A 54,947-nucleotide genomic window follows, 5' to 3' on the forward strand; every position below is an offset into this window, starting at 1 on the left:
ACGGCGTTGCCCTGGCGCAAGGGGTGGAAGATGGGATGACAGATCCCATGGCACAGCTGCGCGCCTGTGCTCAGCTCGACCGCGAAGCGCGCCTGGAGTGCCTCGACAAGCTGTCGCATGCTGCTGTTCCGGCTCGCCGCGAGGTGTCGAAAACGAACAATTGGACGGTCAGCGAGACGACGTCGCCGGTCGACTATTCACCCATCGCCACTGCGACGACGTCCGATTCGGTCGATTCGTCCGTGAAACTGTCGATCCGGTGCCGTGGCGGGCGGACCGAATTGTCGTTCGCGGGACCCGCCATCTCGGGCCGCGGCGACGGCTATGCGATTTCCTACCGCATCAACGACGGTCCGCCGGTGCAGGCCGCGGCAACCGTGCCGGCGGTCGGTTCCGGCGTTGCCGTCGCCGGCGATGTGGTTCGCCTGCTGCAATCGCTTCCCGATCACGCGGTGCTTGCCGTCCACCTCTCCCGCGGTGCCGGGGTTGCCCAGGATGCAACATTCTCGCTCGCGGGGCTGGACGCGATGCGCGCGAGGATGGCCGCGGTCTGCAAATGGCCGCTCGCCGTCGCGAGGCCCGGTAATTGAGAACTTTGCCTGCCGATTTTCGAGAGGGAGATGTTTGATGTGCAATTTTGAATCTGTTGCGAAATTTGTTGCGATGGTTGCTATCGCTGTGCTGGCTTCCACGCCATTGGCGGCGGCAGAGCAAGGTGGAAAGTACTGGGTACCGGGCGAGCAGCCTGCAACTTACCGGGCGAGCGACATTCATAAATTAGAAAGGCAGCGAACCGCGGCCGAAATACGCAAGCGCTCCGCGTATGCGCGCATGCACGATCCGGTGGCGCCGAAAGGCAAGGAGCATCGTCTGGTCCTGCAGGTGAACAGCAATGATGCGGCCGCCATGAATCTCACGCTCAACAACGCAACCAACGTGACCGAGTATTACAAAGGGCTCGGCGAGAAGGTGCAGATCGAGGTGGTCACGTTCGGCCCGGGCCTGCACATGCTGCGCGAGGATACCTCGCCGGTGAAGGCCCGCATCGAGGAAATGGCCCTCAGTACACCCGAAGTGTCGTTCAAGGCCTGCGGCAATACCCAGGAGAAGATGCAGAAGGCCGAGAACAAGTCGATTCCGATCATCAAGCAGGCGGAAGTCGTGAAGTCCGGCGTCGTGCGCGTGATGGAGTTGCAGGAGAAGGGATGGGCCTATGTGAAGCCGTGAGCCGGAGGACCGGACTGCCTTGAACCCGCTTTGAGCTGGGCCGACCGCGCCGCCAATCGCATTGACGTTCCGCATCCGCTACGCCAAGCTCCGGGAAAATCAAAAAACAACCCGGGGAAACGCCATGCTCCGCGCCGAAGACAACAGGTTCCTCACCGAAGCCGGATCGGGAACGGGGATGGGCGAATTGCTACGCCGGTTCTGGATTCCGGTGCTGCTGTCGGAAGAGCTGCCGGAGCCGGACAGCGATCCGAAGAAGATCGTTGTGATGGGCGAGGAGCTGCTCGCCTTCCGCGACTCGAGGGGCGTGGTCGGCGTCATCGATCAATACTGCCCGCACCGCGGCGCCAATCTCTGGCTCGGCCGCAACGAGGAATGCGGCATCCGCTGCGTCTATCACGGCTGGAAGTTCGACACCGACGGCCGCTGCGTCGACATGCCGACCTCGTATCCGGACCTCAACGCCAAGGACCTGATCCGCATCAAGTCCTATCCGGTGCGCGAATGGGGCGAGATGATCTGGGCCTATATGGGCCCGGTCGATCAGATGCCGGAATTGCCCGCGCTGGAGATGGCGCTGCTGCCGGCCTCGCACCGCTTCGTCACCAAGAAATGGCAGGACTGCAACTGGGTGCAGGCGGTGGAAGGCTCGATCGACACCGCGCATTTCACCTTCGCGCATCTCTCCTTCGAGAAGGAGGAGAACGAGATCCTCGACATCAAGAAGCATTTCGTCAACCCGCTGACGCGGGTCGCGACCGATCACATGCGCTGGATCGCCGAGGACCCGCGGCCGGTGATCAAGATCAATCCGCACGACGCGGGGCTGACGGTCGCGGGCGGGCGGCTCACCGGCAGCGACAACATCTATTGGCGTATTGCCCAGTTCCTGATGCCGTTCCACAGCTACGCGCCGAGCTCGATGCCGGGCGAGAACATGTTTGGCCAGACCTTCGTGCCGGTGACCGACACCAATTGCTGGATCTACACCTATGCATGGAATCCCGAACGTCCGCTGACCGACGCCGAGCGCGACGGTTACGCCAACGGCAACGGCGTGATGGCCGTGGTCGACGAGAACTACGTGCCGCTGCGCAACAAGTCGAATGACTATCTGATCGATCGCAAGCTGCAGCGGACCAGGAGCTATACCGGCATCAAGGGCGTCTCCGAGCAGGACGCCGCGGTGCAGGACAGCCAGGGCCCGATCGCCGACCGCACCCGTGAGCATCTCGGCCCGACCGATCTCGGCATCATGCATTTCCGCAAGCTGATGATGGAGGCGGCCCGCGCGCTGCAAAACGGCGAGGCGCCGCCGCATGCCGCGCACCAGGATCGCTACACGGTGCGCTCCGGCGCCTGCGTCACCAGCAAGGCCAAGGATCTCACCGCCGTGATGGTCGAGCGGTTCGGCGATCCCGCAGGCTTCGTCGGCGGTCCCGGAAAGCAGACGGCGGCAGAATAACCTCCTCGGTCGTCCCGGCCTTCACTGGGACGCCATGTGGAGGTGGCGCGCTACAGCGGGGCTACAGCGGTATCTTTCGATACTCGCGGTTGGACAGGCTCGCTTCCTCCAGATCGAGGTCGCGCTCGATGCGGCGCCTGGTCTCGTCGGTGATCTTGCCGTCGCGCAGCAGCATGTGGATGAACTTGCGCTCGGATGAAATCAGTTCCCGGGTCAGCGCGGTGCCGGCCGCGGAGGCGTCGTGCTTTTCGGGGTCGAGCGTGTCGGGCAGCTGGTTGACGCGGATCTCGTGGCGCGAGCGCAAGAGCTTGACCACCTCGTCGGAGAGCTCGCGGTCGTCGGTGATCGCATCGAGCGATTTCAGCGCGGCGTTCAGCGCCTCGCGCCGCGCCGCGATCTCCTGCTCGTGCTCGGCGATATGCTCGCTTCGGCCGTCCTTGGCGAGGCCGAGCCAGCGCACCACCGGCGGCAGGGTGAGGCCGAGCCCGACCAGCGTCACGAAGATCACGCCGAAGGCGACGAATAGGATCAGGTCGCGATACGGAAAGGCGTCGCCATTCGGGAGTGTCAGCGGCAGCGCCAGTGCCGCGGCGAGCGAGACCGCGCCGCGCACGCCGGTGAAGGCAACCACGAACACCGCCCGCCACGACGGCAGCGGATCGCGGTCGCGGAGCTGCCGGCTGATCCAGCGCGGCAGATAGGTGCCGGGAAACACCCAGAGGAAGCGCGCGACGATCACGATGATTGCGACCAGCACCGTGGCGGTCAGGATGTCGTGCAGCGGAAACGACTTCGACTTCTCGTACAGCGAGCGCATCTGGAAGCCGGTCAGCAGGAACAGCAGGCCCTCGATCAGGTAGATGATCAAATCCCAGAAGAAGATGCCTTGCAGGCGCGTCGCGGCCGAGATCAATAGCGGTCCGTTCCAGCTCATATAGAGCCCGCAGGCGACGGTCGCGATCACGCCGCTGCCGCCGAAATGCTCGGGGATCCAGTAGGCGAGATAGGGCGTGATCAAGGACAGCGTGATCTCGACCTGCGGATCCCGGGCTCTGCGGCGGGCGCGCAGGCTGAGCCAGCCGACCGCGGTGCCGAACGCGATCTCGCCGGCAACGATCACAAGGAAGGTGCCGGTCGCCTTCGGCAGCGAGAACAGCCCTGTCGTGATGGCGGCGAGCGCGAAGCGGTAGAGGATCAGCGCGGTCGCGTCATTGGCCAGCCCCTCGCCCTCGAGGATCACCAGGATGCGGCGGGGCATGCCGAGCTTGCGGGCGATTGCGAGCGGCGCCACCACGTCCGGCGGCGCGACGATCGCCCCGAGCAGGAAGCCGACGCTCCAGGGCAGGCCGATCAGATAGTGGGTCGCCGCCGCGACCAGGAAGGCAGTGAAGATCACGCAGCCGACCGACAGCAGGATGATCGGCCGCAGATTGGCCCTGAATTCGCGCCAGCTCATCGCGACGCTCGCCGAATAGATCAGCGGCGGCAGCACCACCAGGAGCACGAGCTCGGGCGGCAGTTCCAGCGACGGCATGCCCGGCACGAAGGCGAGCACCACGCCGACCAGGAGCAGCAGGATCGCCGGCGCGACATCGGTCCGCCGCGCAACCAGGGCGGTTCCCGCCAGCACGCCGAGCAAGCTGAGAAAGATCTGAAACTTGGCTTCCATAACGGCTCAATTCGCCCGGAAACCAGCGCCAGTCAATGCGGTCCGGCCGGAGCCGGGCCGCTTGGGCATGTCACAAAGCCGTCGTGGAAACGCGGCGGGAGCGGCGGTCAGTCCTTGAGGTCGTAGCGGTAGGACTTCGAGACGATCTGCCAGCCGTCGGCGAGCTTCATGGCGACGAGGTAGTCGGTGAAGTAGCGCGGCGGCAGCTGGCAACGCACCTTGATGAAGGCCGTGTTGTCGTCGGAGCGGTCGATGGTGACGATGAAGTCCTCGCGCGGCTTGCCTTCGGCCTTCGCCGACGTGCGCTTGCGCACCAGAGCGAGCCAGTCCGGCACGGTCAGGACCTTCAGCTCGCCCTTCTCTACCCAGCGCAGATCGGCGCTTGGATGAAAGGCTTCGGCGAGCTTGTCGGCATTGCTTTCGTAGAGGCCGTCGAAATAGGTTTGCACGACGTTCTCGACGGTGGATCGATCTTGGCTCATGGGTTGGTCCTCCCGGCAGGGGTTTTGGTCTACAGGAGCGTTTTCGAGCGAAGCGGGTACCGGTTCGCGTGAGGAACGCGTCAAACGAGGATCGCGAGCCCGTTCCGATTCAATCGGAATGGAAAGGGCTCTGCAATCTAGCCGCGAACCGCCGCATCGCGCCATGGCCGGCGGCAAAATTCTGCGTGAGGAGCAAGCTGTGACCGCATCTGCAAATTCGAATGAAATCATCCTGACCGGCGAATGCTTCTGCGGCGACGTGCGCTACGAGGTGGCCGACGCGTTTGCCTATGCGCTGAATTGCCACTGCTCGAACTGCCGGCGCGCCACGGGATCGGCGTTCAAGCCGTTCGCGGGGATTGCCCGCAAAAAATTTACCGTCACACGCGGCGCCGACCGCCTCCTGATCTATGGCGATGAGATCACCCACGACGCGCATTGCGGCCGCTGCGGGTCGCTGCTCTATTCGCAGGTCCGTAACGGCGCCTATGCCCATGTCACTATGGGTACGCTGCGCGAGCCGCCTTCGATCCGGCCGACCGCCCATATCTTCGTCGGCTCCAAGGCGCCGTGGTACGCGATACTGGACGACCTGCCGCAATATCAGGAGCACGTGACGCAAGGTGAGGAATAAATGGCGGGGAATAAATCCGCTCAAGGCAGGTTCTTGTCCTGAGCCTGGTCGACTTGTGCCGCCGGCGTCTCGGACGGCCCCAGCGAGAAGGCGAGCACGACATCGTCGGCGCGCTGCTTGAACTCCTTGCCGACCGCCGCGCGCGCGGCGACGGCAAGTTGCTGCAACGGCTTGTCCTGGAGCAGGCTGGGGAAGGTGACGGTCACCGATGTGAGCCGGCCATTGTGCCAGTTGAACCCGACCGCCGGCTTGACCCCGACCATCGCAACCAGATCGTTCTCCACGGCCTTGGCGTGCTTGAAGCCGTCGAACACGGCGTCGACCAGGCCGCAGCCCGCGGCGCAGCCGGCCAGCAGCGCGAGGGCGAGGAGGTTTCGGGCCATGCTGCCGATCATGCCGCCGATCTTGCCGGGTCTGGCGGATGGAACCGCCGCGCTGGTGCCCTGCATCACGTCCTCCGTGCGTCTGTTCTTGTTGTCCGGATCGTGCACCAAATCTCGTGCCCGGCCAAATCCGAACCGGCGGTCCGTCTCGTCGACTAACAGTCAGGGTGACATGGTCGACGCCGGCGCGGATCGTGAGGCGCCTCACAAAATGCCGCGCTTGATTCTGGTATTCGGACCTGCATGCTGGAAAACCGCCAGAGTATCGCCATGAACAGGTCTGGGTTCTTGAAATTGAATCGATTGCTGCTCGCCGTCGCGGCCGTTCTGCTGATCGTCTGCCAGCCCGCCTTCGCGGAAAAGCGCGTGGCCCTGGTGCTCGGCAACTCGGCGTATCGGAACACCGCGCCGCTGGCCAACCCGGTCAACGATGCCTCGGTGATATCAGCGACGCTGAAGAATGCCGGCTTCGACACGGTCGACTTCCGCAAGGACCTGCCGGCGGTCGAGACCCGCCGCGCACTGCGCGAATTCGCCGACCTCGCCCGCGATGCCGATATTGCGCTGGTCTATTACGCCGGCCACGGCATCGAGGTCGACGGCGCCAACTACCTGATCCCGGTCGATGCCCGCCTGGAGCGCGACACCGACGTCTACGACGAGGCGTTTTCGCTCGACCGTATCCTGGTCGCGATCGAGCCGGCGCGGAAGCTGCGGCTGGTGATCCTCGATGCCTGCCGCGACAACCCGTTCGCCAAGACCATGAAGCGGACGCTGGCGACCCGGGCGATCGGGCAGGGCCTCGCCAAGGTCGAGCCGACCAGTCCGAACGTGCTGATCGCCTATTCGGCGAAAGCCGGGTCTACGGCGGCCGACGGCGACGGCAAGAACAGCCCGTTCACGATCGCGCTGTCGAAGTTCCTGCCGACGCCCGGTCTCGATGTCCGTCGCGCCTTCGGCTATGTCCGCGACGAGGTGCTGAAGACCACCAACAACCGCCAGGAGCCGTTCGTCTATGGCTCGCTCGGCGGCGAGGACGTGCCGCTGGTGCCGGCACTAGCCAAGCCGGCGCCCGTCGCCGCTGCCGCGTCCCCGATGTCGGCACCGACGCCGCAGTCGGAAGCCAGGCGCGACTACGAGCTCGCGCTGCAGATCGGCAACAAGAGCGCGATGAATGCTTTCCTCGCGCAGTATCCGAATGGCTACTACGCCAACCTCGCCAGGTTGCAGCTCGATAAATTCGCGACCGAGGACGCGCGCGTCGCCGCCACCGAGAAGGCGCGTCTGGCCGAGCAGGAGCGTGCACGGCTTGCCGCCGAGGGCGCGCAGAAGGCGCAGCAGGCGAAGGCCGAGGCCGACGCGAAGGCTGCCGAAGCCGCGCGTCTTGCCGCCGAACGGGCCAAGCAGGTCGCGCAGGAGCAGGCCACGGTTGCCGAGCAGAGGCGTCAGGCGGATGCTGCGCTCGCCGATCGCGCCGCGGCGAACAAGGCTGCTGCCGATCAATCGGCAACGCCGGCTGCGGCCGCGCCATCAGCTCCGCCTGAGAAGACCACGACCGTGGCGGCACTCGCCACCGGGGCGCCCGAGGCCGACGTAGTCAAATCGGTGCAGACCGAATTGCGCCGCGTCGGCTGCCTGACCGGCGCCGTCGATGGCGACTGGAACGCGGCGTCGCAGCGCTCGCTGACGCTGTTCAACCGCTATGCCGGCACCAGACTCGACGTCAAGGCCGCGAGTGTCGACACGCTCGATGCCGTCAGGCTGAAGCAGTCCCGCGTCTGTCCGCTGGTCTGCGAGCACGGCTATAGGGCCGATGGCGATCGCTGCACCACGATCGTGTGTGCCGAGGGCTCGTTCCTCAACGACGACAATGAATGCGAAAAACGGCGCGAGCGGAAGCCGGTCGCCAAACGCGACGGCGACGAGCGCCCGTCGCGCCGCGAGCAGGACCGTGCGTTCCGCCCGCAGCGCGAGCCGCAGCTCCCGTCCGCCGACATTCCGCGCCCGCAGGGCCGTGCGAGGGCGGAAGGCGGCGGCAGCGGGCAGATCACGTGCGATGCCTATCTGTGCCGTCCGGTCAGGCGCGGCTGCCATCTCGAATACCGCGGCGGCGGCGGCCCCGGCGGAAACGTCGGCAATGTCGAGGTCTGCAACTAGCGCCCGGGGAGATTAGGTTGAGCTGCAGCTGCAGCGGTACTTCACCTCTCCCTTGGGAGAGGTCGGCGCGCAGCGCCGGGTGAGGGATTGCGGTCTCTCGTTAGCGCCGCGGCCCCTCACCCGATTTGCTGCGCAAATCGACCTCTCCCCGTCGGGGAGAGGTGACGAGAGTCCGTGGCCGAACCGTTCGATCCAATTGATAACGCGCTAAATCAAGCTCGCCGCGATGTTCACCATCAGCGCCAGCAGCGCGGTGTTGAACACGAACGAGATGATGCCGTGCACGGTCGCGGTGCGGCGGATGATCTTGTCGGTGATGCCGACGTCGGAGACCTGCGCGGTCATGCCGATCACGAACGAGAAATAGACGAAGTCCCAATAGTCGACGTCGGTATGCGCATCGCCGCTTGGAAACTGCAATCCGCCGGGGGTCTTGCCGCGATAGAACTCATGGGCGTAGTGCAGCGCGAATGCGGTGTGCACCATGGCCCATGACAGCGTGATGGTGACGATGGCCACCGCCAGTCCGGCCGGGCTGCCCTTGGAGGCGCCGAGCTCGAACACGATGGCCAACAGGCTCGCCAGCGCGCCGAACGCGGTCAGCAGCAGGATCAGGAAACGGCCGTCGTCCTGCAGGATGGCGCTGCGCTTGATGTGGGCGACGCCACAGCGCAGCATCATCAGATAGGCGAGCACCAGGTAGAGCGCGGCGAAGGCGTCCCAGCCGGCAAGCAGGCGCGTGACGAGGCGTAGCGAGCCGGGCATCAACAGCGCGACGACGATGCCGACCACGATCGAAGTGAAGGTGCGCGGCCGGCCCACCACCACGCGGACCGGCATCGGCAGCTTGCGGAAACGAACAAGGCGGTCGTCGAATTCCTTGTTCATTTCGGGCGATTTCCAGTTAGAGCATGATCCGGAAAAGTGGAGTCCGGTTTTCCCTCGCGACAAACGCAACGCGTTTGCGCGGAGATCATGCTCAGAAAAGAGATTAGATCATGATGCGATTCGCATCATGATCTAGTTCTTGCGCTCGGCGACGAAGCGGGCTGCGGCGCGCAGCACGTCGCCCCGATCGCCGAACACCGACAGTGCGGCATCGGCGCGCGCCAAGAGGTCGCGCACGCGCTGCTTGGCGCCGTCGATGCCGAGCTGGGTGACGAAGGTGGTCTTGCCGAGTGCGGCGTCGGCGCCGGCCGGCTTGCCGAGTGCGGCCGCGTCACCCTCGACGTCGAGCAGATCGTCGGCGATCTGGAAGGCCTCGCCGAGCGCTTTGCCGTAATCGTCGAGCGCCTGGTATTCCTTCTGCGAGGCCTGGCCGAGGATCGCGCCGGCGATGCAGCCGAAGCGGAGCAGCGCGCCGGTCTTCATCTGCTGCACGCGGGCGACGTCGACCGGCTCGCGGTCGCCGAAACGGCCTTCGCCGGCGAGGTCGAGGATCTGGCCGCCGGCCATGCCGCCGACGCCGGAGGCGCGGGCCAGCGCGCGGGTCAGCAGCAGACGCACCTGAGCGTCCTTGTGGATCGCATCGCGGGTGATGATGTCGAAGGCAATCGTCAGCAGCGCGTCGCCGGCGAGGATCGCGGTGGCGTCGTCATAGGCTTTGTGCAGGGTCGGGCGGCCGCGGCGCAGGTCGGAATTGTCCATCGCCGGCAGATCGTCATGGATCAACGAGTAGCAGTGGATGCATTCCAGCGCGGCGCCGACCAGCAGCGCGGCTTCGCGCGGGATGCCGAACACCGCGGCGCTCTCGACCGCCAGGAACGGCCGCAGCCGCTTGCCGCCGCCGAGGCTTGAATAGCGCATCGCCTCGATCAGCCGCTTCGGGCGCACGATCTCGTCGCTCTCGGTCGCGTCGGACAGCAGTTTCGCGAGCAGGGCTTCGGTATCCTCCGCGGTCTGGTCCAGCCGCTTGGAAAACTCTGCAGTACCGGTCGTCATTAAGAATTGCTCCAGATCGATTTTCGGCCGGACAATCGTTGATGAGATCGGCTTCGTCAATTCCACCCTGCTATGGATTCGCGCCTTAAAAGTGCTGGAAAAACCGTGAATTATCCCACAGACGTCTGACGGTGCCGGCCGTGTCCTGGCGGGCGGGTGCCAAATCGTTGCTGGAGAGGTCCTCCCCGGAAACCCTCGTTTTGCGCATTGTCCGAATTTTATTGCTGGTTTTGCTGGCGGTGCTGTTGCTGCCCTATCTGGTGACGCCGTTCTACCGCACCGGTCAGCCGGTCTCGGCCCTGATGGCGTGGCGGACCCTGCGAGGCGCCCCGGTCACGCGGCATTGGGTCGATTTCGGCGCGATGTCGCCCTACCTGCCGCGGTCCGTGGTCAGCTCGGAGGATGCCCATTTCTGCAAGCACCGGGGCGTCGATTGGGGCGCGCTGCGCGAGGCGGTCAACGATGCCGAGGACGGTGAGGTGGCCCGCGGCGGCTCGACCATCACCCAGCAGGTGGCCAAGAACCTGTTCCTGTGGTCCGGCCGCAGCGTGATCCGCAAGGGGCTGGAACTGCCGCTGGCGCTCTGGATCGACTTCGTGCTGCCGAAGCAGCGGATCCTGGAAATCTACCTGAACATCGCGGAAATGGGCCCAGCCGGGCAGTTTGGCGCCGAAGCCGGCGCCCAATATGCCTTTGGCCGGTCCGCCGCGGCGCTGTCGCCCCGGGAAGCCGCGCTTTTGGCGGCGATTCTGCCGAATCCGCTCAAAAGGAGCGCCCGGAACCCGGGGCCGGGGGTGCGCAGGCTGTCCGGCACCTACATGGCCCGGGCCAATACCGTGACGCGGTGCTGGCGCGACAATCGCGGCGATTGAGCGCGATTTCGGGCGCATTTTGCTGTCTCCGGCCCTAGCTTTACGGAGTGCCTTCCTCTATAAGCGCGGCCTTACCGGCATCGCAGCTTGCGCTTCGAAGCGCTGAGCCACGTCCGTATTTCGGACGATGCCTCCGCAACACCCTAGAGGACACCGTCATGGCCGTTCCCAGAAGAAAAACCTCGCCGTCGCGTCGCGGCATGCGCCGTTCGGCCGATGCGATCAAGACCCCGACCTATGTCGAGGACAAGGACTCCGGCGAGCTGCGCCGTCCGCACCACCTCGACCTGAAGACCGGCATGTACAAGGGCCGCCAGGTCCTGAAGGCCAAGAAAGAGTCCTGATCGGACTTCGGCTGCCGCGCCGCGGAGGCGCGAGCATGACCCGGAAAAGTGCGTAGCGGTTTTCCGATAAGGTTGTGCTCCAATCAAACGGCGCTGCGCCTGAATTCGGCCAACGAGTGCGGTCAAGACGCGCGTCCGCGGCGAGGCAAGTGCCATCGCCGCTTTGCTGGTTCTCCCTGAAATAAGGCGCAAGCCCCGATGGTCGGTTTTCCGCTGCTGCTCGTTCCGCTCGCGGTCTACAACATCATCGCTTTCCTGATGCCCGGCGTGTCCTTCACGGACCCGCTGATCAGGCTGACCTTGCTGTCGGGCGAACAGTGGCAGATCACGCTCAGCGACATGCTGCTTGCCGCCGGCGTGCTGCTGTTGCTGCTCGAGGTCATCAAGGGCGCGCGCCCCGGCGCGAAATATCTCACCGACCATCTGCTGTCGCTGATCGTGTTCGGCGCGGCCGCCGCCGAATTCGTGCTGTGGCCGAAGTTCGGCAACTCGACCTATTGCCTGCTGACGCTGCTGGCGCTGGTCGATTTCATTTCCGGAATTGCGCTGCGCACCCGCCGCCGTGCGGTGGTCGCGCCTGCGGCGCCGGCACCGAGCGTCAGCAAGGCGCAGCCCGAGGCACCACAGCCTGCACCTGTCGCGCAGCCTGCACCGCGGCCCGAGCCCGCGCCTGTCGCCGCTCCGGCGCCTGCACCGGTCCCGCCGGCGACATCGGTCGCGGAATCCGTGCTGCTCGATCAGTCTGCGCCCAAGCCGACGGTCGCCTCGCCGGATCTGCAGCCGGGCGGCCACCCGTCATCGGACGGGCCGCAACGCTAGCGTGTTTTCGGAGGGAGCCATGAACGAACACGCGCCCCTTCCGATCGCCGATCCGACGACAACGCAATCGATCTTCGACTGGCTCGAACGGTTCGCTGCCTGCGTCAGGGCGGTCGACTATGCGGCCGCCCGCCCGTTCTGGCATCCGGACATCATCTCGTTCGGCACCTATCAGGAACTGATCCACGGCCGCACGCGCTGGACCGAGATGCAGTGGGACAACGTTTGGCCCCGCACCGCGGATTTCGCCTTCGATCTCGCGCATACGGAGGTGCTGATCAGCGCCGATGGCGGCATGGCGACGGTGATCACGCCCTGGACCAGCACCGGCTTCAATCCGGACGGCAGCCGCTTCGACCGGCCGGGGCGGGCGACGATCATCCTCGCGCGCCAGGCCGACGGGCGCTGGCTCGGCATCCATTCCCACATGTCGCTGCGCCGCGGCGTGCCGCAGGACAGTCACGGCAACCGGCCGGTCAAGGCCCGCTGATCGCGCGATGGTTTGCTAGATGATCTGCCGGGTGCGTCGCGTCACGCTGCGGCGTTCGTCGATATGCGGGCCGTAGGCGGTCTGTGCGTCGGCCAATGACCCACGCCGCAGCCCGCACGTCTGCGGCTCGTGCGCGGCGGTTGCGATCAGGTGAGCCAGAAATGACGGGTCCCCGTGCGGCAGCGGGATCTTGGGCGCCCAATGGGTGGTCACGGCCAGCGGCACCAGCGCCGTGCTGGTCACGGCGGCAGTGTCGGTGAACTCGCCGTCGAGGACCTCTGACTGATCGATATCAAACATCGCCTGCGACCCGATGGAGCGTCATAGTTTGGGACGTTGCGTCCCTCTGCAACACCCTCATGGCAAGGGTCATGCCCGCCATCCCCAGTTCGTTCCGCGGCAGTCGAAAACGTGGTTTCCAGATTATTTATCAACTTCTCCTAGCGTTGGATTCGCCGGAACCACTATCTTGAGGCTGTGGAGAATCACCGGGTGCCGTCCCAAATCGAGACATGTTCGATGCCCCCTGTCCCGCCAGCTGCCAGCATCCTCGCCTCGCTCGGCCAAGCGACCTTCGCTTGGGACCTGGCGAGCGACGCGATGGCCTGGAGCGACAATGTGGCGACGGTGTTCCCGGACATCCCGGTCGCGGCGCTGGCGAGCGGCGCCGAGCTCGCGAAGCTGATCGAGCCGTCGCGCAGCATTCGCGTGGACGCGCTCGGCCACGCCGCGCCGTCGCGAAGCGGGGAGCCGGTGCCTTACCGGATCGAATATGGCGTACGGAGCGTCACATCGGCGCCGGTGATCTGGATCGAGGAGACCGGCTGCTGGTTTGCCGGCCCCGACGGCAGGCCGTCGCGGGTGCAGGGCATCGTCCGGGTCAACAATGAACGCCACGCCCGCGACGAGCAGCTCTTGAAACTGTCGCGGCACGATCCGCTGACGGGCGAGCTCAACCGCACCCATCTGGTCGCCTCGCTCGCCGAGAGCATCGAGGAGTGCGCGCGCTTCCGCACTTCCTGTGCCTTCATGCTGATCGGCATCGATCATCTGGCGCGGGTCAACGACGCTTTCGGCTTCGATGTCGCGGACGCCGTCATCGCCGAGGTGGCGAAGCGGATTCGCGCCCGGCTGCGCAGCGGCGACATGCTCGGCCGCTTCTCCGGCAACAAGTTCGGCCTGATCCTGCGCAACTGCACCGTCGACGATACCAACGTCGCGGCCGAGCGCTTCCTCGCCGCGGTGCGCGACGAGGTGGTGCCGACCAGGTCCGGCCCGGTATCGGTGACCGCATCGATCGGTGCCGTCACCATCCCGCGCCATGCGAAGTCGGCGGAAGAGGCGGTCAATCGCGCCCAGGAGACGCTGGATGCCGCCAAGAGCCGCCGCGCCGGTTCGTTCGCGCTGTGGAAGCCGAATGTCGAGCGCGACGCGCAGCGCCGCGTCAACATCCGCGTCACCGACGAGATCGTCACCGCGCTGAACGAGCGCCGCATCGTGATCGGCTTCGAGCCGGTAGTCGATGCGCGCTCGCGGCAGCCGTCGTTTTACGAGTGCCTGGTCCGCATGGAGCAGGACGACGGCCGTGCGCTGCTCGCGCCCGACATCGTGCCGGTCGCCGAGCGGCTCGGCCTGATCCGGCTGGTCGATCATCGCGTGCTGGAGCTCGCCATCGCCGAGCTCGCCGCGGCCCCTGATGTGCAGCTCAGCCTCAACATCTCGCCGGACACCACGATGGATCCGGACTGGTGGGCCACCATCGAATCCTTGATGCGCGCGCATCCCGGCGTCGGCGAGCGGCTGATCGTGGAGATCACCGAGACCGTCGCGATCCAGGACATCGACGACGTCCGCGGCTTCGTCACGCGGCTGAAGAATTTCGGCAGCCGGATCGCGATCGACGATTTCGGCGCCGGCTACACCTCGTTCCGCAACCTGCGCAAGCTCGGCGTCGACATCGTCAAGATCGACGGCGCCTTCGTGCAGAACATCGTGCGCTCGGCCGACGATCGCGCCTTCGTGCAGACGCTGATCGATCTTGCGCGCCGGCTTGAGATCAAGACGGTCGCCGAATGGGTGCAGGACGAGGAAGCCGCCGTGATGCTGCGCGAATGGGGCTGCGACTTCATCCAGGGCCGCCTGATCGGCCTCGCCTCGCCGGAGCGGCCGTGGAACGTGCCGGCGGAAAAGGTCGTGCCCGCCGCGGGCTGACGTCGTTATACCTGCCACGCGGGTCATTGCGTTGACCCCGGCCCCCGCACCTCATATCCGGCAGCGCAAGCGTGCGCCCGAATCGTGCGGCTGCGCTTTTTCCGGAGAGCATCGCGGCATGGACTGGAACGACTTTCGGCTGATCCTTGCCATCAGCCGGGCCGGCTCGCTCAGGGGAGCTGCGCAGGAGCTGGGTAACGACCACTCCACGATCTTTCGCTGGCTCAACGCGCTCGAGGCGAGGTTTGAGGTCCAGCTCTTCGAGCGAAACGGCGGCGTCTATACGCCGACGGACGCCGGAGACCGGATGCTGCTCGCCGCCGAACGCATGGAGAGGGAGGTGCTGGCGGTCGACCGCGACGTCACCGGCCGGGACGCTCGGCTGTCCGGCAATTTGCGGATCACCTGCTCGGAATCGCTGGCCTACCGCATCCTCAACGATCTGCTCGCGGAGTTCAGGTCGAGGCACGCGGGGATCACGCTCGAGCTGCTCGTCGACAACCGCCAGCTCGACCTGCTGCGACGCGAGGCCGATATCGCGATCCGGGCGACGCGCCCGTCTGAGGGCGACTTGTTCGGACGGCAGATCGCGGAGACGGCGTGGGCGCTTTACGCGAGCCCGCGCTATCTGGCCGACCGCGGCCGGCCCGGCGGCGCCCCGTTCGAGGGCCACAGCTTCATCGGCTGGGATAGTTCGGCGGCCGCGGCCGCGGCGAGCTGGCTCACCGCAACCGTGCCGAATGATCAGATCGTGTATCGCTCCAGCAGCCTGATCAACCAGATGATGGCGGTGAAGGCCGGCATCGGCATGGCGTTGCTGCCCTGCTATCTTGGCGATCAGGAATCCGACATCGAAACCGTCTCCGTCCCGGAGGCCGCGCTCACGCGTGAACTCTGGCTGATCACCCACCGCGATCTGCGCAACACCGCCCGCGTCCGCGCCTTCTTCGATATCGTGGGGCAGGGGCTGACGGCGCGTCGGCAATTGCTCGAAGGACGTTCGCGCAATCGCGCTCTGATCTAGCCGGCGGGATTGTAGCCCCGTTGCTGAAACGGATGCGCTTCGGCGAATGCCGGCAAGGCGAAGCATCGCTTCGCCAGCGCCGCCACCTCCGGAAATGCCGCGAGCTCCATGCGATAGACGTCGGCGAGGGCCACCTGGCCCGCGATGCTGATGTCGGCGATCGTGGGGGCCGGTCCCAGCGCGAAGGAAGCCGCCGGACGCCGCGTCAGCAATCGCTCGTAGGTCGAAAGTCCCTCGGCGGTCCAATGCCTGCACCATGTCTCGATGGCGGCGGCATCGGCGCCGAACGCCTGCGCGAGATGCTTGCGGACGCGCGGGACGGTCAGGGGATGCGCATCGGCGGCGAGGATCATTGCCAGCGATCGTGCATAGGCCCGTTCGCTTGGGTCGGCCGGTAGCAACCGCGGCTCGGGATGGATCTCGTCGAGATATTCGATGATCGCCAGCGACTGGAAGATGGCGCGGCCGTCATGAACGAGGGTGGGGACGACATGCTCCGCGTTGACTTCGGCGTAGCCCGGATCGAACTGGCGTCCGGAGAGGATGTCGATGTCGATTTCCTCGAAATCGAGGTTCTTGAGCGCAAGCGCGACGCGGACGCGGAATGCCGCGTTCGAGCGCCAGAAGCCGTAGAGCTGGATGGTCATCGGGATTGCCTTCTGTCGGAGGCAATCTCTGTAGCGGACCCCGCGAGGTGCGTCGCAGGTGATGCGATTGCCGTGCGGCAATCAGGGCTTGCGCGTCCGCAAGCCCTGTCGGGGCGCGGGGAGGTGCTTCAGCGCCGCGCCCGCGGGCCAAATGTCGCAAGCCACGGCGCGAGACCGTGCGGCAGTTCGAATTGCTTCCGCGCGGCATCATCAAATGGCTTCACCTCGAAGCCACGCACCAGCTTGATGTATCTTTCGGCGCCGGGCGACAGCCGAACCCGGCCATCGGCGAGTATCATGACGAATCCGCCGTGCGGCGTTTCGTGCAGCGTCCAGAGGGCCTTGCCGGTCGAGATATCCCGCAGGGTAAATCCGTCGATCAGACGACTGCCGTCAACCGAGAAGTCGCCAGTGCGCTCGGTGCGCAGAAGCGTGCGGCCGGTTGCGACGTCGACAATGGCCTGGCTCTGGCCATGGATGAAGCGGCCACTGGGAGATTGCCCAGCAATCAGTCCGGAAAAATCTCCAAGGTCGAACCATTCGTGGCGGATATCTGCATCGGTCGGCAGGATGCGCTCGACAACGCCGAGATCCCTCATCACCCGGTCACAGAAGATCACGCCGCAAACGGGGCGGAATGCCGGTGTGAGTGGCGCAATCAGGCTATTCGCGGTCGTCGATACGTCGCGCCATTTACCTGATATGAACAGCGATCGATTGCGCATCACGAGCGGTCGGCCCGTATCCGAGACGGCGCCGATCTTCCAATCGAATCCTTGATGCGCGCGCATCCCGGCGTCGGCGAGCGGCTGATCGTGGAGATCACCGAGACCGTCGCGATCCAGGACATCGACGACGTCCGCGGCTTCGTCACGCGGCTGAAGAATTTCGGCAGCCGGATCGCGATCGACGATTTCGGCGCCGGCTACACCTCGTTCCGCAACCTGCGCAAGCTCGGCGTCGACATCGTCAAGATCGACGGCGCCTTCGTGCAGAACATCGTGCGCTCGGCCGACGATCGCGCCTTCGTGCAGACGCTGATCGATCTTGCGCGCCGGCTTGAGATCAAGACGGTCGCCGAATGGGTGCAGGACGAGGAAGCCGCCGTGATGCTGCGCGAATGGGGCTGCGACTTCATTCAGGGCCGCCTGATCGGCCTCGCCTCGCCGGACCGGCCGTGGAACGTGCCGGCGGAAAAGGTTGTGCCCGCCGCGGGCTGACTCGGATTGCCCAACAAACGGTGTCGTCCCGGCGAAGGCCGGGACCCATACGCCGCGGCTTCTCAATGAGGCGATCCGGGAGACGCCTCGGGCAACAACAATGGATCTGTGGTTATGGGCCCCGGCTTTCGCCGGGGCGACGATGCGGTGAGGTCCGCGCTGGAGAACGAAAAGCTACTCGTCCTTCTTCGCCGGCTGCGACATGCGCTCGAGACGTTCCTGCATGTCCTTCATCTGGCGGCGCAGGTCGTCGATGTTGCCGTCGTCGGGCGCGGGCTCCGGCACCTTCTCGGCTTCAGTGCCGCCGCGCTGCGGCACGAACGGCTTGAACATCGAGAAGGTCTGCTGGAACAGCTCCATGTTACGGCGGACCTGTTCTTCCAGGGGAGCGAACGGCGTGCCGCTCAGGGCGCCCGCGATCTGCTTGCGGAATTTCTCCTGTTCCTTGGTCAGCGTCTCGATCGACTGTTCGAGATATTTCGGCACCACCATCTGCATGCTGTCGCCGTAGAACCGGATCAGCTGTCGCAGGAACGTGGTCGGCAGCAGGTTCTGCCCGGCCTTGTTCTCCTGTTCGAAGATGATTTGCGCGAGCACGGAGCGGGTGATGTCGTCGCCGGTCTTCGCGTCATAGACGAGGAAATCCTCGCCTTCCTTCACCATCGCCGCGAGATCCTCGAGCGTCACATAGGTGCTCGTACCGGTATTATAGAGCCGCCGGTTCGCGTATTTCTTGATCGTGGTCGGTTGTTCAGATTTTGCCATGGGCTCTCACTTCAACACCGAAGAACCTGGAACCCGACGGCATCGCCGCAGGGCTAAATGCAACGCATCGCAGCAAAGGTAAGCATTTTCAAAGCGGTTCGGCTACCGTTTTGTGCTGTGCGGTTAATTCCAAAGCATAGGATTTGCTCAGGAATGTGCCAAGGGCGTCATTTTGAGTGCGTCGCGGCGCGATTTGCGCCACAGTTTGATTGACATGCCTCAATGAGCTTTACAGGATAGCCGTTAAGAGACAGGCCAGCCAAACCGGCCGCCCGCCGTCGAGAAACCCAGCTACAACCCATAGGAGATGTCCATGTCAGACGATGTCGTCATCGTCAGCGCCGCCCGCACCCCGGTCGGCAGCTTCAACGGCGCATTCGCGACCACACCGGCTCACGATCTCGGCGCGATTGCCATCAAGGCGGCGCTGGAGCGTGCCGGCGTCGAGGGCGGCCAGGTCTCCGAAGTCATCATGGGCCAGATCCTCACCGCGGCGCAGGGCCAGAACCCGGCCCGCCAGGCCTCCATCGCGGCCGGCATTCCCGTGGAAAGCCCGGCCTGGGGCGTCAACCAGCTCTGCGGCTCCGGCCTGCGCACGGTCGCGCTCGGCTACCAGGCGCTGCTCAACGGCGATTCCTCGATCGTCGTCGCGGGCGGCCAGGAGTCGATGAGCATGGCCCCGCACGCGCAGTATCTGCGCGGCGGCGTCAAGATGGGCGGCCTCGAGCTGATCGACACCATGATCAAGGACGGCCTGTGGGATGCCTTCAACGGCTACCACATGGGCAACACCGCCGAGAACGTCGCCAAGCAGTACCAGATCACCCGCGCGCAGCAGGACGAGTTCGCAGTCGGTTCGCAGAACAAGGCCGAGGCGGCGCAGAAGGCCGGCAAGTTCAAGGACGAGATCGTCCCGGTCACGATCAAGAGCCGCAAGGGCGACATCGTGGTCGATGCCGACGAGTATCCGCGCCACGGCGCGACGCTCGACGCGATGGCCAAGCTCCGCGCCGCCTTCGAGAAGGACGGCACCGTAACCGCCGGCAACGCCTCCGGCATCAATGACGGCGCCGCCGCCGTCGTGCTGATGACCGCCAAGGAAGCCGCCAAGCAGGGCAAGAAGGTGCTCGCCCGCATCGTCTCCTGGGGCCAGGCCGGCGTCGATCCCAAGATCATGGGCACCGGTCCGATCCCCGCTTCGCGCGCGGCGCTGAAGAAGGCCGGCTGGAACATCGCCGACCTCGATTTGATCGAGGCCAATGAGGCGTTCGCCGCGCAGGCCTGCGCCGTCAACAAGGACCTCGGCTGGGATCCGGCCAAGGTCAACGTCAATGGCGGCGCGATCGCGATCGGCCATCCGGTCGGCGCGTCGGGTGCGCGCGTGCTGGTCACGCTGCTGCACGAGATGCAGAAGCGCGATGCCAAGAAGGGCCTCGCGACGCTGTGCATCGGCGGCGGCATGGGCATCGCCATGTGCGTTGCACGCGACTGAACAAAAGGCAGCGAGGCCGGCTAGGTGATGAAAAGATCATCTGTCAACCACGGCGCGAACTGATAGAAAAGATGCCCGGCTTTGCGCCGGGCATTTTTGTTTTGCGCGAGCATGATCCGGAAAAGTGTGAAGCGGTTTTCCGAACGGATCATGCTCAAAAAGGGAGCGGAAGCGCGACGATCTCATCGCGCTTCGTTGTGAGTGCGTAGACCGGAGTTATCCGGTTATAAAAGACGGCCAAGGAGGAGACGGACATGGCACGTGTTGCATTGGTGACGGGCGGAACGCGGGGCATCGGAGCTGCTATCAGCAAGGCGCTGAAAGCGGCCGGCTACAACGTGGCGGCGAGCTACGCCGGCAATGACGCCGCGGCGGAGAAGTTCAAGGCGGAGAACGGGATTCCCGTCTACAAGTGGGACGTCGCATCGTTCGACGCCTGCGCGGCCGGTGTGAAGAAGGTCGAGACCGAACTCGGCCCCATCGACGTGCTGGTGAACAATGCCGGCATCACCCGCGACACCGCATTCCACAAGATGACGCTCGAGCAGTGGAATGCCGTGATCAACACCAACCTCGGCTCGCTGTTCAACATGACGCGCCAGGTGATCGAGGGCATGCGCGCCCGCAAGTTCGGCCGCATCATCTCGATCTCCTCGATTAACGGCCAGAAGGGCCAGTTCGGCCAGGTCAATTATTCAGCGGCGAAGGCCGGCGACATCGGCTTCACCAAGGCGCTGGCGATCGAGAACGCCAAGGGCGGCATCACCGTCAATGTGATCGCGCCCGGCTACATCAACACCGAGATGGTGCAGGCGGTGCCGAAGGATGTGCTGGAGAAGAACGTGATTCCGCAGATCCCGGTCAATCGCCTCGGCGAGCCTGAGGAGATCGCGCGCGCGGTGGTCTTCCTGGCGGCCGACGATGCCGGCTTCATCACCGGCTCGACGCTGACCATCAACGGCGGCCAGTATCACGCGTAAGCGGCGCAGCGCCGCACGCGACCTCGATCAATGCGTCATGCCCGGCCTTGTGCCGGGCATTTTCGTCGTTACAACCGCGAGGCGTGAAGCAAAGACGTGGCCGGCCCGGCCATGACGGATTGAATTGAAATGACCACCCGGACTGCCACCCTTGTCGGACTGACCGCCATCCTGATGTGGTCGCTGCTGTCGGTCATGACGGTCGCGACCGGCGCGATCACGGCGTTCCAGCTTGCTGCCATGACGTTTGCGATCGGCGCTGCGGTCGCGTTCGCAAGCTTCCTGTTGCGCCCTGCCGCGTTCGGCGCCTTGAAGCAGCCGCTGCTCGCCTGGGTCGTCGGCGTCGGCGGGCTGTTCGGCTATCACGCGCTGTATTTCCTGGCGCTGCGCTTCGCGCCGCCGGCCGAGGCCGGCCTGCTCAACTATCTCTGGCCGCTGTTGATCGTGCTGTTCTCCTCGCTATTGCCGGGCGAACGGCTGGCGATCCATCACATCGTCGGCGCACTGCTTGGCCTTGCCGGCACCGTGCTGCTGTTTGCCGGCAACACCTGCAATTTCACCAGGGAACAGATTCCAGGCTTCGCGGCGGCCTTCGTCGCGGCATTCGTGTGGGCGACCTATTCGGTGATGTCGCGCCGGCTCAAGGCGGTGCCGACAGATGCCGTGGCGGGCTTTTGCCTTGCCACCGCAGTGCTGGCCGCGCTGGTGCACATGATGGTGGAGACCACGGTGTGGCCCGCAACGCCGCTGCAATGGTTGGCAGTGGTCGCACTCGGCATCGGTCCGGTGGGCGCGGCGTTCTTTGCCTGGGACATCGGCATGAAGCGCGGCGACATCCGCGTGCTGGGAGCAGCGTCCTACGCCACGCCGCTGCTCTCGACCGCGTTCCTCATCCTGGCGGGTTTCGCCGAGCCCAGCGCCAACATCGCCATCGCCGCCGTTCTGATCGCCGGCGGTGGGTTGATCGCGGCGAAGGACATGGTGTTGCGGAAATGAATGTAGGATGGGTAGAGCGCAGCGAAACCCATCATCTCGCCGCGAGGAGAGAAGTCGATGGGTTTCGCTGCGCTCTACCCATCCTACGAGTGCAGCTCCTACAAGAGAGAATCCTACTAAGCTGGCTCCCAACCCTTCGGCGCCAGCTCGAACTTCGAAAACTCGAATCCCGGCGCGACCGTGCAGCCGACCAGCGTCCAGTCGCCGCTGCTTTCCGCCGCCTGCCAGGCGCCCGCCGGTACGAGCGCCTGCGGCTGTTCGCCGCGCGCGACATCACCGCCGAGCGTGATCGATTGCTGCGGGCCGCCGTCCTGCGCAATCCGCAAGGTCAACGGCGCGCCGGCATAATGGTGCCACATCTCGACGGCGTCGATGCGGTGCCAATGCGAGCGCTCGCCGCGCGCCAGCAGGAAATAGATCGCGGTCGAATGCGCGCGCCCGGCGGCATCGCAGCGCTCGTCGCGAAACGTCTCGCGATAATGCCCGCCTTCGGGATGCGGCTTCAGCGCGAGCTGCGCGATGATGTCGGCCGCGGAGGGCTGTGACATCAGGACTTGTTCTTGCGCTCGCGGAGCTCGCCGAACACCAGCGCCGGGTCGGCGCCCTTCATGTGCAGCTTGGCCGCAACCGCAGGCTCGTCGGCGCGCAGGAACACGTTGGCCTTCTTCTCGTCGCCGAGCAGCACGGGAATCGTCGGCTTGTTCTCGGCGCGCAGCCGCGTCACTTCCTCGGCGCGCGCTTGCAGATGCGGATTGTCGGCCTCGATGGTGAGCGCGAACTTCACGTTCGAGGCGGTGTATTCATGGCCGCAATACAGGCGGAAATCATCCGGCAGCGAACGCAGCTTCAGCAGCGAATCCCACATCATCGGATAGGTGCCTTCGAACACCCGGCCGCAGCCGATCGAGAACAGCGTGTCGGCGGCGAACACGGCCTTCTCGCCGTCGAACACGTAGGAGATATGGTCGAGCGTATGGCCGGGGGTTTCGACCACGCGGGCCAGGAGACTGCCGATCTTGATGACGTCGGCATTGGCGGCGCGCAGGTCGACATTGGCGATCTTCGCCGACTGGTCGTGCGGGGCGACGACGCGGCAGCCGTATTTCTGCTTCAGCTCGGCGACGCCGCCGACATGGTCGCCATGGTGATGGGTGATCAGGATGTCGGTCAGCGTCCAGCCTTCGCGCTCCAGCGCCTTGATGATCGGGCCGGCTTCCGGCGCGTCGATCGACGCCGTCGCCTTGGTTACGGGATCGTGGATCAGGTACCCGAAATTGTCGGTGAGGCAGCTGAAGGTACGAATTTCGGCGGTCATGATATCTCCACGAACAAACGGGACGGACGCTTCAGAGCATGATCTTCTCGAAAAGCCGATGCCCACTTTTTCGGATCGTGCTCTTAACGCGTCCAATATAGGTGTGAAATATGGCGTTAACGCTCCGGCGGCAACGCAATTTTCCGCGCACCCCGGCGGCAGGGGGCATGGTAGGCTGAGATCATGGACGTCATCGACCTCCGCGATTTCTATTCGCAGCGCCTCGGCATCGTGGCGCGGCAGCTGATCAACCGCGGCATCCGTGCGCGGTGGCCGAACGCGGAAGGCCAGCGCGTGCTCGGGCTCGGCTATCCGACGCCCTATCTCGGCCTGTTCCGTGATAGCTGCGAGCGCTGTATTGCCTTCATGCCGGCCGCCCAGGGCGTGCTGAAATGGCCGACCGGCCGCCCCGCGTTGGCGACCCTGATCGACGAATTCTCGATGCCGTTACCGGATGCCGCGGTCGACCGCGTGCTCTTGGTGCATGCGCTGGAGATGTCCGACGATCCGGAGCGGCTGCTGCGCGAGGTGTGGCGGGTGCTGTCGCCGTCGGGGCGGCTGATCGCGATCATCCCGAACCGGCGCGGCGTCTGGACGCGCACCGATGCGACGCCGTTCGGCCATGGCCGGCCCTATTCGCGGGCCCAGATCACCCAGCTGTTACGGCAGACCTGGTTCACGCCGGCGTCATGGGGCGAGGCGCTGTTCATGCCGCCGGTGCAAGGCAGCTGGTTCCTGCGCTCGGCGATGGCGTGGGAGCGGGTCGGCGCGGCGCTGTCGATGCCCTTCGCCGGCGTGCATATCGTGGAAGCGAGCAAGCAGGTCTATCGCGCGATCCCGGCGCGCCGCGAGCGGCCGCAGCTGATCCCGTCGTTGCGGCCGGTGTTGGTGCCGTCCTCGACGGCGACGCGCAAATCCAGCCACTCGGAATGACGTGAATCAGCCACCCTCCCCTGGAAGGGAGGGTGGCTGCATATGTGCTTTACTCGTTGCCCGGATTGAAGTCGTCGCCGCTCGGCGCGGGCTGCGCTGCCATGTCGGGACGCGGACCGTGCGGACGGCGGCGGCGGCGCGGGAAGCGCTCGCTGCGCTCGCCGCGTTCGGCACCACCGCCATTGCTGGCTTCATAGGCGCCACCGTTGACCTGCGGCTGCGCGCCACCGGTGATGAACGAGGGCAGGCGATCGACGCCGCCGGCATCGGCCATCGCGGGCTGCGGCTGGTTCTGCGGTTGCGGCTGATATTGCGGCTGCGGACGATGCTCGCGTTCGCGATGCTCACGCGGCGGCTGCTGGTCACGCTCGCGGTGCTCGCGCGGCTGCTGCTGCTGCTCGCGCTGGAAGGGCTGCTGGCCGTTGTCGCGCATGAAGGGCTGCTGCTGCGGCACGAAGCCCGGCTCCTGGCCGAAGCTCGAATAGCCGTCGCTGTCGTCGTCGCCGTCTTCGGTCGCGACCGGCTCGGCGTCGGGGCGCGGCTGCTGCTGATTCTGCCGGAACTGCTCCTGCGCGGCCGCGATGATCCGGTAGTAGTGCTCGGCGTGCTGATAGTAGTTTTCAGCCGCCACCGGATCGCCGGAGGAGCGTGCATCGCGCGCGAGCTGGACGTATTTCTCGGCAACGTGGGAGGCCGTGCCGCGGATCTTGATGTCGGGCCCGTTCGATTCGTACACCCGTGTCAGGGGATTCTGGCCGCGCCGGTTATTGTTGTTGTTATTATTGTTGTTATTCCGGTTGCGCATCCGCTTGTTGTTCTGACCGTTTCTCATCTGTCGCCTTTTATTCCAGCCCTGAAGTTATTGCCGTCCACAGTCCGATTCCAGAAAGTCCGATTGCTCAGAAGTCCGATTTGCAAAGTCCGATTTGCAAAGTCCGATTCGGCGCGCGCCGAGGCGCACGGAATCGCAGCACCGTTCGAAGTGGCTTCGATGTCGCTGACCATCGCGTTCAGCAAATACGCGTTCCCCAACCGCCGGCAAAAGCCGCCAGCGACCAAATCATTCCGCCCGTCGAGACAGGCCCAGTTCTCGTGCGTAAGTCTTCAAGCGCAATAACAGGCTTTCGTTCGCTTGGCGGTCGAGAGCAGCACAGCTTTGGCTAATTGCGCTCTGTGAGACCTGCGTTCCTGGAACCTTTCGATCGGCGGGCTCTGCTGAACCCTGGTCATCACCCGTAACGGTTTACGGGGCCAGCACCGATGTTGTGCCCGGAACGTAGTCGTTCCCCGGGGATATTCCAAGAGGTTTTTTTGCGTTCCAATAGGACTTTATCGGGGCGGCCGGCGGGCGGAAACGGCCCTCGGAATGCCCCCCAGATCGGCCCTCGGCGGCCCCGTTGGGGATAAGCCGGAAGCCGTCATCAGGGCTTCAATGTCGTCGCTTTGGCCCTGCCCAGTTTCAACAACCAGAAATCCACCCGAGGCCAAAAGACCCGCAGATTGCGAAATCAGGGAGCGGTAGGCGTCGAGCCCATCGGCGCCGCCGTCGAGCGCCGCGCGGGGATCGTGCGCGCGCACCTCGATATCGAGACCGGCGATATCGGCCGAGGGGATGTAAGGCGGATTGGATGCGATCAGGTCGAACGCGCCGGTCAGCGCGCTGGCGTAGTCGCACTGGACCCACGTCGTGCGATCCGCGAGCCCGAGCTCGGCGGCGTTCCGGCGCGCGGTCTGCAGCGCCTCTGCCGAAATGTCAGTGGCGAAGCCATGCGCGTTGGGCAGTTCCGAGAGCAGCGCCAGCAGGATCGCACCGGAACCGGTGCCGAGATCGGCGATCCGCAGCGCGCGGTCGGCCGCGCCGTCGGCGCGCAGCAGTTCAAGCGCACGCTCGACCACGGTTTCGGTGTCGGGACGCGGCACCAGCGTCGCGGCCGAGAGATGCAGCGGCAGTCCCCAAAATTCCTTGATGCCGAGAATGCGCGCGACCGGCTCGCCGGCGAGGCGGCGCTGCGCGAGGGCTTCGAGGCGCGTTGATTCGTCGGCCGTCAGCGCGCGATGCGCCGCGGTGATCATGCCGGTCAAATCGAGGCCGAGCGCGGCACCGACCAGCAGCCGTGCATCGAGCTCGGCGGAGTCGTTGGCAGCGGCTGCCAATCGCGTTGCAAGCGCGCGCCGGGCCGCGTCGATCGTCTGGCCAGTGAACTGGTTCACGGACATCACCGCCATCTCATAGCCCGGATTTCGCTTCGCTCCATCCGGGCTGCCAATCTCACGCCGCCGCGCCCTGTGCCGCGAGCTGCGCGGCCTGGTGCTCGGTGGTCAGCGCGTCGATCAGTTCGCCGAGCGCTTCGCCCGCGATCACCTGCGGCAGCTTGTAGAGCGTCAAATTGATGCGGTGGTCGGTGACCCTGCCTTGCGGGAAATTATAGGTGCGGATGCGCTCGGAGCGGTCGCCGGAGCCGACCTTCTCCTTGCGGTCGGCGGAGCGCGCGGCCTCGACGCGCTGGCGCTCGGCGTCATAGATCCGCGAGCGCAGGATGTTCATCGCCGAGGCGCGGTTTTTGTGCTGCGAGCGGCTGTCCTGCATCATCACCACGATGCCGGTCGGCAGATGGGTGATGCGGATCGCCGATTCGGTCTTGTTGACGTGCTGACCGCCGGCGCCGCCGGCGCGCATGGTCTCGATCCTCAAGTCGGTGTCCTTGATGTCGACATCGACGTCCTCGACCTCGGGCAGCACCGCGACGGTCGCGGCCGAGGTGTGGATGCGGCCCTGCGTCTCGGTGTCGGGAACGCGCTGCACCCGGTGCACGCCGGATTCGAATTTCAGCTTGGCGAACGCGCCGCGGCCCTGCACCTCGGCGATGATTTCCTTGTAGCCGCCGACGGTGCCCTCGCTCGCCGAGATCACCTCGACCTTCCAGCCCTGCAAGGCAGCGAAGCGCTCATACATCCGGAACAGGTCGCCGGCGAACAGCGAGGCCTCGTCGCCGCCGGTGCCGGCGCGGATTTCCAGCATCACGTTGCGGTCGTCCATCGCGTCCTTGGGCAGCAGCGCGATCCGGATCTGCTGCTCGAGATCGCCGATCCGCGCCTGCAGCGTCTCCAGCTCGGCTTCCGCCAAGCTGCGCATCTCGGGATCGGTGCCTGCGTCCGCCAGCATCGCCTCGGTATCGGCGAGTTCAGTGCGAGCAGCGCGATAGAGCTTCACCGCATCGATCAGCGGATTGAGCTCGGCGAGCTCGCGGGTGATCGCAACGTAGCGATCGGACTTCACCTCGCCGAGCAGCTCGGCCTCGAGCGAGGCGTGATGGGCGAGCAGGACGTCGAGTTTGGCTTCGGGTAGCATGGCGGTATCTCGAATTTGCTGAAAGCGCGAAGGGCGCAAAAGGGGCGATAGCGGCGACGGCAGCGTCGCTACAAGGCCAGCCCCTCGGTTTCCGCAAACTTCGTCAGCGCCTCGCGGATCGAGACGCTGCCGACCGGTGCGTCCAGCAGGGGATTGATCATCGCCTCCGCCTTCCTGGCGTCGAGGTCGAGGATCATCGCCTTGACCGGGCCGTGCGCGGTCGCCGACAGCGACAGCGAGCGATAGCCGAGCGCGATCAGCGCCAGCGCGCCGATCGGTTTCGAGGCCATCTCGCCGCACAGCGAGGCGGCCTTCTTCGCCGCCCTGGCCTTGCGCACGATGTCGCGCAGCGCGCGCAGGATCGGCGCCGACAGGATGTCGAAGCGCTCGGAGACCTTGGCATTGCCGCGGTCGACCGCGAACAGGAACTGGAACAAATCGTTGGAGCCGACCGACACGAAGTCGACCTTCTTCAAGAGCTCGTCGAGCTGGTAGAGCAGCGCCGGCACCTCGACCATGGTGCCGATATCGATCCGCTCGGGCAGCGAATGGCCGTGCTGGCGCAGATAGGTCAGCTCGCGCTCGACGATCGCCTTGGCCTGGTCGAATTCGGCGATGTCGGAGATCATCGGAAACATGATCTTCAGCGCGCGGCCGCCGCCGGCGCGCAGCAGCGCGCGGATCTGGCCGCGCAACAGGCCGGGACGGTCGAGGCCGAGCCGGATCGCGCGCCAGCCGAGCGCCGGATTTTCCTCGACCACCGTCTCCATATAGGGCAGCGCCTTGTCGCCGCCGATGTCGAGCGTGCGGAAGGTGACGGGCTTGTTGCCCGCGGCATCGAGCACGGTGCGGTACAGCGCGAGCTGGTCGCTCGAGCGCGGCAGGCTCGGGCTCACCATGAACTGCAATTCGGTGCGGAACAGGCCGATGCCGGCGCTGCCGGTGTCCTCGATGTGCGGCAGATCGATGGTCAGGCCCGCGTTGATCAGGAGCTCGATCGGCTGGCCGTCCTTGGTCACGCAGGCCTTGTCGCGCAGCTCCGAATATTGCGCCTGCCGCCGCGCCCGGAATCGGACGCGCTCGGCATAGGCCGATTCGATCTCGGCGGAGGGGCGGACATAGATCTCGCCGGAAATCCCGTCGACGATGATGGCGTCGCCGGGATCGGCGATGCCGGGCGCGTTCGGCACCTCGCCGACCGCGGGAATGCCGAGCGCGCGCGCCACGATCGAGACGTGGGAGTTCGCGGTGCCTTCTTCCAGCACCAGGCCGCGCAGCCGCTTGCGGTCGTAGTCGAGCAGCGCCGCCGGTCCCATCGCACGCGCGATCAGGATGGCGTTGTCGGGCAGCTGCTCGCGCGACGGTGCATGATCCTGGCCGACCAGCTGCCGCATCAGCCGATGGCCGAGATCCTCGAGGTCGTGCAGCCGGTCGCGCAGATACGGATCGGTCGAGCGCAGCATGCGCGCGCGGGTGTCGGACTGCACGCGCTCGACGGCGGCTTCCGCAGTGAGGCCGGTGGCGACCGCCTCATGCAGCTTGTGCGACCAGCCCTGGTCGTTGGCGAACATGCGGTAGGCTTCCAGCACCTCGCGGTGCTCGCCGCCTTCGGCGACGTCGCCGCGCTCCAGCATGCGGTCGAGATCGGCGCGCAGATTGGCGAGCGCGGTGTCGAGCCGCTTGATCTCCTTCGGCAGGTCCTCGGCGATGTAGTTGGTGATGACGACGCGCGGCTCGTGCAGCACGACATGGCCGAGCGCGATGCCGTCGGACAGCACCGCGCCGGTCTTGTGCAGCGAGTGCCGCGCGGCGGGCTCGGCGCCCGGCTGGGCCAGCGCGGCGAGCTCGCCGGATGCGATCATCTCCGCCAGCACCATGGCGGTGGTCTGCAGCGCCTCGACCTCTTCCTCGACATAGGTCCGCTTGGCGCGGTTCTGCACGACGAGGACGCCGAGCGTGTTGCCGGCGCGCAGGATCGGCACGCCGAGGAACGAGTGGTAGGCCTCTTCGCCGGTCTCCGGGCGGTAAGCGAAGGCCGGATGGCTTTGCGCGTCGGACAGATTGAGCGGCGTCGCCTCGCTGGCGACGAGGCCGACCAGGCCCTCATGCGCGCTCAGCACGGTACGGTGCACGGCGTCGCGATTCAGACCTTCGGTGGCATAGAGCTCGAGCGTGTTGTCGACGCGCAGCACGTAGCAGGAGCAGACCTCGGCCACCATGTTGGCCGCGATCAGCACCACGATCTTGTCGAGGCGCTCCTGGGCGGAGACTTGCTCCGCCATGGTTTCGCGGAGCCGTCTCAACAGGATGCGTGGGCCTCCCGACGCGCTCCGCATGTGCTTCAGTCCCTCCCCGCAAGGCCGGCGCAGCGGGCCGGCCGGCCGCTGGCGCGAAACTCTTCAAAAACAACAATTTTAGTCATTCGGTGTCGCCGCACGCGCCAGTTCCCGCCGATTCGGGATCACCAAACTGTGCCACAGTTTGCGACAGCCTACCTGACTGGCCGTATAGCCAATCGAGGCTCGCTTTGCCAAGCAAAACGCCTGCCAGTAGCAAATAACGTCTGCGTCAGCCCAATGCTGCGCCCGCTAAGAGAAATTCTAACTCCGGGGTAGGGGTGAGGGAGTACGGCTCCTGCTTCTCCCGTCATTCCGGGGCTCGCGAAGCGAGAGCCCGGAATCCATTCATCCGCAAAACTCGTGGCCCCATGGATTCCGGGCTCGTGCTGCGCACGCCCCGGAATGACGGCGGAGAGAGCCCACCCGCCGCTCGGATGCCGGTCGCTCCTACGCCTGATCCAGGCCGTACAGCGTGTGCAGCGTGCGCACCGCGAGTTCGGTGTAGGCGGCGTCGATCAGGACCGAGAACTTGATCTCTGACGTCGTGATGGCGCGGATGTTGATGTTGCGCTCGGCCAGCGCCTTGAACGCCTTCGCCGCGACGCCGGCATGGCTGCGCATGCCGCTGCCGATCACCGACACCTTGGCGACGTCGGTCTCGGTGTCGAGCCTGGCATAGCCGATCCTGGCCTTGGCGGAGGTAATGGTGTCCTTGGCGCGGTTGTAGTCGGTGGCCGGCACGGTGAAGGTGAGGTCGGTGGTCTTGCCGTCCTCCGACACGTTCTGCACGATCATGTCGACGTTGATGTTGGCATCCGCGAGCGGCCCGAAGATCGCCGCGGCGACGCCCGGCTTGTCCTCGATCTGGCGCACGGAAATCTGGGCTTCGTCCTTGGAGAAGGCGATGCCGGTGACGACGTGCATTTCCATGATTTCCTCCTCGCTGCAGATCAGCGTGCCCGGCGGCTGGTTGGCGTGCGGGTCGATATCCTCTGGCTTGTCGAAGCTGGAGCGCACGAAGATCGGCATGTTGTGCACCATGCCGAGTTCCACCGAGCGAACCTGCAGCACCTTGGCGCCCTGCGAAGCCAGCTCCAGCATGTCCTCGAACGCGATCTTGTCGAGTCGCCGCGCCTTCGGCACCACGCGGGGGTCGGTGGTGTAGACGCCGTCGACGTCGGTGTAGATGTCGCAGCGGTCGGCTTTCAACGCGGCCGCGATCGCCACCGCCGAGGTGTCCGAACCGCCGCGGCCGAGCGTGGTGATGCGGCCGGTCTGCGGGTTGATGCCCTGGAAGCCGGCAATGACAGCGACTTCCTTGCGCTCCTTGAAACGGTCGATGATCTCGGTACCGTCGATCTCGAGGATGCGCGCCGAGGCATGCGCGTCCGAGGTCTTGATCGGGATCTGCCAGCCCTGCCAGGAGCGCGCCTGGATGCCGATGCCCTGCAGCACGATCGCAAGCAAGCCCGAAGTGACCTGTTCGCCGGAGGCGACCACGGCGTCATATTCGCGCGCGTCGTGCATCGGCGAGGCCTCGGTGCACCAGGCCACCAGCTCGTTGGTCTTGCCGGACATCGCGGAGACGACGACGGCGACCTCGTGGCCCGCGTCGACCTCGCGCTTCACGTGCTGCGCGACGTTGCGGATACGATCGATATTGGCGACGGACGTACCGCCGAATTTCATCACGAGGCGGCCCATGACGACGCGTCTATTCCTTTAAGAGGATAAGTAGGTTAACCCACGCCGAAAACCGCAAGCGCGGGGACCGAAAGGCGCGTATACATAGCGCCGCGCCCGGGGGCAAGCCGGTTCCTGGGGGTGTTACGGCCGGTTGCAGGCCGGTTGTGGCGCTGAGGTAACTCGAAGGCGGGTTGGATGGGACGTTACATCGACGAAATCCTGCAGCCCGGCGAGAAGGTGCTGTATTCCACCAATGCGCACTGGATCTTCTACTGGCCGGCCATCATCGCCTGGGTTGCGGCGCTGGCGCTGCTGATCCTGTCGAGGTTCACGACCGTCGACGGCCTGGTGCTGGCCTGCCTCGCGACGGCCGCCGTGGTCGCGGTCGCGGCCCTGTACTGGACCGCCGCGGCCTGGTTCCACCGCTGGACCACCGAAACCGACGTCACCAATTTTCGCGTGGTGCACAAGACCGGCTTCATCAAGCGGCGCACCTTCGAGATGAGCCTCGACAAGGTCGAGAGCGTCGACGTCAACCAGAGCATCGCGGGGCGGCTGCTCAATTATGGCGACGTCACCATCCGCGGCGTAGGCGAGGGCATCGAGATCATCAAGACCATCGCTTCGCCGCTATCGTTCCGCAATTCGATCACCGCGCGATAGGGGCGCGCGCAATCATGGCCACGCAAACAACTCTTTCCAGTGCCTCCGCCAGCTCGGTCGATCCGGCCGAGATCGCGAAGTTTTCGAAACTGTCGGATGAATGGTGGGATCCGCGCGGCAAGATGGCGCCGCTGCACAAGATCAATCCGCTGCGCCTGACCTATATCCGCGACGCCGCCTGCCGCAAGTTCGAGCGCAACGTCAAGAGCCTGAGCTGCCTGTCCGGCCTGCGCCTGCTCGACATCGGCTGCGGCGCCGGGTTGTTGTGCGAGCCGTTCACGCGGTTAGGGGCCCAGGTGATCGGGATCGATCCGTCGGCCACCAACATATCCGCGGCGAAGCTGCACGCCGACAAGGGCCATCTGTCGATCGACTACCGTTGCACCACGGTGGAGGAGATGGACGTCCGCGAGCGCTTCGACATCGTGCTGGCGATGGAGGTCGTCGAGCATGTCGTCGACGTCGGCGCCTTCATCAAGCGCTGCGCCGTCATGCTCAAGCCCGGCGGGCTGATGGTGGTCTCGACGTTGAACCGCAACTGGAAGAGCTTTGCGCTGGCGATCGTCGGCGCCGAATACGTGCTGCGCTGGCTGCCGCGCGGCACCCATGAGTGGAGCAAGTTCGTCACCCCCGCCGAGCTCGAACGCTATCTCGGCGACGTCAACCTGACCGTCACCGAACAGGCCGGCGTGGTCTACAACCCGCTCGCCGACAAATGGACCGTCTCGACCGACATGGACGTGAACTACATGGTGGTGGCGGAAGAGGTGTAGGGTTGTTCGCATCCACACAACCGGTGTCGTCCCTGCGAACGCAGAGACCCATAACCACCGGCGCCAATAGTTGGGCAAGGTCCGCGTTCCGATTTGTTGTAGGTCGGCGGTCCGGCCATCGTGCCCCAAATAGCTCCCTGGGGTTATGGGCCCCTGCGTTCGCAGGGGCGACACGGAGCTTGTGGCGCGACCGTTGAAGATGTGAGACGCTATGTCCTCCAGAAAGGTGTCGTCCCTGCGAACGCAGGGACCCATAACCACCGGCCCGAATAATCGGGCGAGGTCCGCGTTCCGAGCATGTACTACGTCTACATCCTCGCCAGCCAACGCCATGGCACGCTGTATATCGGCGTGACGAATTCCGTTCAGAAGCGGCTTGAGGAGCATAGAGCCGGAAAGGGCTCAGCATTCGTCAAGACATATGGTGTTTACCGCCTTGTATATGTGGAAGCCTATGAACGGGCTGAAGAAGCCATCGCACGCGAGAAGCAGCTCAAGAAATGGAAGCGTGACTGGAAGATCGAGCTGATTGAGCGAGAGAATCTCGAATGGCGGGATCTCAGCGACCTGCTTGTCTGACCGGTGTGCCACATACCGCTCCCTGTGGTTATGGGTCCCTGCGTTCGCACTAGGGCATGCACAGATCTCTGAGGGACCATCCAGCGGCTGCGGCGTGGAAGTATTGCAGGCCGTGTTTCATAGTGATGGGGCCCGGCGGTTTGGACGATGGATAGCCGTCCCAGCCGCCGAGCCGGCCGATAATCCAGGCGGCCCAAGCGAGGCTGTCAGGCGGGTGCGGGTTTCTCAGCCGCTTGCTTTGGGCTTCGAGGTTGCGATTGAGGGCGGCAAGTGTAGCGACTTCCCCAGCATTGAAGGCAATTCGGACAGACTGGTTGTCGCGACCATCGCGCGCCTGCACAAGCTGAAGGGAGATGACTGCCGCCTTGGCCGCGATCGCGACCAGCTTGAGAAGCCGCTCGGCGGTCCCGATCTGACTGTCTTCGAGCTTGAGGCCTTGTGTCTTCAAGATGCGGAAGAACTGCTCGATCAGCCACCGCCGCTTGTACCATTCGATAATGCGCCAGGCCTCTTCTGCATTCGTCACCGGATGCGTGGTGAGCAGCCGCCAGTGCAGCGGCTCGATCCCGGCCTGCGGCTCGATCTCGCGCACATCGACCAGGATCAAGGGTAGGCTTTTCGGCAGATGGCGCAGGAACTTGGTTTGCGGTCGGGCCAGTTCGACGGCGCCGAAGCGCAGATCGAGAAGCGCAGCCCGCTCAGGCCGTTGTGCTCGCGCAGGCAATACGATGGTCCGTTGTTCGATGCTGGTCATGGCCTCGCTGGCCGCATACAGGCCACAGCCATCCGCCAGCTTGCGATCATGCATGCTCCGGGCAATGACGTGGAACTGGTGTTCTGCGGCGCAGGCGTAGAGCGCGAAGATGTCGCTCTCGCGGTCGCCCAGCATGGTCACCATCGCAGCCTTCGCCAACAGCGGCTTGGCTGCCAGAGCGGTCGCGATCCAGCGTTGCGATTCTTTGTCCTTCAGATCGCGATTGTCGTGCGAGACGGTGCGGCGGCCCTGGCGGGTCCAGATCTCGCCGTGCAACAGGCCAAGGCAGCAGCCGCTTTCCGCGTCTGCGGCCAGCATCGGGTGCAGCAACACCCCGCGGGTGTTGCCATGACCGATCTCGCCCAAGCCACGCCGGTTTTGTGCCTTGGTGGCAAAATTGATCTCGCTGGTATCCTGGATCGCCAGCACATGGCGGCCTTCGGCCGCCATTACCGTACCATCGCTCCAGCTTTCGATTATCCGCGTCGTCGTCACCTTGGCATTGCCGAGAAAGCGGTTGAAGCGCACCTCCCGGGCACGCATGCCTCCTGCCAGCCGTCGCAGGCAGACATCCTTGCCCGCGACCATGCATTCGACGAGCGCCGCCCCCCTTTATCGAGGCGGAGATCCCCGAACCGACCTAATGACCAGTCAATTTGCGCCAGCATGTCGACACCTCCGCCAAAGCCGAAGTGCCGCAATATGAATCACACGAAATACCGATTCGGGAATCCCCACCCAACTAGATGTGTGCATGCCCTAGTGCGTTCGCAGGGACGACAGTGAGTTTGTGGCACGGGCGCAGGCCTGTCATGCACAGCGCCAGTTGACCGCATCAGTGCGGCCCGGCACGCTGCGCGCGTACTCCCGCCCGGCGCACCCCTTATCCCGCATGTTCACGCTCTCCTCGCTCTGGATTCCCTTCACGATCGTCGCTGCGTTCGGGCAGGTGGCGCGCAATGCGATGCAGCGGCAGCTGACCGGGCCGCTCGGGACCTGGGGCGCGACCAATATCCGCTTCCTGTTCGGCCTGCCGTTCTCGGTGGTGTTCTTTGTGCTCGCGATCCTCGTGACCGGCGACCCCGTGCCGTGGCCGCTGGCGTCGTTCTGGCCGTGGCTGTTGTCCGGCGCGCTCAGCCAGATCGTCGGCACCGGCTTCATGCTGCTGGCGATGAACGACCGTTCCTTCGTGGTGACGACCGCCTACATGAAGACCGAGGCGATCCAGACCGCGATCTTCGGCTTCGTCTTCCTCGGCGACCATCTGACGTCGGCCAAGGTGATCGCGATCGTGATCGCAACCGTCGGCGTCGTCGTCACCGCGCTGAGGCCCGGCGGGCAAAAGAGCTTTGCCGATCTGCGCCCGACAGTGCTCGGCCTCGGCGCGGCTGCGGTGTTCGCGATCTCGGCGGTGAGCTTCCGCGGCGCGATCATCGCGGTGCCCGGCGTCTCGTTTGTCACGGCGGCCTCCTACACGCTGATGTGGAGCCTGTTCGTCCAGACCCTGATCCTGTCGGTCTATCTCTTGCTGCGCGCGCCCGATGTGCTGCGGAAGATCCTCGGCCTGTGGCGGCCCTCGCTATTCGCGGGCTTCATGGGTGCGTTCTCGTCGCAGTTCTGGTTCCTGGCGTTCGCACTCACCGCCGCCGCCAATGTGCGCACGCTGGCGCTGATCGAGGTGCTGTTCGCGCAGGGCGTAGCCTATTTCTCGCTCAAGCAGCCGTTCTCGCTGCGCGAGGTGTTCGGCATCGTCCTGATCGTGATCGGCGTCGCGCTCTTGATCGCCGCGTAGATCAGCCTTTAACAGCGATCAGCACCGCGCCGGCCGAGATCAGCGCGATCCCGATCCAGCCATAGGGCGAGGGGCGTTCGCCGAGGAACGCGGCGCCGAACAGCGCCACCAGCACCACGCTGAGCTTATCGATCGGCGCGACCAGTGTGGCCGGCCCAAGTTTGAGCGCGCGGAAATAGCAGATCCACGACGCGCCGGTGCCGAGCCCGGACAGCAGCAGGAACAGCCAGCTTTTGGTCGAGATCGGTCCGGCCTGGGTGAACTGCCCGGTCGCAAACAGGATCGCCGACAGCGTGATCAGGACGACCACGGTGCGGATCAGGGTCGCGAGATCGGAGTTGATGCCCTCGACGCCGACCTTGGCGAAGATCGCGGTCAAGGCCGCGAACACGGCGGACAGAAACGCCCAGACCTGCCAGGAAGAAAATGTCTCGGGGGTCATGTCACTCTCTTCCGTCGTTCCGGGGCGCGCCCCTTTGCGCGGGCCCGGAATCCATTCCAACGCCGGACTTGTGGCCCGATGGATTCCGGGTTCTCGCTTCGCGCGCCCCGGAATCACGGAAGGGCGTCAATTCCGGTCTTCCGGCAGCGTCGGCAGCGGCGAGACCTCGACGCCTTCGTCGATCAGCGCGCGCGCTTCCTCGGGCGAGGCCTCGCCGTAGATCGGCCGGTGCTCGATATCGCCGTAATGCATCTTGCGGGCTTCGTTGGGGAAGCGGTCGCCGACATTGTCGGCATTCTTCACGATGTGGTCGCGCAGTTCCTTCAGCTTGCTGCGCAGCTCGCGCTCCTGCGCCATCATCAGCGACGTCGATTCAGTGGCGGTCGCTTCGACAGGCGAGGCCGGCGCAGGCTGGGCCGGTTCGCGGCCTTTCTTGCTGACGATTTGCGGCGCCATGATCGCACGCTCGATCTCGGCCGAGCCGCAGGACGGACAATTGATCAGGTGACGCCGCTCCTGCGATTCATAGGCCGAGGAGCTCTGGAACCAGCTCTCGAACTGATGGCCGCGCGCGCAGCGCAGCGTGTAGCGGATCATGCCGAACCCCGGACGAGGTGCAGATGCTCCGGGCCGGCCTTGGGGTCGGCGATGCCGAAACGCCTGCCGTGCTGCAACGAGGGAATGGTCTTGCGCGCGGTCTCGACCTTGGCGGGATCGATCTCGGCGAGGAACACGCCTGGCTCGACGCCGCCCTCGGCGAGGATCTCGCCCCAGGGGTCGATGATCAGCGAATGCCCGAAGGTCTCGCGCTTGTTCTCATGCAGGCCGGCTTGCGCCGCGGCGAACACGAAGCAGCCGGTCTCGATGGCGCGGGCGCGCAGCAGCGTGTGCCAATGCGCTTCGCCGGTCTTGCGGGTGAAGGCGGAGGGGACGGTGAGGAAGGAGGCCCCGGCCTCGGCCAGCGCGCGATAGAGCGCCGGGAAGCGCACGTCGTAGCAGATCGTCAATCCGATCCGGCCCCAGGGCAGGTCGGAGATCACGGCGGTCTCGCCGGGCTGGTAATTGGCCGATTCGCGGTAGCTCTCGCCGCCCGGCAGATCGATGTCGAACATGTGGATCTTGTCGTAGCTCGCGAGCACATTGCCCTCGGGCCCGATCAGGAACGAGCGGTTGACCGCCTTTTCCGGCGAGTAGCGCAGCGCCAGCGAGCCGATATGCAGATGGATCTTCAGCTCCGCGGCGAGCGCGCGGTATGCCTGCAGCGACTTGTCGTCCTCTTCGCTGGCCAAATGCTCGAACAGCGCCGCGCGGTTCAGCTGCATCATGTTGCTGACCTCGGGGGTCAGCACGTATTTGGCGCCCTGCGCCGCCGCCTCGCGGATCAGCCGCGTGCCCTGCTCGAGGCTCGGCTCGGGCAGCAATCCGGTGCGCATCTGCACCATCGCGGCGGTGAATTTGTTGTCCGTGACCATCAGTCGCCGCCTCCGTTGCTGAGCAGGCCGTCGAGCTTGCCCTCGCGGTCGAGCGCGTAGAGCTCATCGCAGCCGCCGACATGGGTCTGGCCGATGAAGATCTGCGGGAAGGTCGCCCCGCTGCCGGCGCGATCGTACATCTCGTCGCGGTAGGCCGGGTTGCTCGCGACGCTGAGTTCGGTGAACGCGGCGTTCTTGCGCGTCAAAAGCGATTTGGCCGCGGTGCAATAACCGCAGCCCGGGCGGGTGTAGATTTCAATGGCAGCGGTCATGGTGTGCTCGGTTGAACCTGAATGACAGATTATATGGGAGCACGGTGGGTATCGACAACCCGGGCGAACACCAGCACGTCGACTTGCGCGGCCTTGGCCCGCAGCAGCGCCCGTGCGCAGGCATCCACTGTCGCACCCGAGGTCAGGACGTCGTCGACCAGGACCACGCGGCGGCCCTGGATGTCAGCCTTGCGTTCATCGGCGACCCCGAATGCGCCCTGCACATTGCTGGCGCGGTCCTTGCGCGACAGCCCGATCTGCTGCTCGGTGGCGCGGGTGCGTCGCAACGCCTCGGAGACCATTTTCACGCCGCTGTGGCGCGCGATCACCTTGGCGAGCGCGCCGGACTGGTTGTAGCGCCGGCTCCAGCCCCGCCGCCAGTGCAGCGGAACCGGAACCAGCATGTCGGCCTCGGAGAGCAATTCCTTCCCCGCCCGGGCCATCCAGCGACCCATTGTGGGCGCCAGATCGGTGCGATCCTGATATTTCAATGCATGGACCAGCGTACGCGCAACATCGTCATAGCGCACCGCGGCGCGGGCCCTGCTGTAGGCCGGCGGATGGGCGATCGCCTCCATCGAGAGCAATTCGGGACCTGGATCGTAGACAAAGGGAATGCCGAGCCGCGGGCAGAACGGCGGCGCGATGAACGACAATTTGGCCCAGCACGCCGCACAGACCCCTTCGCCATGGACCGGCTCGCGGCAGGACACGCACAGCGTCGGCAGCGCGATGTCGAGCGCCAGCCGCGCAGTCCGCAACCAAGCGCCGCCGACCGCGCCGAGCGCGCGCTGGACCTGACCGGTAATGGAGCGTGTCGGTGATGCCTCGGCGTCCATGGCAGGCGAGGCTAGCGTTTGCGCAACGCGGGCTCAAGGCGCATTGCCTGCGACGGCGGTCCGGCGTAACCAGCCGGCATGGCACCGAACCCGGCCACCGCTCCCAACCTGTTCGATCGCGCATTGCTCGCCGCGCGGCTGTCGCGCGCCCGGCGCGCGGGGGCGGCGACGTTCCTGCTCGAGCGTGTCACCGCAGACATGGCGGACCGTTTGCAGGCGGTATCGCGCAGCTTTTCGGCGGCGGCCGATCTCTGGACGCCGGGTGACGGGCTCGGGGACGCCCTGCGCGGGCGTGTCGGATCGGTCGATCCGATCGGCTTCAGCGAGGCGGAAGCGCTCGGTCTGCCGCCGGAGTCGCTCGATCTCATGGTCTCCGCGCTGGCCTTCCAGTTCGTCAACGATCTGCCCGGCGTGCTCGCGCAGATCCGCCGCGCGCTGAAGCCGGACGGGCTCTTGCTCGCTGCGATGCTCGGCGGCGATACGCTGACCGAACTCAGGCAAAGCTTCGCCGCGGCGGAGGCGGAGTGCGAGGGCGGCGTGTCGCCGCGCGTCGCGCCGTTCGCCGATTTGCGCGACATCGGGGCGTTGTTGCAGCGCGCTGGCTTCGCGCTGCCGGTCACCGATGTCGACCGCGTCGTGGTGCGCTATGCCAGCGCGTTCGCGCTGATGGCCGATCTCAGGCGCATGGGCGCGACCAATGTGCTGCACGAGCGCCGCCACGCCCCGACCCGCCGCGCCACCATGCTGCGCATGGCGCAGATCTACGGCGAGCGCTTCGCCGATCCCGACGGCCGCATCCGCGCCACCTTCGACATCGTCTGGCTGTCCGGCTGGGCGCCGCATGACAGCCAGCCGAAGCCGCTGAAGCCGGGCTCGGCGAAGGCGAGCCTGGAGGCGGCGGTGAAGGGTGTGAAGCGTTGAGCCGTTAGGGGCGCACGCTGCTCAGGCTCCCTCTCCCCTTGCGGGAGAGGGTTGGGGAGAGGGGTAGCCCCGAGCGAGATATTCGTGTGATCATCGCTTTCGCAATTCTGCGCGCGTGTTCAAGATCATGCGGAGAGAGCGCGCCGTGTGGCACCCCTCTCCCCAGCCCTCCCCCGCAAGTGGGGAGGGAGCCTGTCCACAGTGCGTCCCTTACCGTCAGGTCCCTTTATCAGCGCGAGCAAGGGGGCGAGGGACGTCTCCACGATTTCGGAATAATGGAATTATGCGGGTGAGTTGCCCGACGTGTCAAGTCGCCTGGTCGAGCGCCGGCTACCGCCGGCTGCCTTTGCATGGGGTTGTTTTTGATGTTTTTGGCAACGCACCTCCCCGGAGCGGCAGAGGAGGTCACAGCAGCAAATCCATCAGGTGCGGCAGCAGCGGGATGTCGGCGGGCGGCATCGGGTAGTCGCGCAGCTTGCCCGCGCGGACCCAGGCGAGGTTCTGGCCCTCGCGCGCCACCGCCATGCCCTCCCAGCGGCGGCAGATGTAGAGCGGCATCAGCAAATGGAAGGTCTCGTAGGCGTGGCTGGCGAAGGTCAGCGGCGCGAGGCACGGCTCGCTCACCGTGATGCCGATCTCCTCGTGCAGCTCGCGGATCAGGGTCTGTTCCGGCCGCTCGCCCGGTTCGATCTTGCCGCCGGGGAATTCCCACAGGCCCGCCAGCGCCTTGCCTGCGGGGCGCTGCGCCAGCAGCACGCGTTTGTCGGCGTCGACCAGCGCGCAGGCGACGACGAGGGTCAGCTTGATGTCAGCCATAAAGCGGGAATTTCCTTCTGATCTGCAAGCTTTCATTAACCAGCAATGCGCCCCTCGGCCAAACGATTTGTGCCCGCACGCTCTTTCTGCGTCCGCGATAAGCCGCTCTTAATTCGTCGCCGGCAGGGTGGAGCCGTTTATCTACCCATCATTTCTTGTGCCGATATAACCCATGAGCACCTTGATCCGGACCCTCAGCCGTTTCCGCCGCGATCGCTCCGGCAACATTGCGATGATCTTCGGCCTCGCTCTGCTGCCGCTGATGATCGCCGTCGGATGCGCGGTCGACTATTCGCGCGCCAACCAGATCCGCAGCAAGCTGATATCCGCCGCCGACGCGGCGAGCGTCGGGTCGGTCGCCAGGGGATCGCCCGGCTTCATCGCGGCCGGCGCCATGACCTCGGACGGCGAGATCACGGCGGGCGAAGCCGATGCGAGGAAGATCTTCAACGGCAACGTCTTCAACCAGAACGGCTTTACGCTGACGAGCGTGACGCCGACCATGACCAAGAGCGGCGGCACCATCACCTCGACGGTCAAGTTCACGGCCGATGTCCCGACCATGTTCCTCGGCGTCATCGGGCAGGGCAAGGTGTCCGTGTCGGGTACCTCGACCTCGACCGCGACCATGCCGCTCTATATCGATTTCTATCTCCTGCTCGACAACTCGCCGTCGATGGGGGTTGCGGCGACGCCGACCGATGTCACCAAGATGGTCAACAACACCCCGGACCAGTGCGCCTTCGCCTGCCACGACTACAACGATCCCAACAACTACTACAATCTCGCCAAGACGCTCGGCGTCACGACGCGAATCGACGTGCTGCGCAGCGCGACCCAGCAGTTGATGGACACGGCGGCGAATACCGCGACCTATTCCAGCCAGTACCGGATGGCGATCTACGATTTCGGCGCCTCTTCGCAGACGATCGGCCTGCGCCCGCTGTTCTCGCTGTCGGCCAGCCTGTCGAGCGCCAAGACCGCGGCCGGCAACATCGATCTGATGGGCGTCTACGGCAACAACGACGCCTACACCGCCGACAAGGACACCCAGTTCACCACGGTGTTTCCGGCCATCAGCAACGCGATCAGCGCGCCGGGCCCCGGCACCTCGGCGGCGCCGCTGAAGTATCTGTTCTTCGTGTCCGATGGCGTGGCTGACGAGCCCAATTCAAGCTGCCTGAAGCCGATCACCGGCAGCAACCGCTGCCAGTCGCCGATCAACCCGGCGCTCTGCACGGCAATCAAGAACCGCGGCATCAAGATCGCGGTGCTCTACACCACCTATCTGCAGCTGCCGACCAACAATTGGTACATGAGCTGGATCGATCCGTTCAACAAGGGCCCGTTCGGTCCGTCGCCGAACAGCGAGATCGCGCAGAACATGCAGGCCTGCGCGTCGCCGGGCTTCTACTTCGAGGTCAGCCCGACCCAGGGCATCGCGGACGCGATGAACGCGCTGTTCAAGAAGGCGGTCGCCAACGCGCGGATCAGCAGCTAAAGCATGATCCGGAAAAGTGCGAAGCGGTTTTCCGAAAAGATCATGCTCAAACAAAGAGCTAAAGCGCGATGACGATTCAACCAAATATCATCGCGCTTTAGGTCAGCGACTCACCACCCTATCCCCGTCACCCTGAGGAGCCGCGCTTTCGCGCGGCGTCTCGAAGGATCGGCGGTCCGGTTCTCTCCAGTCGGCGCCATCGGGGCCGTGCATCCTTCGAGACGCGCGGAGCCTGTCATCGGGCCGCGCTTCGCGCGGACCCGTTGGCGCTCCTCAGGATGACGGAATCGAGAGCCTCGTTCGTCGCAACGACGAAAGCCCTACGACCGGTAGTCGCCGTTGATCGTGACGTATTCCTTGGTGAGGTCGCAGGTCAGCACGCGGTCTTTCGCCTTGCCGAGGCCGAGCGCGACCTTGATCTGGACCTTCGGCGCCTTCATCGCCTCCGAGACCTCTTTCTCATTGTAGGACGGATCGCGCGCGCCGCTCTTGGCGACGCGGATGCCGTTGAAGGAGATCGAGAGCTTGTCGCGGTTGGCGGGTTCGCCGGCCTTGCCGACCGCCATCACCACGCGGCCCCAATTGGCGTCCTCGCCGGCGATCGCGGTCTTCACCAGCGGCGAATTGGCGATCGACATCGCGATTCTGCGCGCCGACGGTTTTGTCGTCGCGCCCTCGACCACGACCTCGACCAGCTTGCGCGCGCCTTCGCCGTCGCGCGCCACCTGCTCGGAGAGGTCGGCGAGGATCTGCTGGAACGCCTTGGTGAAGGCCTTCAGGCGCGGGTCGCTGGCGCGCGAGATCTTCGGCGCGCCATGGGCCGCCGCGGCGCCGGTCGCGAACGCCAGCAGCGTGTCCGAGGTCGAGGTGTCGCCGTCGATGGTCAGCGCATTGAAGGTGTCCTCGACGCCGGCCTTGAGCAGCGCTTGCAGCACACCGGCCGACAGCGGCGCGTCGGTGAAGATGAAGGACAGCATGGTCGCCATGTCGGGCATGATCATGCCGGCGCCCTTGGCCATGCCGTTGATCGTCACCTTGGCCTTGCCGAGCTTCACGGTCGCGGTGGCGACCTTCGGGAAGGTGTCGGTGGTCATGATCGCACGGGCGGCGTCCATCCAGCGATCCGGGGTTGCGGTCTCCGCGAGCTGCGCCAGCACGCCATCGAACTTGGTAGCGTCGAGCGGCTCGCCGATCACGCCGGTGGAAGCCAGGAACACCTCCGAGGTCGAGCAGCCGACCGCTTTCCCGGCGATCTGCGCGGTCAGCGCAGTGGAGGCCTTGCCGGTCTTGCCGGTGAAGGCGTTGGCATTGCCGGAATTGACCACCAGCGCGCGCGCGGCTCCGCCCTTCAGCTTGGCGCGGCACCATTCGACCGGCGCCGACGGGCATTTCGACTTGGTGAACACACCGGCCACCGTGGTGCCCTTGTCCAGCAGCGCGAGCAGCACGTCGGTGCGCCCCTTGTAACGGATGCCGGCGGCGGCGGTAGCAAGCCGCACACCCGCGATCACGGGCATCTCGGGAACGTCAGGCGGGGCGAGGGGGGAGACGGCGGTGGACATCGGCAGGCTTCCGGCTACGGGGAGGGAAGCGCTGCATAACATCTCGCCGGCCGAAGCGGGAGAGGGCTGACGCGCTGTCATCAATCGTTCAAGAAACGACAATCCGTAGCCCGGATTGCGCTGCGCTTCATCCGTGCTGCAAAGCCTCCCCAAAACGCAGATGGCCGGGGACATGCCCGGCCATCGCAACTTCGATCAGTTCAGCGTCGCGGCGCTTACTTCTTCGCAGGCGCCATCTTGTTGTCGGCGGGCTTCGGCGCGTCCTTGGCGGCATCGGCCGGTGCGGCCGGGTCCTTGGCGGCGTCGGCCGGCTTGTCCATGCGCTCGACCTTGGCGGCCTCGCGCAGCTTGGCGACGTAGTCGGCCTGGGCCTTGCGGGTCACATAGGTCTCGATCTGGGCCTTCACCTGCTCGAAGTCGGGCGCCTTGCGGTTGCGCTTTTCCTCGACCTTGATGATGTGCCAGCCGAACTGCGACTTGACCGGATCGGAGATCTTGCCCGGCTCGAGCGCGAAGGCGACCGCGGAGAATTCCGGCACCATCTGTTCCTTGGTGAAGAAGCCGAGGTCGCCGCCGTCGGAGGCGCCGGGATCCTTGGACTTCTTCTTGGCGAGCTCGGCGAAGTCAGCCCCCTTGTCGAGCTCGGCCTTGATCGCCTTGGCCTCATCCTCGGTCTCGACCAGGATGTGGCGCGCGCGCACCTCCTGCTCGCCGGTGATCTGCTTGGAGGCCTCGTCATAGACCTTCTTCATGGCATCGTCGGTGGTCGCGGCCTTGCCCTCGCTGGCAAGCAGGCTGTCCATCAACAGGCGGTTGCGGGTGAAGGCGAGCCGCTTCTTGAAATCGTCGTTGTTCTCGATCTTCTTGTCCTCGGCGGCCTTGGAGACGATCTTCATGTCGATCAGGAAGGACAGCACGTTGTCCTTGCGGGTCGAGGGGTCCATCTGCTGCAGGCTCGGGCCGAGTTCCTCCTCGGCGAGCGCCACGTCGCTGGCGTGGATCTCGGAACCGTTGACCTTCGCCAGCACCGGGTCCGATTCCGCGGCGCGGACCGGCAGGCCGGCAGCCAGCACTGCGACAAGACAGCCCGTGGCGGCCAGGGCGGCGAGGCCGAGGCGCAGGCCGGTTTTGATTTCCGGAGGCGAGGTGGTCATGCAAAATCCTTGATCTAAAGGGGGAAGCTCGAGCGGGGCGGACACTCGCCCAATCGTGTTACATTGGCAACGCGAAAGTCTTGTCAAAATGATGAATTCCTTGACATCTTGGCGACGTTGACAACCCCCCGACCGGGCCATATCTCTGGCCGACCGCGTCAGCGGTGAGAGCGCTTATTTTGCTGCGTTTTTCGCCGTTGAACCCAGGATGGCCCGTTTCCCACTCAATTGGCGGAGGAGCCCCGGGTCGGGGCTCGAGTTGCAGCGCGTCACGGTGAGTTGATAGGCGATCTGGCGGACCATCTCAGGCTGTATTCCAAGACTTAAGCTTCAAGACTGAACCAAGACCGAACTCGAGACCGAAGAACAGGAATTTCGCATGATCGGCGCGCTCGCCCGCAAGTTTTTCGGCTCCGCCAACGACCGCCGGGTCAAGGGGTATCAGTCCCGCGTCAACGCCATCAACGCGCTGGAGCCCGACCTCGTCAAACTGACGGACGACGAGCTCAAGGCCCGCACTGCCGAATTCAAGCAGCAGCTAGCCCAAGGCAAGACCCTGGACGACATCCTGGTCCCGGCCTTCGCCACGGTGCGCGAGGCGGCCAAGCGGACGCTCGGCCAGCGCCATTTCGACGTCCAGCTGATCGGCGGCATGGTGCTGCACGAGGGCGACATCGCCGAGATGAAGACCGGTGAAGGCAAGACGCTGGTCGCGACCCTTGCGGTCTACCTCAACGCGCTCGCCGGCAAGGGCGTCCATGTCGTCACCGTCAACGACTACCTCGCCCGCCGCGACTCCGGCTGGATGGGCCAGATCTACGCTTTCCTGGGGCTGACCACCGGCGTGATCGTGCACGGCCTCGACGATGCCGAGCGCAAGGCGGCCTATGCCTGCGACATCACCTACGGCACCAACAACGAATACGGCTTCGACTATCTGCGCGACAACATGAAGTACCGCCTGGAGGACATGGTCCAGCGCGAGCATTTCTACGCGATCGTCGACGAAGTGGACTCGATCCTGATCGACGAGGCGCGCACGCCGCTGATCATCTCCGGCCCGCTCGACGACCGTTCGGATTTCTACAACACCATCGACACCTTCATGCCGAAGCTCGTCAAGAAGGACGACTACGAGGTCGACGAGAAGCAGCGCACGGTGACGCTGACCGAAGGCGGCATGGAGAAGCTCGAGAACCTGCTGCGCGACGCCGGCCAGCTCAAGGGCGATTCGCTGTACGACGTCGAGAACGTCTCGGTCGTGCATCACGTCAACCAGGCGCTGCGCGCGCACACGCTGTTCACCCGCGACAAGGACTACATCGTCCGCGACGACGAGGTCGTCATCATCGACGAGTTCACCGGCCGCATGATGCAGGGTCGCCGCTATTCGGAAGGCCTGCACCAGGCGCTGGAAGCCAAGGAGCACGTCACGGTCCAGCCCGAGAACCAGACGCTGGCCTCGATCACCTTCCAGAACTATTTCCGGATGTATGCCAAGCTGTCCGGCATGACCGGCACGGCGCTGACCGAAGCCGACGAACTGTTCGACATCTACAAGCTCGAGGTCGTGGAGATCCCGACCAATTTGCCGGTGGCGCGTCTCGACGAGGACGACGAGGTCTATCGCACGCAGAACGAGAAGTACGGTGCGATCCTTGCCGAGATCGAGCGGGCCAACAAGCGGTTGCAGCCGGTACTGGTCGGCACGGCGTCGATCGAGAAGTCGGAAGTGCTGGCCGAGTACCTCAAGAAGCACGGCTACAAGCAGATCGACTTCACCTCCGAATCCGGCATGGAGAAGCTCTACGCCGCGGCCCGCGCCGGCAAGCCGGCAAAGCTGTTCGCGGTGCTGAACGCGCGCTTCCACGAGCAGGAAGCCTATATCGTCGCCGAAGCCGGCGTGCCGGGCGCGATCACGATCGCGACCAACATGGCCGGCCGCGGCACCGACATCAAGCTCGGCGGCTCGCTCGAGATGCGGATCCAGCAGGAGACCGCAGGCATCACCGACGAGGCCGAGAAGGCCAAGAAGATCGAGCAGATCAAGGCCGACATCGAGCGCTTCCGCGAGATCGTGCTGAAGGCGGAAGAGGATTTCGAGGTCGAGCCCGCCAAGGGCAACAAGCCCGCCAAGACCGTGAAGAAGCCGGGCGGCCTCTACATCATCGGCTCCGAGCGGCACGAATCCCGCCGCATCGACAACCAGCTGCGCGGCCGCTCCGGCCGTCAGGGCGATCCCGGCCGCTCGAAATTCTTCCTGTCGCTGGAAGACGACCTGATGCGCATCTTCGGCTCCGACCGGCTCGACAGCATGCTGCAGCGGCTCGGCCTGCAGGAAGGCGAGGCCATCATCCATCCCTGGATCAACAAGGCGCTCGAAAAGGCCCAGCAGAAGGTCGAGGCGCGCAACTTCGACATCCGCAAGAACCTGCTCAAGTTCGACAACGTCCAGAACGACCAGCGCAAGGTGATCTTCGACCAGCGCGTCGACCTGATGAAGGACGACAGCGTCGTCGAGACCGTGACCGACATGCGCCATGCCTTCGTCGAGGACGTGGTCGCCAAGCACATCCCCGAACATGCCTATGCCGAGCAGTGGGACACTGCGGGCCTCAAGGAAGAGCTGAAGCGCGTGCTCGATGTTGACCTGCCGGTCGACGAATGGGCCAAGGAAGAGGGCATCGCCGACGAGGAGCTGCTCAACCGCATCGAGAACCATGTCGACGAGCGGATGGCGGCCAAGGTCGCGCAATGGGGCCCCGACGTGATGCGCTACGTCGAGAAGACCATCCTGCTGCAGACGCTCGACCATCTCTGGCGCGAGCATTTGATCATGCTCGACCATCTGCGCCAGGTGATCGGCCTGCGCGGCTATGGCCAGCGCGATCCGTTGCAGGAGTACAAGACCGAAGCCTTCAATCTCTTCCAGGAGATGAGCGCGCATCTGCGCGAGGCGGTCACCGCGCAATTGATGCGGGTCGAGATCGTGCCGCCGGACGAGCCGCCGCAGCCGCTGCCGATGATGGAAGCCCACAAGCTCGATCCCAACACCGGTGAGGACGAGTTCGCCCGCGCCAGCCTCAGCGAAGCCACCTACGCCCAGGCCTCGCTGGCGCCGGCCATGTCCGCCGCCGAGCGCAATCCGAATGACCCGGCAAGCTGGGGCAAGGTCGGCCGCAACGAGGATTGCCCCTGCGGTTCGGGCAAGAAGTACAAGCACTGCCACGGGCGGTACGCTTAGCCAATGATTTCAAGTAGTTAGGCGTCTCGACTGTTCAAAACTCGGTCGTTTTTGTCTAACTCTCGAAAGCATTTCAATCCTGGTGGTGCTTGCTGAACTTCAGGGACACCACGAATGGACGGCGCTCGCTATCTTGAAGATGGCAAGCTCACGATTTTTCGCCGAGCCGGCACCTACTACGCCCGCCTGCGACTTTCGCCGGGGAAATATGTAACTCGGTCTTTGAAGACGACAGTTGAGGAGACTGCCGTTCAAACAGGCCGTCGGCTGCTGTTCCAAATGGAACACCGAGCCGAGCAGGGCTTGCCGCCAAAATCCAAATTATTCTCGACTGTCATCGACGAGTACATCCGCTTCCGTGAGCGGGATCATGCGCACGGCAAGACCTCAACGGGGATGCTGAGGCAGATCAGAAGAGTTTCGAAGTTCTGGCGTGAGTACGCTGGGCAGCTCGCCGTCGAGGACATCAACGACAAGGTGATGCGGGAGTTCGTTCCCTGGCGCCGTGACTACTACGCCTCGTTCGACAAGCTGCCGAAGAACGCCAAGCGGTATCCCACGGATAAGACGCTTCAGTGGGACATGATGCTCGGGAAGGCCATCGTTAGGTGGGCCGCTGAGCAGGGCTGGCGAGGCAACAAACCGCCAATCACTATTTCCTTCACGCCGAAAAGGAAACGTGTGCGTCCTGCGTTTGAGCGCTGGGAATACTGCAAGCTTTGGCGCACCTTATGTAAGCGCATCAAAACGGCAAGAGATGTTCGCACCCGCAAAAGCAGGGAGCTGTTGCGCAGTTATGTTCTTGTCTTGGCCAACTCAGGCATTCGCACCGGCGAAGCAAACAATCTGAATGTCCGTGACGTTCACCCGTTTACAGATGAAAAAGGTCGCAAAAATTTCCGCTTGGTAGTGCGAGGAAAAACTGGTGAGCGGGACGCCATCTTGAGATCGGTCGCAGCCAAACGATTGGACAAATACTTGACAAAGCGTCGGAAGGAAGATCCCGACGACTTGCTGTTCGTCATGCCAGACGGATCGAAGATTATCACGCTCATCGATCAGCTGAATGCAGCTTTGCGAGGTGCCGGGGTCGAGCGGAGTAGCTTCAACGAAAAGTATACTGTCTACAGCCTCCGACATTTCTATGCAGTCAATACGCTCCGCAATGGAGTGGGCGTTTTCGAAGTCGCCCGCAACATGGGTACATCAGTGCAGATGATACAAGAGTACTACGGAAGGCAGGCTACGCCTGCTGTGTTTGCTACGAGACTCGGCGACTAGCCCACGAATTTCCTGGTCCCTGAACTGGCTCTGCGGGCAAAAGCTTGTGCGCCTTGGGACCTCGGGCTTTGCCAGGCAACACGACTCGCTTACGTTGAAAGGACCGGATTCCCAACTGGAGATTCGCAAGTGTGGTTACAAACTGCCTGTGATGCTCTGCTGTCAGGGCATGTCCTTCAGCTTCGATACGACGGTTACAATCGAGACGTTGAAGTCCATGCCGTCGGAATTACTAAGGAGGACCACGCTGTTATGCGTGTTTGGCAGGTTGCCGGAGGCAGCGTCAGTAATGAACCTGTGGGTTGGAAGCTATTGCGATTGGACGAAGCAACTGGCGCTTTCGTTACTAGCCAAAAATCACTGGCACCCCGCCATGGCTACAAACGGGGAGATAAGACCATGATCACCATCAAATGTCAGCTCTAGCACGCCTCAGTCGCTTGGTCCGATTGAACGAGAAAGCGACGAGAATCTAGGAAGCCTGCGATGCCTAAGAAACTAATCCCTATGGCTATTGCGTACGATTTCGACGGGACCCTTGCGCAAGGCAACGTGCAAGAAAATACCTTTATTCCCGCTATCGGAATGACAAAAGCCAAGTTCTGGTCTCGCAACAAGGAGAGAGCAGAGAAACACGAGGCAGACGAAATTCTCTCTTATATGACGTTTATGTTGGAGCGAGCAAAAGCAGCCGGAGTGCCGGTGCGTCGCAGAGACATTGCCCAGCATGGCAAGACGGTCAAATTGTTTCCCGGCGTCGAAAAGTGGTTTGCTCGGATCAACGCTCATGCTGGTCGACACAATGTGAAACTGGAGCACTTCATCATCTCGTCCGGCATCAAGGAGATGATAAGGGCGAGCAAGATCGGTCGCCAGTTTCGCAAGATCTTCGCCTCTTCGTTTGCTTATGACGAAAATGGCGTCGCTAGCTGGCCCGCATTGGCGATCAACTACACCACTAAGACGCAATACTTGTTTCGGATTAATAAAGGGGCGCTTACTGTCAGCGATCACAAAAAGATCAACGAATACGTCGATCCTGACCAGCGACCGATTCCCTTCAGCAACATTGTGTTTATCGGTGATGGCGATACCGACATTCCTTGCATGCGCCTGGTCCGTGAGCAGGGCGGCCACTCAATTGCTGTCTACCGACCGAACACGTCCAGCAAGAAGGCGCAGAAACTGATCACGGACAGACGGGCAGACTTCATTTCTCCGGCAGATTATTCTGACGGAAAATCGCTGGACCTCATCATGAAAACAATCATCGAAAAGATTGCTGCAAGCGATGCTGTGCGCCAGATGAAACGTAACAGTTAGCTAGACCAAGATTGGTCCATGCCAGCACTGGCGAATGTTGTGTCACGGGACAACAGCAATCGACAGGCACCAGCGAAACCGGCGTTGCTAAGGTGACAAGCCCAGGGATTGACTGCTTACTGAAGGAGATCAATTGAAGCTAGCGTTGATGACCGAGGCCAATACCCAGCTTCAGCGCCTTCTGACGTAATGAACCTTCGGTGCGTTTCATCTCTTTCGCAATTCTCTTGAGAGGTGTTCTCGCCCTCGAGTGTGCCTTCAGTGCTTTGATGTCATCTTTCGAATAGCGAACAGGAGTCCGCTTTTTTGCTTTTTTTGCCATTGAGGGCTCCTTGAATTGAGGGGCCTTCGTAACAGGACTTATCCCCCTGTCAACATTGAGGTGCAGAAGAAGGGCGCTCGGCTAAGATGGGCGGAAATTCGATGTTGAAGAGATCCCCGATTGTAACGCTCTGGTCATGCCCGATGGAGCGCAAATCATCACGCTCATCGATCAGCTGAATGCGGCGCTCCGAGACGCCGGGATCATCAGAAGCAGCTTCGGTGAAAAGTATGCCGTCTACTGCGTACGGCACTTCTGTGCGGTGAATGCGCTGCGAAATGGCGTCGGCGTGTTTGATGTCGCTCGCAACATGGATACATCTGTGCAGATGATCCAAGAGTATTACGGTAAGCAGGCCACACCAACCGTGTTTGCAACTAGACTAGGCGACTGAATTTACGAAACTAATTCGTAAAATGGTGGCTAGCTCATTCGGGCAATCCCGGACAACTATTTACAAAACGATACTTTGCGGTATTCTACCTAAGGGAGAGCAAGCTCAATGACTCGCCCAATTTCAGCTAAGCAATTTTAGGAGTCGAGAAAATGTCGAAACCAGAAGATGTTGCTAAAGCTCTCGAAGAACTCGAAAAGGCCGGTGCTAAGATTCATGAGGGGGACGCCAAGGGAAAAAAGGTCACCGCCTCTGTGATCGGAGACATTCGGAAAGGAGTGTCGCCGCAGTTTGACGCCTGGGTGAGCTGGACGAAAAGCTTCTAAAGAATGGCCCAACAGCAGATAATTTTCAAATTGGCAGAAAGGTGCAATATTAATTGCACCTACTGCTATTACTTCCACGGCGGCGAACGAGATTTTCTAAGTAAGCCCGCAAGAACAAAGGCAGATGTCGGAGATGCGCTGAGCGATTACCTCAAGCGTACTTTGGCCGCTGGAGAGATAGATAAAGCGCAAGTAATTTTCCACGGTGGAGAGCCGTTGCTTTACGGGAAGAGGCGGTTCGACGCTTTATGCAGCAAATTGCGATCTGACATCGATTCCCCATCCCTGGATTTATGCCTTCAAACAAACGCAACACTGATCGATAGCGAGTGGATTGGAATTTTTGAGCAACATGATGTGAAAGTTTGCACGTCCTTAGACGGTCCTCAATCTGTGCACGATTCATTTCGTGTTGATCATAGGGGACGAGGGACGTACCAGAACGTTCGGCGTGGAATTGATTTGTTGATCGAGGCTAAGAGAGCGGGCAGACTTTCAAGCGTGGCTTGCCTCAGCGTCATTCAGCCAAAATTCTCCGGGAGGGACGTTTTCATCCATCTAGTAAATGAAGTTGGGTTTGATCAACTCGACTTTTTATTCCCGGATGTCACGCATGACAATTTCACTGGGGATTCGAAGTCATATGGCCGCTTTTTGATTGAGGCGTTCGACGAGTGGTTCGCCCAGGACAATCCGGTCGTGAACATACGTGTGCTTCGCTCGACGATGTCGGTACTTCTGGGAGGCAAGTCGTACCTGGCTGGGTTTGGCTCGAGCCAGCCAGACGCCTTTACTGTTCGCTCGGATGGCGCTGTTGAGCTGGACGATTTCCTGAGAGTCTGTGGCCTAGACGTTGTGGATACGGGCCTTACTCTTAAAGACCTGCAGCGCACGGAACTGCGTTCGCTGATCTCAGCTCGAGCTCTCGACGCTCAATTTAGTAACCTACCATTGAAATGTGCTGACTGTGACGTGGCGGGCGCTTGCAAGGGAGGCCAAATCTCTCACCGCTTCAAAGCGGGAAATGGCTTCGAAGAACGATCGGTTTTCTGTGAGGGGCTGTATGATCTCTTTGTGCATGTTGCGAAAGCATTGGTCGAGGCAGGCGTAGCCAGTCAGTCTGTTGTTGGACTTTCTCGTCTAGAGATCGTCCAGTAGTCCGGCGGACGCTGATAAGCGAGCCAGACAACACGGCTATCCCGTGGAACATGAGGAATGCTGTTAGCGCCTCCTCCAGGAAGGTTAAATCAAGCCTAACGAGCTTTCCGGCTTGCCTTGTGTGTATTCAGAAATTCAGCCGGTTCAACCTCGAGCGTCGCAGCAAGCTTCTCGATAATCTTTAAGCTGGCGTAGAACACGCCCTTCTCAAGCTGGCTCAAATAACTCCGGCTAATACCCGCCTCATAGGCGAGGTCATCCTGCGAGAGGCCCTTCGCATTCCTTATGCGCCGTAGATTTGTGGCGAACACTTCCCGCAGGTCCATGCAGGGAAGCATCGAGTGTTGTTCAATATATCACACCTCGATATACTGAACAAAATGTGCTATGCCGCTCGTTGTTAGCTTCTTTTGTTGAGCGACGGGGGCAATTTGAAAATGCGCTACTTGCCGCTACTTTCGGTCTTAATGCTTGCGGGCTGCAATTCCGGAGATCTCACTTGCGACTCTCCGCAAGTCACTACGGTCGTGACCGATATTGCCATGAAGGGCAAAGGCAGCATGTACACCGCAGCGAGAACTGCGCTGCCGTCTGTGGTTGATCCATCTACGTGGTCAACGTTGGAGGCCGAAGCGAAGCAGATTAGCCGCAAGATCCAAGCAGCAAAAGTGCGGTGCGGCAACTCTAGTATGGTGTGCGAGGATATGAGCGTCACGCCCACGTTGGCTGCATTTCGTAATATCAACTATAATGGATCAAGGCCGATGACTGCGGCCGAAGTGGCGTATTACAGCTCCAACTTCCTGCCTTTGTTCGATCAATTGCGATCCCTTCAAGACAAGCGGAAGGCGATTCAGGAAGAGGCTCGGATCAAAGAAGAAACTCAATTAGCGGAGTTCGATAAATCAGTTCGGTATGAACTCGGCCTTATCCGACCGCAGCAGAAAAACGAGCAGACTGGTGCAATTGCGTGCGAAGGTCGACTGTCAATGCATGCTTCAACTGGGACTTGGTATCGTGAAGTGTTCTACACAGCCGAGCGAACGACGGATGGCAACGTCTTTGTTCGAGCGCAAAAGTCGGATTGACGAGACAGCATCCCCGTTGAGGTCTTGCCGTGCGCATGATCCCGCTCACGGAAGCGGATGTACTCGTCGATGACAGTCGAGAATAATTTGGATTTTGGCGGCAAGCCCTGCTCGGCTCGGTGTTCCATTTGGAACAGCAGCCGACGGCCTGTTTGAACGGCAGTCTCCTCAACTGTCGTCTTCAAAGACCGAGTTACATATTTCCCCGGCGAAAGTCGCAGGCGGGCGTAGTAGGTGCCGGCTCGGCGAAAAATCGTGAGCTTGCCATCTTCAAGATAGCGAGCGCCGTCCATTCGTGGTGTCCCTGAAGTTCAGCAAGCACCACCAGGATTGAAATGCTTTCGAGAGTTAGACAAAAACGACCGAGTTTTGAACAGTCGAGACGCCTAACTACTTGAAATCATTGGCTAAGCGTACCGCCCGTGGCAGTGCTTGTATTTTCAACGGAAGTGAAATTGTGGAGTCGTTTCAACGAAGTACGAACCCTATGGTTTGCCCTGTCAATCTTTTGTCAAACGGCCTGCCTTTTCTTCAGTGCATCGTGTGCTGCTGATGCGCTCCAGCGTTGTCAGAGTCTCTGATGCGTTTCGTGGTGGGACCAGTGCTTCGGGACACCTAACTGCTTTGGACGCATCGTCGGGCTTCGTCGTGAGCTGCTGGGCTAAATGTACTGTTGCGTTGCTCCGATAGCGATCTGGATTTTCACAGGTGAAATTGGCTTCGGGGGCATTCGACCGGACACGTCGTGCCGGTGGTGATGTCGATGAGCTGACGCAGCGGCCACGGCGCTTGAAATGCCAATAGACAAAGCGGGCGATAGATTAAGGCCTC

Annotated in this window: 55 protein-coding genes and 1 pseudogene (1 of these 56 only partly in view); 28 read left to right on the plus strand and 28 right to left on the minus strand. The window is 63.6% G+C overall.

All coding sequences use genetic code 11. From position 1 onward, the window contains the following. The 3 genes from JQ507_00260 to JQ507_00270 form a co-directional block, all read left to right on the plus strand. Positions 1–590 carry the 3' portion of a hypothetical protein gene (locus JQ507_00260; protein ID QRI70019.1) on the plus strand. The gene continues 46 nt to the left of window position 1, outside the view, so the window shows 590 of its 636 coding nt (coding positions 47–636); its start codon lies beyond the left edge, outside the window; its stop codon occupies positions 588–590. 37 nt (positions 591–627) lie between these two features. Then, complete coding sequence (locus tag JQ507_00265) at positions 628–1,227, plus strand: DsrE family protein (GenBank protein QRI70020.1); 600 nt, start codon at positions 628–630, stop codon at positions 1,225–1,227. 124 nt (positions 1,228–1,351) lie between these two features. Beyond that, a complete protein-coding gene (locus JQ507_00270) occupies positions 1,352–2,692 on the plus strand; it encodes a Rieske 2Fe-2S domain-containing protein (protein ID QRI70021.1) in 1,341 nt (446 codons plus the stop codon). 61 nt (positions 2,693–2,753) lie between these two features. Here JQ507_00270 and JQ507_00275 read toward each other — a convergent pair whose 3' ends face one another. Then, positions 2,754–4,361: a Na+/H+ antiporter gene (locus JQ507_00275; protein ID QRI70022.1), complete on the minus strand. Its 1,608-nt coding sequence runs from the start codon at positions 4,359–4,361 to the stop codon at positions 2,754–2,756. 107 nt (positions 4,362–4,468) lie between these two features. After that, positions 4,469–4,843: a nuclear transport factor 2 family protein gene (locus JQ507_00280; GenBank protein ID QRI70023.1), complete on the minus strand. Its 375-nt coding sequence runs from the start codon at positions 4,841–4,843 to the stop codon at positions 4,469–4,471. 163 nt (positions 4,844–5,006) lie between these two features. On the opposite strand from JQ507_00280, the gene JQ507_00285 reads away from it, so the two are divergent. Then, positions 5,007–5,477, plus strand: coding sequence for a GFA family protein (locus tag JQ507_00285; protein ID QRI73121.1), 471 nt, complete (start codon positions 5,007–5,009; stop codon positions 5,475–5,477). 20 nt (positions 5,478–5,497) lie between these two features. Here JQ507_00285 and JQ507_00290 read toward each other — a convergent pair whose 3' ends face one another. Beyond that, entirely contained in the window at positions 5,498–5,860 is a 363-nt protein-coding gene (locus JQ507_00290; GenBank protein ID QRI73122.1) for a hypothetical protein, read from the minus strand. 270 nt (positions 5,861–6,130) lie between these two features. Here JQ507_00290 and JQ507_00295 point away from each other — a divergent pair, with 270 nt between their 5' ends. Further along, positions 6,131–8,017, plus strand: coding sequence for a caspase family protein (locus JQ507_00295; GenBank protein ID QRI70024.1), 1,887 nt, complete (start codon positions 6,131–6,133; stop codon positions 8,015–8,017). 207 nt (positions 8,018–8,224) lie between these two features. On the opposite strand, the gene JQ507_00300 is transcribed toward JQ507_00295, so the two are convergent. Together JQ507_00300 and JQ507_00305 are read right to left on the minus strand one after the other, a co-directional pair. Continuing rightward, positions 8,225–8,905 carry a DUF1345 domain-containing protein gene (locus tag JQ507_00300; GenBank protein QRI70025.1) on the minus strand — a complete coding sequence of 227 codons (681 nt, stop codon included), beginning with the start codon at positions 8,903–8,905 and terminating at the stop codon, positions 8,225–8,227. Positions 8,906–9,037: 132 nt separating this feature from the next. Then, a complete protein-coding gene (locus JQ507_00305) occupies positions 9,038–9,958 on the minus strand; it encodes a polyprenyl synthetase family protein (protein QRI70026.1) in 921 nt (306 codons plus the stop codon). A gap of 200 nt (positions 9,959–10,158) precedes the next feature. Between JQ507_00305 and mtgA the strand changes: the two genes are divergently transcribed. The 4 genes from mtgA to JQ507_00325 all read left to right on the plus strand — a co-directional run bounded on the left by mtgA (position 10,159) and on the right by JQ507_00325 (position 12,483). After that, positions 10,159–10,830 (plus strand): monofunctional biosynthetic peptidoglycan transglycosylase, encoded by a 672-nt coding sequence (gene mtgA / locus JQ507_00310; GenBank protein ID QRI73123.1) that lies wholly within the window; start codon positions 10,159–10,161, stop codon positions 10,828–10,830. A 158-nt stretch (positions 10,831–10,988) separates the two neighbouring features. Next, positions 10,989–11,174, plus strand: a complete 186-nt coding sequence (locus tag JQ507_00315) for a 50S ribosomal protein L32 (GenBank protein QRI70027.1) — start codon at positions 10,989–10,991, stop codon at positions 11,172–11,174. A gap of 198 nt (positions 11,175–11,372) precedes the next feature. After that, positions 11,373–11,993 (plus strand): hypothetical protein, encoded by a 621-nt coding sequence (locus JQ507_00320; protein QRI70028.1) that lies wholly within the window; start codon positions 11,373–11,375, stop codon positions 11,991–11,993. Between the two features lie 19 nt (positions 11,994–12,012). Then, positions 12,013–12,483 carry a nuclear transport factor 2 family protein gene (locus JQ507_00325; protein QRI70029.1) on the plus strand — a complete coding sequence of 157 codons (471 nt, stop codon included), beginning with the start codon at positions 12,013–12,015 and terminating at the stop codon, positions 12,481–12,483. A gap of 15 nt (positions 12,484–12,498) precedes the next feature. Here the strand turns inward: JQ507_00325 and JQ507_00330 are convergent, their stop codons facing one another. Continuing rightward, positions 12,499–12,783, minus strand: coding sequence for a hypothetical protein (locus JQ507_00330; GenBank protein ID QRI70030.1), 285 nt, complete (start codon positions 12,781–12,783; stop codon positions 12,499–12,501). A gap of 219 nt (positions 12,784–13,002) precedes the next feature. Here JQ507_00330 and JQ507_00335 point away from each other — a divergent pair, with 219 nt between their 5' ends. Both JQ507_00335 and JQ507_00340 read left to right on the plus strand, forming a co-directional pair. After that, positions 13,003–14,694 carry a bifunctional diguanylate cyclase/phosphodiesterase gene (locus JQ507_00335; GenBank protein QRI70031.1) on the plus strand — a complete coding sequence of 564 codons (1,692 nt, stop codon included), beginning with the start codon at positions 13,003–13,005 and terminating at the stop codon, positions 14,692–14,694. Positions 14,695–14,812: 118 nt separating this feature from the next. Beyond that, positions 14,813–15,718, plus strand: a complete 906-nt coding sequence (locus JQ507_00340) for a LysR family transcriptional regulator (protein QRI70032.1) — start codon at positions 14,813–14,815, stop codon at positions 15,716–15,718. Here the strand turns inward: JQ507_00340 and maiA are convergent. Together maiA and JQ507_00350 are read right to left on the minus strand one after the other, a co-directional pair. Next, positions 15,715–16,365, minus strand: a complete 651-nt coding sequence (maiA, locus tag JQ507_00345; GenBank protein QRI70033.1) for a maleylacetoacetate isomerase — start codon at positions 16,363–16,365, stop codon at positions 15,715–15,717. The genes JQ507_00340 and maiA overlap by 4 nt on opposite strands. A gap of 128 nt (positions 16,366–16,493) precedes the next feature. Then, positions 16,494–17,156: a hypothetical protein gene (locus tag JQ507_00350; protein QRI70034.1), complete on the minus strand. Its 663-nt coding sequence runs from the start codon at positions 17,154–17,156 to the stop codon at positions 16,494–16,496. Between JQ507_00350 and JQ507_00355 the strand changes: the two are divergent. After that, positions 17,133–17,585, plus strand: a pseudogene (locus tag JQ507_00355) (EAL domain-containing protein). The gene JQ507_00350 and the pseudogene JQ507_00355 sit on opposite strands and share 24 nt — an antisense overlap. Positions 17,586–17,759: 174 nt before the next feature. Here the strand turns inward: JQ507_00355 and phaR are convergent. Further along, complete coding sequence (gene phaR / locus JQ507_00360) at positions 17,760–18,350, minus strand: polyhydroxyalkanoate synthesis repressor PhaR (GenBank protein ID QRI70035.1); 591 nt, start codon at positions 18,348–18,350, stop codon at positions 17,760–17,762. Between the two features lie 313 nt (positions 18,351–18,663). Here phaR and JQ507_00365 point away from each other — a divergent pair, with 313 nt between their 5' ends. From JQ507_00365 to JQ507_00375, 3 genes are all read left to right on the plus strand, one after another. Further along, positions 18,664–19,842, plus strand: coding sequence for an acetyl-CoA C-acetyltransferase (locus JQ507_00365; protein QRI70036.1), 1,179 nt, complete (start codon positions 18,664–18,666; stop codon positions 19,840–19,842). Between the two features lie 254 nt (positions 19,843–20,096). Beyond that, a complete protein-coding gene (gene phbB, locus JQ507_00370; protein QRI70037.1) occupies positions 20,097–20,822 on the plus strand; it encodes an acetoacetyl-CoA reductase in 726 nt (241 codons plus the stop codon). 129 nt (positions 20,823–20,951) lie between these two features. After that, entirely contained in the window at positions 20,952–21,818 is an 867-nt protein-coding gene (locus tag JQ507_00375) for an EamA family transporter (GenBank protein ID QRI70038.1), read from the plus strand. Positions 21,819–21,934: 116 nt separating this feature from the next. On the opposite strand, the gene JQ507_00380 is transcribed toward JQ507_00375, so the two are convergent. Beyond that, positions 21,935–22,366 (minus strand): cupin domain-containing protein, encoded by a 432-nt coding sequence (locus JQ507_00380; protein QRI70039.1) that lies wholly within the window; start codon positions 22,364–22,366, stop codon positions 21,935–21,937. Then, positions 22,366–23,133 (minus strand): hydroxyacylglutathione hydrolase, encoded by a 768-nt coding sequence (gloB, locus tag JQ507_00385; GenBank protein ID QRI70040.1) that lies wholly within the window; start codon positions 23,131–23,133, stop codon positions 22,366–22,368. Before gloB ends, JQ507_00380 begins: the two co-directional genes overlap by 1 nt. Positions 23,134–23,316: 183 nt before the next feature. Here gloB and JQ507_00390 point away from each other — a divergent pair, with 183 nt between their 5' ends. Continuing rightward, a complete protein-coding gene (locus JQ507_00390; protein ID QRI70041.1) occupies positions 23,317–24,066 on the plus strand; it encodes a class I SAM-dependent methyltransferase in 750 nt (249 codons plus the stop codon). A gap of 49 nt (positions 24,067–24,115) precedes the next feature. Here JQ507_00390 and JQ507_00395 read toward each other — a convergent pair whose 3' ends face one another. From JQ507_00395 to JQ507_00415, 5 genes are all read right to left on the minus strand, one after another. Further along, positions 24,116–24,898, minus strand: coding sequence for a DUF4167 domain-containing protein (locus JQ507_00395; protein ID QRI70042.1), 783 nt, complete (start codon positions 24,896–24,898; stop codon positions 24,116–24,118). Between the two features lie 497 nt (positions 24,899–25,395). Beyond that, on the minus strand, positions 25,396–26,283 hold the full coding sequence (prmC, locus tag JQ507_00400) for a peptide chain release factor N(5)-glutamine methyltransferase (GenBank protein QRI70043.1): 888 nt from the start codon (positions 26,281–26,283) through the stop codon (positions 25,396–25,398). A gap of 52 nt (positions 26,284–26,335) precedes the next feature. After that, the gene (gene prfA / locus JQ507_00405) at positions 26,336–27,415 is read right to left on the minus strand and encodes a peptide chain release factor 1 (GenBank protein ID QRI70044.1); all 1,080 of its coding nucleotides are present in this window, start codon (positions 27,413–27,415) and stop codon (positions 26,336–26,338) included. A gap of 68 nt (positions 27,416–27,483) precedes the next feature. Beyond that, positions 27,484–29,751 carry a phosphoenolpyruvate--protein phosphotransferase gene (gene ptsP / locus JQ507_00410; protein QRI70045.1) on the minus strand — a complete coding sequence of 756 codons (2,268 nt, stop codon included), beginning with the start codon at positions 29,749–29,751 and terminating at the stop codon, positions 27,484–27,486. A gap of 450 nt (positions 29,752–30,201) precedes the next feature. Next, positions 30,202–31,458 carry an aspartate kinase gene (locus JQ507_00415; protein QRI70046.1) on the minus strand — a complete coding sequence of 419 codons (1,257 nt, stop codon included), beginning with the start codon at positions 31,456–31,458 and terminating at the stop codon, positions 30,202–30,204. A 177-nt stretch (positions 31,459–31,635) separates the two neighbouring features. On the opposite strand from JQ507_00415, the gene JQ507_00420 reads away from it, so the two are divergent. The 3 genes from JQ507_00420 (at position 31,636) to JQ507_00430 (ending at position 33,455) form a co-directional block, all read left to right on the plus strand. After that, the gene (locus JQ507_00420; GenBank protein ID QRI70047.1) at positions 31,636–32,103 is read left to right on the plus strand and encodes a PH domain-containing protein; all 468 of its coding nucleotides are present in this window, start codon (positions 31,636–31,638) and stop codon (positions 32,101–32,103) included. Between the two features lie 14 nt (positions 32,104–32,117). Continuing rightward, positions 32,118–32,876 carry a bifunctional 2-polyprenyl-6-hydroxyphenol methylase/3-demethylubiquinol 3-O-methyltransferase UbiG gene (gene ubiG / locus JQ507_00425; protein QRI70048.1) on the plus strand — a complete coding sequence of 253 codons (759 nt, stop codon included), beginning with the start codon at positions 32,118–32,120 and terminating at the stop codon, positions 32,874–32,876. 297 nt (positions 32,877–33,173) lie between these two features. After that, on the plus strand, positions 33,174–33,455 hold the full coding sequence (locus JQ507_00430; protein QRI70049.1) for a GIY-YIG nuclease family protein: 282 nt from the start codon (positions 33,174–33,176) through the stop codon (positions 33,453–33,455). A gap of 49 nt (positions 33,456–33,504) precedes the next feature. On the opposite strand, the gene JQ507_00435 is transcribed toward JQ507_00430, so the two are convergent. After that, positions 33,505–34,797, minus strand: coding sequence for an IS4 family transposase (locus JQ507_00435; GenBank protein ID QRI70050.1), 1,293 nt, complete (start codon positions 34,795–34,797; stop codon positions 33,505–33,507). A gap of 304 nt (positions 34,798–35,101) precedes the next feature. Here JQ507_00435 and JQ507_00440 point away from each other — a divergent pair, with 304 nt between their 5' ends. After that, entirely contained in the window at positions 35,102–36,001 is a 900-nt protein-coding gene (locus tag JQ507_00440) for a DMT family transporter (protein QRI70051.1), read from the plus strand. A gap of 1 nt (position 36,002) precedes the next feature. Here JQ507_00440 and JQ507_00445 read toward each other — a convergent pair whose 3' ends face one another. The 5 genes from JQ507_00445 to JQ507_00465 all read right to left on the minus strand — a co-directional run bounded on the left by JQ507_00445 (position 36,003) and on the right by JQ507_00465 (position 39,026). Beyond that, positions 36,003–36,443: an EamA family transporter gene (locus JQ507_00445; protein QRI70052.1), complete on the minus strand. Its 441-nt coding sequence runs from the start codon at positions 36,441–36,443 to the stop codon at positions 36,003–36,005. Between the two features lie 126 nt (positions 36,444–36,569). Further along, on the minus strand, positions 36,570–37,040 hold the full coding sequence (locus tag JQ507_00450; protein QRI70053.1) for a DUF1178 family protein: 471 nt from the start codon (positions 37,038–37,040) through the stop codon (positions 36,570–36,572). Beyond that, positions 37,037–37,915: a carbon-nitrogen hydrolase family protein gene (locus tag JQ507_00455; GenBank protein QRI70054.1), complete on the minus strand. Its 879-nt coding sequence runs from the start codon at positions 37,913–37,915 to the stop codon at positions 37,037–37,039. The genes JQ507_00450 and JQ507_00455 overlap by 4 nt, the downstream gene beginning before the upstream one ends. After that, positions 37,915–38,187, minus strand: coding sequence for a glutaredoxin 3 (gene grxC / locus JQ507_00460; GenBank protein QRI70055.1), 273 nt, complete (start codon positions 38,185–38,187; stop codon positions 37,915–37,917). Before grxC ends, JQ507_00455 begins: the two co-directional genes overlap by 1 nt. A gap of 29 nt (positions 38,188–38,216) precedes the next feature. Continuing rightward, positions 38,217–39,026 carry a ComF family protein gene (locus JQ507_00465; GenBank protein ID QRI70056.1) on the minus strand — a complete coding sequence of 270 codons (810 nt, stop codon included), beginning with the start codon at positions 39,024–39,026 and terminating at the stop codon, positions 38,217–38,219. Between the two features lie 78 nt (positions 39,027–39,104). Here JQ507_00465 and JQ507_00470 point away from each other — a divergent pair, with 78 nt between their 5' ends. Continuing rightward, positions 39,105–39,947: a methyltransferase domain-containing protein gene (locus tag JQ507_00470; protein QRI70057.1), complete on the plus strand. Its 843-nt coding sequence runs from the start codon at positions 39,105–39,107 to the stop codon at positions 39,945–39,947. Between the two features lie 405 nt (positions 39,948–40,352). On the opposite strand, the gene JQ507_00475 is transcribed toward JQ507_00470, so the two are convergent. Further along, positions 40,353–40,763 carry a (deoxy)nucleoside triphosphate pyrophosphohydrolase gene (locus JQ507_00475; GenBank protein QRI70058.1) on the minus strand — a complete coding sequence of 137 codons (411 nt, stop codon included), beginning with the start codon at positions 40,761–40,763 and terminating at the stop codon, positions 40,353–40,355. Positions 40,764–40,935: 172 nt separating this feature from the next. Here JQ507_00475 and JQ507_00480 point away from each other — a divergent pair, with 172 nt between their 5' ends. Then, a complete protein-coding gene (locus JQ507_00480; GenBank protein ID QRI70059.1) occupies positions 40,936–42,264 on the plus strand; it encodes a pilus assembly protein in 1,329 nt (442 codons plus the stop codon). Positions 42,265–42,584: 320 nt separating this feature from the next. Here the strand turns inward: JQ507_00480 and argJ are convergent, their stop codons facing one another. Then, complete coding sequence (gene argJ, locus JQ507_00485; GenBank protein QRI70060.1) at positions 42,585–43,826, minus strand: bifunctional glutamate N-acetyltransferase/amino-acid acetyltransferase ArgJ; 1,242 nt, start codon at positions 43,824–43,826, stop codon at positions 42,585–42,587. Positions 43,827–44,041: 215 nt separating this feature from the next. Continuing rightward, the gene (locus JQ507_00490; GenBank protein QRI70061.1) at positions 44,042–44,980 is read right to left on the minus strand and encodes a peptidylprolyl isomerase; all 939 of its coding nucleotides are present in this window, start codon (positions 44,978–44,980) and stop codon (positions 44,042–44,044) included. Positions 44,981–45,359: 379 nt separating this feature from the next. Here JQ507_00490 and secA point away from each other — a divergent pair, with 379 nt between their 5' ends. The 3 genes from secA to JQ507_00505 all read left to right on the plus strand — a co-directional run bounded on the left by secA (position 45,360) and on the right by JQ507_00505 (position 50,828). Further along, entirely contained in the window at positions 45,360–48,224 is a 2,865-nt protein-coding gene (secA, locus tag JQ507_00495) for a preprotein translocase subunit SecA (GenBank protein ID QRI70062.1), read from the plus strand. Between the two features lie 114 nt (positions 48,225–48,338). Further along, the gene (locus tag JQ507_00500; GenBank protein ID QRI70063.1) at positions 48,339–49,505 is read left to right on the plus strand and encodes a site-specific integrase; all 1,167 of its coding nucleotides are present in this window, start codon (positions 48,339–48,341) and stop codon (positions 49,503–49,505) included. A gap of 486 nt (positions 49,506–49,991) precedes the next feature. Beyond that, positions 49,992–50,828, plus strand: coding sequence for a haloacid dehalogenase-like hydrolase (locus tag JQ507_00505; GenBank protein QRI70064.1), 837 nt, complete (start codon positions 49,992–49,994; stop codon positions 50,826–50,828). A 139-nt stretch (positions 50,829–50,967) separates the two neighbouring features. Here JQ507_00505 and JQ507_00510 read toward each other — a convergent pair whose 3' ends face one another. Together JQ507_00510 and JQ507_00515 are read right to left on the minus strand one after the other, a co-directional pair. Continuing rightward, entirely contained in the window at positions 50,968–51,150 is a 183-nt protein-coding gene (locus JQ507_00510) for a hypothetical protein (GenBank protein QRI70065.1), read from the minus strand. Between the two features lie 49 nt (positions 51,151–51,199). Continuing rightward, positions 51,200–51,487, minus strand: coding sequence for a hypothetical protein (locus JQ507_00515; protein ID QRI70066.1), 288 nt, complete (start codon positions 51,485–51,487; stop codon positions 51,200–51,202). A gap of 209 nt (positions 51,488–51,696) precedes the next feature. Between JQ507_00515 and JQ507_00520 the strand changes: the two genes are divergently transcribed. Both JQ507_00520 and JQ507_00525 read left to right on the plus strand, forming a co-directional pair. After that, positions 51,697–51,870 (plus strand): hypothetical protein, encoded by a 174-nt coding sequence (locus JQ507_00520; protein QRI70067.1) that lies wholly within the window; start codon positions 51,697–51,699, stop codon positions 51,868–51,870. A 3-nt stretch (positions 51,871–51,873) separates the two neighbouring features. Beyond that, positions 51,874–53,028, plus strand: coding sequence for a radical SAM protein (locus JQ507_00525; GenBank protein QRI70068.1), 1,155 nt, complete (start codon positions 51,874–51,876; stop codon positions 53,026–53,028). 95 nt (positions 53,029–53,123) lie between these two features. On the opposite strand, the gene JQ507_00530 is transcribed toward JQ507_00525, so the two are convergent. Continuing rightward, positions 53,124–53,354, minus strand: a complete 231-nt coding sequence (locus tag JQ507_00530; GenBank protein QRI70069.1) for a helix-turn-helix transcriptional regulator — start codon at positions 53,352–53,354, stop codon at positions 53,124–53,126. A gap of 201 nt (positions 53,355–53,555) precedes the next feature. Here JQ507_00530 and JQ507_00535 point away from each other — a divergent pair, with 201 nt between their 5' ends. Then, entirely contained in the window at positions 53,556–54,116 is a 561-nt protein-coding gene (locus JQ507_00535; GenBank protein QRI70070.1) for a hypothetical protein, read from the plus strand. Positions 54,117–54,947 lie beyond the last annotated feature (831 nt).

Origin of the sequence: Bradyrhizobium sp. PSBB068, from assembly GCA_016839165.1 — a bacterium.
GTDB lineage: Bacteria > Pseudomonadota > Alphaproteobacteria > Rhizobiales > Xanthobacteraceae > Bradyrhizobium.

What these genes read in the sequence shown, in the direction of transcription:
- JQ507_00350 (QRI70034.1), bottom strand. Translation starts at nt 17,156, where the DNA reads ATGCGCGCGCATCAAGGATTCGATTGGAAGATCGGCGCCGTCTCGGAT.
- JQ507_00340 (QRI70032.1), top strand. Translation starts at nt 14,813, where the DNA reads ATGGACTGGAACGACTTTCGGCTGATCCTTGCCATCAGCCGGGCCGGC.
- JQ507_00285 (QRI73121.1), top strand. Translation starts at nt 5,007, where the DNA reads ATGGCCGGCGGCAAAATTCTGCGTGAGGAGCAAGCTGTGACCGCATCT.
- JQ507_00430 (QRI70049.1), top strand. Translation starts at nt 33,174, where the DNA reads ATGTACTACGTCTACATCCTCGCCAGCCAACGCCATGGCACGCTGTAT.
- JQ507_00435 (QRI70050.1), bottom strand. Translation starts at nt 34,797, where the DNA reads ATGGTCGCGGGCAAGGATGTCTGCCTGCGACGGCTGGCAGGAGGCATG.
- JQ507_00300 (QRI70025.1), bottom strand. Translation starts at nt 8,905, where the DNA reads ATGAACAAGGAATTCGACGACCGCCTTGTTCGTTTCCGCAAGCTGCCG.
- JQ507_00520 (QRI70067.1), top strand. Translation starts at nt 51,697, where the DNA reads ATGTCGAAACCAGAAGATGTTGCTAAAGCTCTCGAAGAACTCGAAAAG.
- ptsP (QRI70045.1), bottom strand. Translation starts at nt 29,751, where the DNA reads ATGCGGAGCGCGTCGGGAGGCCCACGCATCCTGTTGAGACGGCTCCGC.
- secA (QRI70062.1), top strand. Translation starts at nt 45,360, where the DNA reads ATGATCGGCGCGCTCGCCCGCAAGTTTTTCGGCTCCGCCAACGACCGC.
- JQ507_00380 (QRI70039.1), bottom strand. Translation starts at nt 22,366, where the DNA reads ATGTCACAGCCCTCCGCGGCCGACATCATCGCGCAGCTCGCGCTGAAG.
- JQ507_00275 (QRI70022.1), bottom strand. Translation starts at nt 4,361, where the DNA reads ATGGAAGCCAAGTTTCAGATCTTTCTCAGCTTGCTCGGCGTGCTGGCG.
- JQ507_00480 (QRI70059.1), top strand. Translation starts at nt 40,936, where the DNA reads ATGAGCACCTTGATCCGGACCCTCAGCCGTTTCCGCCGCGATCGCTCC.
- JQ507_00390 (QRI70041.1), top strand. Translation starts at nt 23,317, where the DNA reads ATGGACGTCATCGACCTCCGCGATTTCTATTCGCAGCGCCTCGGCATC.
- JQ507_00510 (QRI70065.1), bottom strand. Translation starts at nt 51,150, where the DNA reads ATGGCAAAAAAAGCAAAAAAGCGGACTCCTGTTCGCTATTCGAAAGAT.
- gloB (QRI70040.1), bottom strand. Translation starts at nt 23,133, where the DNA reads ATGACCGCCGAAATTCGTACCTTCAGCTGCCTCACCGACAATTTCGGG.
- JQ507_00465 (QRI70056.1), bottom strand. Translation starts at nt 39,026, where the DNA reads ATGGACGCCGAGGCATCACCGACACGCTCCATTACCGGTCAGGTCCAG.
- JQ507_00325 (QRI70029.1), top strand. Translation starts at nt 12,013, where the DNA reads ATGAACGAACACGCGCCCCTTCCGATCGCCGATCCGACGACAACGCAA.
- JQ507_00475 (QRI70058.1), bottom strand. Translation starts at nt 40,763, where the DNA reads ATGGCTGACATCAAGCTGACCCTCGTCGTCGCCTGCGCGCTGGTCGAC.
- JQ507_00470 (QRI70057.1), top strand. Translation starts at nt 39,105, where the DNA reads ATGGCACCGAACCCGGCCACCGCTCCCAACCTGTTCGATCGCGCATTG.
- JQ507_00290 (QRI73122.1), bottom strand. Translation starts at nt 5,860, where the DNA reads ATGGCCCGAAACCTCCTCGCCCTCGCGCTGCTGGCCGGCTGCGCCGCG.
- JQ507_00270 (QRI70021.1), top strand. Translation starts at nt 1,352, where the DNA reads ATGCTCCGCGCCGAAGACAACAGGTTCCTCACCGAAGCCGGATCGGGA.
- JQ507_00365 (QRI70036.1), top strand. Translation starts at nt 18,664, where the DNA reads ATGTCAGACGATGTCGTCATCGTCAGCGCCGCCCGCACCCCGGTCGGC.
- grxC (QRI70055.1), bottom strand. Translation starts at nt 38,187, where the DNA reads ATGACCGCTGCCATTGAAATCTACACCCGCCCGGGCTGCGGTTATTGC.
- JQ507_00445 (QRI70052.1), bottom strand. Translation starts at nt 36,443, where the DNA reads ATGACCCCCGAGACATTTTCTTCCTGGCAGGTCTGGGCGTTTCTGTCC.
- JQ507_00420 (QRI70047.1), top strand. Translation starts at nt 31,636, where the DNA reads ATGGGACGTTACATCGACGAAATCCTGCAGCCCGGCGAGAAGGTGCTG.
- JQ507_00525 (QRI70068.1), top strand. Translation starts at nt 51,874, where the DNA reads ATGGCCCAACAGCAGATAATTTTCAAATTGGCAGAAAGGTGCAATATT.
- JQ507_00320 (QRI70028.1), top strand. Translation starts at nt 11,373, where the DNA reads ATGGTCGGTTTTCCGCTGCTGCTCGTTCCGCTCGCGGTCTACAACATC.
- prmC (QRI70043.1), bottom strand. Translation starts at nt 26,283, where the DNA reads ATGTCCGTGAACCAGTTCACTGGCCAGACGATCGACGCGGCCCGGCGC.
- JQ507_00440 (QRI70051.1), top strand. Translation starts at nt 35,102, where the DNA reads ATGTTCACGCTCTCCTCGCTCTGGATTCCCTTCACGATCGTCGCTGCG.
- prfA (QRI70044.1), bottom strand. Translation starts at nt 27,415, where the DNA reads ATGCTACCCGAAGCCAAACTCGACGTCCTGCTCGCCCATCACGCCTCG.
- JQ507_00505 (QRI70064.1), top strand. Translation starts at nt 49,992, where the DNA reads ATGCCTAAGAAACTAATCCCTATGGCTATTGCGTACGATTTCGACGGG.
- JQ507_00265 (QRI70020.1), top strand. Translation starts at nt 628, where the DNA reads ATGTGCAATTTTGAATCTGTTGCGAAATTTGTTGCGATGGTTGCTATC.
- JQ507_00455 (QRI70054.1), bottom strand. Translation starts at nt 37,915, where the DNA reads ATGGTCACGGACAACAAATTCACCGCCGCGATGGTGCAGATGCGCACC.
- JQ507_00450 (QRI70053.1), bottom strand. Translation starts at nt 37,040, where the DNA reads ATGATCCGCTACACGCTGCGCTGCGCGCGCGGCCATCAGTTCGAGAGC.
- phaR (QRI70035.1), bottom strand. Translation starts at nt 18,350, where the DNA reads ATGGCAAAATCTGAACAACCGACCACGATCAAGAAATACGCGAACCGG.
- JQ507_00415 (QRI70046.1), bottom strand. Translation starts at nt 31,458, where the DNA reads ATGGGCCGCCTCGTGATGAAATTCGGCGGTACGTCCGTCGCCAATATC.
- JQ507_00315 (QRI70027.1), top strand. Translation starts at nt 10,989, where the DNA reads ATGGCCGTTCCCAGAAGAAAAACCTCGCCGTCGCGTCGCGGCATGCGC.
- JQ507_00295 (QRI70024.1), top strand. Translation starts at nt 6,131, where the DNA reads ATGAACAGGTCTGGGTTCTTGAAATTGAATCGATTGCTGCTCGCCGTC.
- JQ507_00490 (QRI70061.1), bottom strand. Translation starts at nt 44,980, where the DNA reads ATGACCACCTCGCCTCCGGAAATCAAAACCGGCCTGCGCCTCGGCCTC.
- JQ507_00280 (QRI70023.1), bottom strand. Translation starts at nt 4,843, where the DNA reads ATGAGCCAAGATCGATCCACCGTCGAGAACGTCGTGCAAACCTATTTC.
- ubiG (QRI70048.1), top strand. Translation starts at nt 32,118, where the DNA reads ATGGCCACGCAAACAACTCTTTCCAGTGCCTCCGCCAGCTCGGTCGAT.
- JQ507_00500 (QRI70063.1), top strand. Translation starts at nt 48,339, where the DNA reads ATGGACGGCGCTCGCTATCTTGAAGATGGCAAGCTCACGATTTTTCGC.
- maiA (QRI70033.1), bottom strand. Translation starts at nt 16,365, where the DNA reads ATGACCATCCAGCTCTACGGCTTCTGGCGCTCGAACGCGGCATTCCGC.
- JQ507_00305 (QRI70026.1), bottom strand. Translation starts at nt 9,958, where the DNA reads ATGACGACCGGTACTGCAGAGTTTTCCAAGCGGCTGGACCAGACCGCG.
- JQ507_00395 (QRI70042.1), bottom strand. Translation starts at nt 24,898, where the DNA reads ATGAGAAACGGTCAGAACAACAAGCGGATGCGCAACCGGAATAACAAC.
- argJ (QRI70060.1), bottom strand. Translation starts at nt 43,826, where the DNA reads ATGTCCACCGCCGTCTCCCCCCTCGCCCCGCCTGACGTTCCCGAGATG.
- JQ507_00375 (QRI70038.1), top strand. Translation starts at nt 20,952, where the DNA reads ATGACCACCCGGACTGCCACCCTTGTCGGACTGACCGCCATCCTGATG.
- phbB (QRI70037.1), top strand. Translation starts at nt 20,097, where the DNA reads ATGGCACGTGTTGCATTGGTGACGGGCGGAACGCGGGGCATCGGAGCT.
- JQ507_00335 (QRI70031.1), top strand. Translation starts at nt 13,003, where the DNA reads ATGCCCCCTGTCCCGCCAGCTGCCAGCATCCTCGCCTCGCTCGGCCAA.
- JQ507_00330 (QRI70030.1), bottom strand. Translation starts at nt 12,783, where the DNA reads ATGTTTGATATCGATCAGTCAGAGGTCCTCGACGGCGAGTTCACCGAC.
- JQ507_00530 (QRI70069.1), bottom strand. Translation starts at nt 53,354, where the DNA reads ATGGACCTGCGGGAAGTGTTCGCCACAAATCTACGGCGCATAAGGAAT.